Genomic DNA, 57,671 nt, shown 5'->3' on the forward strand with positions numbered 1-57,671 from the left:
GCCGCCCGGGACTTCGACCTCGGGAGGACCGGTCCGCCCCTGCACCTGTCCATGGGCTTCATCGCGGGCGGTCTGGTCGAGGCGGTCGCGGGCCTGGCGCAGGCGGTGGTCCTGGCCGCCTACGTGTGGTGGGCACCCCTCCTGGTCGGCGGCGCCTGGCTCTCCACCCACTGGCTGCTGCGCGAGAGCTCCCAGTGGGACCGCAACACGGGGGAGGTCCTGGACGCCCAGCGCCGCGCCGAGTACTCCTACCGGCTGGCGGTGGACTCTCCCGCCGCCAAGGAGATCCGGCTCTTCGGCCTGGCGAGCTGGCTGACGGACCGCTTCGCCTCGGACCGCAGGACCCTGGTCGAGCTGCGGTGGCACGCCACCCGGTTGCGGCAGAAACCGATGCGCTGGGCGGTGGCGGTACTGACGGTCTCGGGAGGACTGTTCTTCTGGTCCCTGGGGCGTGACGCCGTCTCCGGCGGGATCGACCCGGGCCAGGTGAGCACCTTCGCCTACGCGGCCGTCGGGGCGAGCGCTCTGGCCTTCGGCGGCCTGAACTGGGCCCTGTCCCTGGCCGCCGACGGGGTCGCGTCGGTGCTGCGGGTGGAGGCGGCGATGACCACCACGGCCGCGTCCCGCTCGGTGCTCTCCGGCCGGACCCCGGCGGAGGGCATGCCCGCCTCCGGGATCCGGTTCCGCGACGTGTCCTTCGCCTACCCGGGCATGTCCACGCCCGTCCTGGACGGACTGGACCTCACCGTTCCGGCCGGGAGCTCGCTGGCCGTGGTCGGCGTCAACGGCGCGGGGAAGTCGACGCTGGTCAAGCTCCTGTGCCGCCTCTACGACCCGGTCTCGGGAACGATCGAGGTCGACGGTACGGACCTCAGGGACCTGGACCTGGAATCGTGGCGCCGCCGGGTCAGCGCGATCTTCCAGGACTTCATCCGCTACGAGCTCTCCCTCAAGGACAACGTGGCCTCCCCGGGAGCCACGCCGGAAGAGGTCCGCCGGGCCCTGACCACCGCCGGAGCCGCCGACCTGCGCGACCTCGACCAGATCCTCTCGCCGGGGTACGAGGACGGCACCGACCTGTCCGGAGGCCAGTGGCAGCGCGTCGCCCTCGCCCGGGTCCTGTGCTCCGTGAGCCGGGGAGCCGGGGTGGTCGTCCTGGACGAACCCACGGCCCAGTTGGACGTGCGCGGTGAGGCCGAGGTCTTCGACCGCGTGCTGGAGGCGACCCGGGGGTGCACGACCGTCCTCATCTCCCACCGCTTCTCCACGGTCCGCCGCGCAGACCGGATCTGCGTCGTCGACCAGGGCAGGGTCGTGGAACTCGGGAGCCACGACGAACTCATGGCCCTCGGGGGCACCTACGCGCGGCTGTTCGAACTCCAGGCCATGCGGTTCAACGAGGAGTCGACCGACGACCAGGACGGAGCCGACAGTGCCCGCTGACGACCACCCCCTACCCTCGTCCTGGCGGGGCCTGGGCCGCACACTCCGGTTGGGCTGGACGGCATCGCCCGGGCTCATCGCCGTCGCGTTCGCCACGACGGTCGGCGCCGCCCTGCCCGACGTCCTGATCGCCGCGTCCCTGGCGCTGCTCGCGGACGCCGTGCTCTCCGGGAACCAGGGCGGTGTGATCACCGCCGCCGTGCTCCTGGGCGCGCTGGCGGTCATGAGCTGGCTGCTGCGCGTACTGAGCGAGAGGGCCAACCGCCGCTTCGCCGACCGCACCGCCGTGTTCATGGAAGCGCACGTCGTACGGCTCCAGAGCCAGATCCCCTCCCTGGAACACCACGAACGCCCCTCCTACGTCAACCGCGTCCAGCTCGTCCGCGACCACGCCGACACCCTGAGCGAGGTCTACCAGTACCTGTTCCAGGCGGTCGGCGCCGTCCTGCGCCTGATCCTGACCGTCTCCCTGCTGATGACCGTCCACCCCCTGCTGGGCCTGCTGGGGTTGTTCGCCGTGCCCATCGCCCTGGTCTCCCACTGGCGCGGAGGCGCCGAACACGCGCTGGAGGAGGAACTCGGACACCACGAACGCCTGGCCCGGCACTTCTTCCTGCTGGGCACCAACGCCTCCCCCGGACGGGAACTGCGTGTCGCCCGCGGCAGGGACCGGGTCCGCCAGGGACGCCACCGGGCATGGGCCGCACGCCACCGCGCCATGTCCCGGGCCCGCTGGACGACCACCGCGTGGCAATCGGTCGCGCTCACCGTCTTCAGCGGCGCGTTCGTCGGCGCCGTCGCCGCAGTGGCGCTGGACGGCGGCTCGGCCGCACAGGTCGTCCTCCTGCTCACCGCCGGAAGCCGCCTGGCCCAGTACCTCGGCGAGACGCTCAGCCAGGTCCACTTCCTGCGCACCATCTGGCTGGAGGGAGGGCGCCGCCTGCTGTGGCTGGAGGAACTGTCCTCCATGGCGGCCCGACGGAGCCCGGCCCCCGCGCCGGAGCGGATGAGTTCCGGCATCACCCTGGACCGGGTCTCGTTCGCCTACCCCGGGACGGACCGGCGGGTGCTGGACGAGGTCACGCTCCACCTTCCGGCGGGGGCCGTGGTGGCCGTGGTCGGCGAGAACGGGGCGGGCAAGTCCACGCTGGTCAAGCTCCTGGCGAAGATGTACGAACCCGACTCCGGGAGGATCCTGGTCGACGACGTCCCCCTGGCCGACGTGTCAGCCGACGCCTGGCGGAGGCGGCTCTCGGGCGCCTTCCAGGACTTCGCACGCCTGGAGTACCCGCTGCGCCTGTCCATCGGCCTGGGCGACCTGCCCCGGGCCGGGGACGAACAGGCCGTGGACCGGGCAGTGGAACGGGCCGACGCCCGCGCCCTGGTCGAGCGGCTCGACCGGGGGCTGGACACCCAGCTGGGCAACACCTGGGCCGGGGGAGCCGAACTGTCCGAGGGGCAGTGGCAGAGGGTCGCGCTCGCCCGCGGCTACATGCGCGACCACCCCCTGCTCCTGCTCCTGGACGAACCCGCCTCCGCCCTGGACGCCGAGACCGAGCACCTGCTGTTCGAGCAGTACGCCGAGCGCGCCCGAGCCCTCAGGGACCGCGACCGCGTCACACTCCTGGTCTCGCACCGCTTCTCCACCGTGCGCATGGCCGACCGCATCGTCGTCATGGACGGGGCGCGGGTCATCGAACAGGGCACCCACACCGAACTCATGGAGCTCGGCGGACGCTACGCCGAGCTGTACGGGATCCAGGACCGCGCCTACCGCGTCGAGAGGTGAGCACCGCGGCACACGGCGGCGGGCGGACGGCCCGGCTCGTCACAGCAGCCCCTTCAGGTAGGAGCCCGTGCGGCTGTCCGGGGCCGCCGCGACCTGCGCGGGCGTGCCCCGCGCGACGATCCGGCCGCCCCGCGACCCGCCGCCCGGACCCAGGTCGATGACGTGGTCGGCGGTGGCCACGACCCGCATGTCGTGCTCGGCCGCCACCACGGTGGCGCCCGCGCCGACGAGGTCGCGCAGACGGCTGACGAGGACGTCGGTGTCGTGGGGATGGAGGCCGGTGGTGGGCTCGTCGAGCAGGTAGACCGTTCCGTCGACCCGGCGGCGCTGGAGTTCGGTGGCGAGTTTGATCCGCTGCGCCTCGCCGCCGGACAGCTCCGTCGCGGGCTGGCCCAGGCGCAGGTAGCCCAGGCCGACCCCGGCGAGGACCTCCAGGGAGCGCCGCACCGACGGCTCCTCGGTGAAGAACCCCGCTGCCTCCTCGACCGACATCGCGAGCACGTCCGCGACCGTGCGCCCCCGGTACCGCACCCGGAGGGTGTCGTCGTTGTAGCGCGAGCCGCCGCAGGTCGGACAGGGGGTGTAGGTGGTGGGCAGGAACAGCAGCTCCACCGACACGAACCCCTCGCCCTCGCAGGCGGGGCAGCGTCCCCCCACGACGTTGAAGGAGAACCGTCCGGGACCGTAACCGAGCGAGCGGGCCTCCTCGGTGGCCGCGAACAGCTTGCGCACCGTGTCGAAGAGCCCGGTGTAGGTCGCCAGGTTGGAGCGCGGTGTCCGCCCGATGGGCTGCTGGCTGACCCACACCACCCGGCCGTGTTCGGCGGCCCGGTCCCCGATCTCCGCCAGAAGGGAGGACTTGCCCGAGCCGGACACCCCGGTGAGGGCGGTGAACACGCCGAGGGGGAGGTCGGCGTCCAGTCCCCTGAGGTTGTTGCGTGTGGCCCCGCGCAGTTCCAGGCGCCCGCTGGGGGTGCGGGTCCGGTGCTCCGGGAGGGCGTCGTGGAACAGGTAGCGGCGGGTCACCGACTCCGGGACCTCGCGCAGGCCGGGGACCGGGCCGCTGTACAGGACGCGTCCGCCGTGCTCGCCCGCCCCGGGTCCGACGTCGACGATCCAGTCCGCGCCGCGCACGGTGCCCAGGTCGTGCTCGACGAAGCACACGGTGTTGCCCCCGTCGCGCAGGCGCCGGAGAATCCTCGAAAGCGCCTCGACGTCGGCCGGGTGCAGGCCCGCGGAGGGCTCGTCCAGGACGTAGACCACCCCGAAGAGCCCCGTGCCCAGCTGGGTGGCCAGCCGGATCCTCTGGAACTCCCCGGTGGACAGGGTCGGTGCCGGTCGGGCCACGCTCAGGTAGCCCAGGCCCAGCTCCGCCAGCACCCCGACCCGTGCCGTGATCTCCCCGACCAGCGCTCCGGCCGCACCCGTGTCCTCCTCCCAGGGGCGCAGCAGGGCGACCAGCTCGGTCAGGGGCAGCGCCGCCAGTTCGGCGATGGTGTGCCCGGAGAAGGTGACCCGCAGCGCCTCCTGCCGCAGCCGCCGACCGCCGCACTCCGGGCAGGCCCGGTCGACCATGAACTCGGCGGCCCTGCGCCGCCGGGCCTCACTGGCGGAGGAGGCGTACGCCTTGAGCACCAGCCTCCGGGCGCTGCTGTACTTGCCCTGGTAGGGCCGGTGGACGCGGCCCGCCTCACGGACCGGGTGGACGGTCACCACGGGCTGCTCCTCGGTGAACAGGATCCAGTCGCGCTCGGCCTGGGGCAGCTCCCGCCAGGGCCGGTGGATGTCGTACCCGAGGGTGTCGAGGATGTCGCGCAGGTTCTTGCCCTGCCAGGCCCCGGGCCAGGAGGCGACGGCCCCCTCGGCGATGCTCAGTCCGGGGTCGGGCACCAGCGACGCCTCGGTGACCTCGTGCTCGACCCCCTCTCCGTGGCACACGGGGCAGGCCCCGGCCACGGTGTTGGGGGAGAAGGAGTCGGAGTCCAGGCGCTCCGCTCCGGGCGGATAGGCGCCCGCCCGGGAGAAGAGCATGCGCAGTGTGTTGGAGAGCGTGGTGAGGGTGCCCACGGTGGAGCGGACCGAGGGCGCCGAGCGCGGCTGGGCGAGCGCCACGGCGGGCGGCATCCCGGTGACGTCGTCCACGTCCGGGGCCGGGAGCTGCTGGAGCAGGCGCCTGGCGTACGGCGCCACCGACTCCAGGTACCGGTGCTGGGACTCGGCGTAGAGGGTTCCGAAGGCCAGGGAGGACTTCCCCGACCCGGAGACGCCGGTGAAGGCGACCAGGGCGTCGCGGGGCAGCTCCGTGTCCACGTTCCTCAGGTTGTGGATGCGGGCGCCGCGCACCCGGATGCGGTCGTCGTGGTTGTCCATGGGACAAGGATTACCCGGTTGCGGAACCGGAGCGGACCCACAGGCCGCACGGGTACGACGAACCCCGGGCTCCACGCGGGCCGATGCCGCACGCTCCCTCCCGTCCTCCGTAATGAGCAGATATCCCTGCGTATGAGTGTCGTGTTGTACGTTGTTCGAGGTGTTCGTGGCCGGTTGCGGTCCGGTGCTGGGCAGGAGCCGTCGGCATCGGAGCCTCACCGGCACCAGCCGTGGCGGGACTCGCCCCGCACACGAGCCGGACACGTGTGCCGGCCTCGCCCGCGAAGGACGACCCTTCGTGGACGTGGCGGGTACACACCGGGTGTGCCCGGCCCCCGACCAGGGCACGTGTGTGGGCGGGTCCATGAGACAGGGAGTCGCTGTGGGCGATAGTTCTGGTACGAGCAGCGATCCGGCCGTTGCGTCAGGTCGGCACCGGCTCCTTGAGGAGGCGTTGGACTGCGTGGGCGCGGGCGTGTACGCCGTCGACGGGAAGGAGCGTCTCGTCGCGGTCAACGCCACTGCTCTGCGGCTGCTGTCCCTTTCCGCCACTGACGTGCTCGGACACGACGTCCACGCGTTGTTGCACCGTGACGCGCAGGGGCGGACGGTCGCAGGGAAAAGGCCCGATGTTTCCGGTGAGGCGCTGTCGAGCGCTTTCCCCCACGCGGGCAGGGCCTGGCTCCAGCGAGGTGACGGCACGCTTCTTCCCGTGTCGTGGTTCGCGGTCCCCTGCAAGCCCGACAGCTCTCCGATCACGGAGCTGGTCGTCTTCCAGGCCGTTGAGCAGGACGAGGGGGCCCCTGCGCGGTCCGACCTCCCCCGCCGGACGCTGTCGGAAACAGAGCGGCTGGCTCTGCTGGCCGACACCACCGCACATCTGATCAACAACGTTGACGTGGAGAAGTCCCTGCTTCGGGTGGTGGAGTTGATGCTTCCACGGCTCGCGGACTGGGTGGTCATCGATCTCATCACCGAAGGCGACGAGGTGTTCCGCTCCCTGGTGGCCCATGCGGACAAGGGGAGGATCACGGTACGCGAGGATCTTCAGGGGCCGATGCCTCCGGTGCCCGCGACCTCCAGCATGCCCCTGTCCAAGGCCCTGCGAGGCGCCGCTTCCACCCTCGTCAACCGTGAGATCTACGACGGGCCGCCCGACACGGGCATCGCGGTGGAGCAGCGCAGGCTGTTCGAGGTGACAGGTATCAACACCGCGGCCATCGCACCCGTCCGCGGGCCCCGCGAAGTGCTGGGCGCCGTGACCCTGGGGCGCACGGGCTCACACCATCCCTTCGCCCGGAGCGATCTCGCTCTTCTCGAGGACATCGCCCGGCGCGCCGGCATCGCCCTGGAGAACGCGCGCCACTACCAGCGCCAGCGCCAGGTCGCCGAGACCATGCAGCGCTACCTGTTGCCCCAGCTCCCCCAACTGTCGGGGGTGGAGATGACGGCCCGGTACCTGCCCGCCCCGGACGTCTCACACGTCGGCGGTGACTGGTACGACGCTTTCCCCCTGCCCTGCGGCGACACCGCTCTGGTCATCGGTGACGTCGTCGGTCACGACCTGGAGGCAGCGGCCGGCATGGCCCAGCTCCGCAACATGCTCCGCGCCTACACCTGGGCCCAGGAGCACCCCCCTCATCGCACGATCGAGTGCATGGACCAGGCACTGGAACACATCAGCGACGTCTACATGGCGACCCTCGTCCTGGCCCACCTGACGGTCAACGAGGCGGGAGGGTGGGAACTGCTGTGGGCGAGCGCCGGACACCCCCCGCCCCTGCTCATCCACCATGACGGCATAGCCCACTATCTCGAGGAGGGAAGCGGGGTCCTTCTCGGTACGGGGGTGTCGCGACCACGTGCCGACGCGCGCGTCGCCCTGCCGCCCGGGTCGACGCTCGTGTTCTACACGGACGGGCTGGTCGAAGCCCGGGGGCAGTCACTGGACACGGGCCTGAGCCGTATGCGCCAGCACGCGGCGTCCCTCGCACACCGCTCCCTGGACTCCTTCGCCGACCAACTGCTGGAGCGCGCACGGCCGGACACCAATGACGACGACGCCGCCCTGCTCGTCGTCCGCGTTCCGGCGGACGCGAGCGGCGGGTGAAGCCGACGGCCGCCCTGGCAGGGGGCCGAACCCGCGGACCACGGTTCTCCGTGACCGTTCGGCGGTGACGGCGCCACCCGACCAGCGGTCCCGCGACAAGCGGGCACGCGGCGCCGGATCTCAGCCCCGCACGTACACCCCCGCCCGGATCGCCTGGACCGCACCTCCGAGCTGGGTCCGCCGGTGGACGACGAGCTGCTGTACGACGTGGTCGACGCCCTGGCCGAGACAGCCGACGAGGAGCAGCTGCGCGAGAACCCGGACGCGGTCGGGTGGGAAGTGTCAGCGGCGCGCGGCCCACACGGCGCGTTCGGTGCGCACGGCCAGGTCGTCGCGGCGCAGGATGCTGTGCGGGCCGTCGGTGTCCAGGAGCCGGTCGAGCGCGGCCAGGTCCTCGGGGGAGAGCTCTCCGGCGACGCCGGTGCGGATGCGCCGCAGGCCACCGAGCGCGTAGCGGCCGATCGCTTCGCGCTGGGAGCCCCCGGTGTCCACGGCGATCGTGCGCTCACCCTCGACCGTGAAACCGGCGGCGGTCAGCATCGGACCCCAGTCGGCGCCGCGGTGGGGCATGTGCTCGGCGTGGAGGCGGTCGGCCGCGGCGTGGACGCGCTCCTCCAGGCCGGGCCGGTCCTCGGGGGCGTCCCCGGGCAGGAAACGGGGGAACCCGGCCAGTTCGACGACGGCGAACAGGCCGCCGGGCGCGAGTGCGTCGTGGACGCTGCGCAGCGCGCGGTCGGGGCGGGCCATGTGGTGCATCGAGGCCGACGCCCACACCAGGTCCGGTGAGCCCAGGTCGGGCCAGTCGGGGGCGTCGAGGTCGGCCCGCACGGTGCGCACGCGCTCCTCGACGCCCCGGGCGCGTGCCTTGTCGCGCAGCCGTTGGAGGTGTCCGTCGGAGGTGTCGACGGCCGTGACGCGGGCGTCGGGGAAGCGGTCGAGGAGGGCGAAGGTGCCCGCGCCCGTGCCGCAGCCCAGGTCCACGATCTGGCGCGGGTCCGTCCTCAGGGGCAGCCACGCGGTGATGGAGGCCGTGTGCTCGGCGAGGACCTCGGCGTCCAGGTCGAGGATCTCCGCCTGGACGTCGGCGTCGTACTCCTGGTGGCGGTCGTGCTGGTGGTGGTCGTGCTGAGCGCCGTGGCCGGGGTGGTGCGAGTGCGTCTGGTTCATGTCTCCACAGTAGGGCGGTCATGCGTCCGAAGCATGAAGGTTCCCGGTTTGGGCAAGACAATGGTCGGATGCGCTGCCCGACGCGCAAGACGTCGTCGCGCGGTCGCTCCCTCAGGTGTCCTGGCCGTCGTGGCCGCCGTCCTCCCGCTGGTGGCCGCGGCGGGCGTCGCGGTCGAAGATGCCCAGGATCTCGCAGGGGCCGCCCTCGGCGCCGATCGCGTGCGGCATCATCGTGGGGAACTCGGCGGCCTGGTTGGTCCCGATGCGAAAGCGCCGGTGGCCGAGCATGAGCGTCGCGGTGCCGGACAGGACGACGAGCCATTCGTGCCCGGGGTGGGCGCGCATGCGCGCGGGGTTGTCGGGCGGCGGCTCGGTCATGCGCTGGCGCACCACGCTCATGCCGGGGTCGCCCTTGACGGGCCAGCGCATCCGGTCGCGGGCGCCGTCGATCGTCGGACTGATGACGACGTCGTCGGCGGCGGTCTCCACGAGCTGGTCCAGTGTGGTGTCCAGGGCGCGGGCGAGGGTGACCAGCTGGTCCAGGGCGAGGCGGCGCCGACCGTTCTCGATGCGGCTCAGCGAGGACTGGCTGAGGTGGGCGCGTCCGGCCAGCTCCTCCAGGGACCAGCCCTGCGCCACCCGCAGGGCGCGGATGCGTTTGCGTACGAGGCTGTCCAGCTCTCCGTCTTCCTGCGTCATGGGCAGCATGGTATGCCTCCGATGCAAAGCCGAAGGCGGTGGCCGGTCCAGGAGCCGCTCCCGGAGGGGCGGTCAGGTCCTTCTCCCAGGCCCCTTCACCGTCATCGGCGACCACACCTGTGCCCCCGGCCCACCTGGTGAGGACGGGATCCGTCCTCGTCGTCCCTTTCCGGCTTGCCCTGTCCGAGATCACTCATTCGGAGCCGTTGTGCCATCGCCTGACGGTGGGGGGCGAGACAAACGCCGGGAACCACGACGGGCGGCGGGCCAGGGCAACGCGAACGAACGGAGGAAGGCGGCATGACCGGTTCTGTTGACGCGCGAAGGTCAACGGGCCCACCGCGCCGTGCCCTCTTCGTCGTGATGGCGGCGCTGTCGGTGCTTCCGGTCACCGTCTACCTGCCGGTGCTGCCGGACATCGCGGACGCGCTCGATGCGAGTTTCGCTCTGGTCAATCTCTCGATCGCGGGGTACGCGGTCGCCACCGCCACGGTCGAAGTCGTTTCTGGCGCCCTGTCGGACCGTTACGGACGTCGCCCGGTCGTGCTGGTGTCCGTCTCGGTCTTCGTTGTCGCGTCCGTCGGCTGCGCACTGGCGTCCGACATCGCGTTCTTCCTCGTGTGCCGCATGTTCCAGGCGTCGATCGCCGCGTGCTTCTCGGTCGCGATGGTCGCGATCAAGGAGACCTCGAGTGACCGCGACGCGGTGAGGAGGATCGGCTTCGCGAGCATGGGCTGGGCGCTCGCCCCCATGGTCGGACCCGCGTTGGGCGGGGTCCTGGGCGAGCTGTTCGGGTGGCGTTCCATCTTCGCCACCCTCGCGGTCCTCGGCGGAGCAGTTCTCCTCGTGTCCGTGTACCAGATGAAGGAGACCTCGCTCCGTTCAGGCGCCGGGAGAGGAGATTTTCTCTCCTCGCTCCGAAGACTGCTCGGCTCGCCCCGGTTCTGGGCCTACACCCTGTGCATGGCTTTCTCGACGGGGACGCTCTACGTGTTCCTGGGAGGCGCTCCCCTGGTCATGGGAAGCCGTTTCGGCGCATCGAGTGCCGCTCTGGGGATCCACATGGCCATGGTCCCGGGCGGATTCATCCTGGGCAGTTACCTGACCGGGGCGGTCGCCTCCCGTGTGTTCAGAAGTCACGTTCTCGTCGGTGCCCGCGCCCTGACGTGCGGGGGACTGCTGACCGGTCTGGTCCTCGCGGCGTCGCACGACATCAGCCCCCTCGTCTTCTTCGTGTTCTGCGTGTTCATCGGCGTAGGAAACGGGTTGACCACGCCTGTGGTCACCATGGGGGTGATGTCGGAGCACGACGACCTCGCCGGAACCGCCACGGGCCTGTCCGCCGCGATGTCGATCGGAGGCGGCGCGCTGGTCTCCTCCTCGGCGGGTCTCCTTCTCGGCGCTACCAGCGCGGTCCACGACCTGCTGGCCCTGCTGCTGGCGTCGGCCTCTCTCGCACTGGTGGCGGCGCTCCTCGCCGCCCTGGCGGATCGGCGACCCCGTGCGTAGCCCGTCGACCGCGTGAGGTGATGGCGCCGACGGCCCCTACCGGCCAGGCGGTGGTCGAGCGCCGCCTGGCCGGGCCGCGTTCACCGATCGGCGGCCAGCACCGCCGCGAGGCCTTCCCGCAGGTCCTTGACGAAGTACTCGGGAACCTCCAGCGACGGGAAATGTCCCCCGCTTTCGGGCGACCTCCATCGGACGATGTGGCGGTACCGCTCCTGTGCCCACGGGCGCGGATACTTCTCGATGTCGCGGGGGTACATAGTGATCGCTGACGGGACGTCGACCCGGAGTTCGGGGTCGAGCGAGTTGTGGCTCTCGTAGTAGATGCGAGCCGCCGACGCGCCGGTCCGCGTCAGCCAGTACAGGGTGACGTTGTCGAGAATCCTGTCTCTGGAAATCGTCTCGAACGGGCTGTCCTCGGTGTCCGACCACTCGGCGAACTTGTCAAGGATCCAGGCGAGGAGCCCGACCGGTGAGTCGACGAGTGAGTAGCCGATGGTCTGCGGTCGGGTCGCCTGCTGCTTCGCGTACGCCGCGCGGTGGCGCCAGAAATCGCGGGTCTCCTCGGTCCACTCGCGCTCGACCGCCGTCAGCCCGTCCGTTGTCAACCCGGGCGGCGCCTCCGCGAACGTTGTGTGGATGCCGATAACGTGCGCCGGGAACCTGCCGCCGAGAACCGTGGTGATGTTGCCTCCCCAGTCCCCGCCTTGGGCTAGGAACCTGTTGTAGCCGAGCCTTCCCATCAGCTCCACCCATGCGGCCGCGATCCTTTCGGTTCCCCACCCGGTGGCGGTCGGCTTGTCGCTGTAACCGAAGCCCGGCAGCGACGGGGCCACGACGTGGAACGCCGGCGCGTCCGCGTCCTTGGGATCCGCCAACTCGTCCACCACATCGATGAACTCGGCAATGCTGCCCGGCCAGCCGTGCGTCAGGACCAGAGGAGTGGCGTCCGCGCGCGCGGACCGGCGGTGCAGGAAATGGATTCCCAGACCGTCAACGGTCGTACGGAACTGGCCGACACGGTTGAGGCGCTCTTCGAACGACCGCCAGTCGTATCCGGTGCGCCAGTAGTTCACGACATCGACGAGGTCGGAGAGGGGAACGCCCTGCTCCCATCGGCGGGGCCCGGGCGCGGCGCGGTGGACCGTCTCGGCTTCCGGCAGCCGCGCCGCGGCCAGTCGCGCGCGCAGATCGTCGAGGTCGGTGTCGGTCGCGTGGGCTTCGAATGCTTGCACGTCGCTGATGGGGCGGGGCATGAGACCTCCTGGCCGTCGCGGGACCGGCTACGACTATCGCGAACCGTCTAAGAAGGTTCTATCAAGTCCCCATGTCCGCGCGCAACCAGCTAAGGTGGTTCCATGCGCGCTGAGTTCCCTGACTTCCGCCTCGGCAACGTGCTGGCGACCAGCTTCACGGCGACTCTGACGGAGCGCTGTGGCGACGCCGTGGAGCGGATTCCCACCCCGCAGCGACTCATCGACTGGCTGGCGGTGAACGGCCTCGCCGTGGACTCCTGTACCACCGCCCAGCTCGAACTCGCCCGGGAACTGAGGGAGTCGATCCACGCCGCCGCGACAGCGGCCGCGCTCCAGGAGGCTCTTCCTTCGTCTGCCGTCCACGTCATCAACGACCGCAGTGCTCAGGGCCGGGCCTCGGCTGTCCTGACACCCGAGGGCGAGCGGCGGTGGCGGCTCAGCCCGGCTTCCCGCGTGGAGGACGCCCTCAGCGTGATCGCCGCCGACGCGATCAGCATCATCGCGGGCCAGCGAGACGGAAAGCTGGCCTTGTGCGCATCGCCAACCTGCCAGGCCGCCTTCTTCGACACCAGCCAGAGCCGCACCCGCAAGTGGTGTGACATGAACACGTGCGGTAACCGCCAGAAGAAAGCGCGCTTCAACGCCAAGCAGCGCAAGAACCCCGGATGAGCGGAGTGACCGTTGCCCCGGTGCGTCCGAGCGAGCCCCACGCCTGCGGCACGTCGGGCGCACCCCGACGGCGCCTCTGGGAGCCATCGGTCGCCTTGGGTACGCGGTCAACGGCCGTCTGACCAGAGAACCACCGACCAGCCGTGCCGGGCCGTCCTCGTGAGGCCGGGGACCGCTGGCCCGGGCCTCCTGGGCGGGGCCTAGGGTCTGTTTTTTGAACCGGCCTCAGCTTGTGGGGGGGTTGGTTCGGGCGCCCACGGGGTTCTGGAGGTGGTGGAGGCGGGTTTCCGTGGGAGAACCGCGCCGTAGGCGTCCGTTGAGGGTGGTGGCGGGCGACGGGTGGGCACGAGCGAACCCGCCGGAGACACCACCCTGCCTGCTCCAACCCGATTCCCGTGCTTCGGGCGCCCGAACACGGGCCGAAGCGAAGCGGAGGTCCCAAAAACACTGTCTAGCCCTGGTGGCCGGTCGTCGGGAGGACGTTCTCGACCAGGTCGCGCAGTTGGGAGCGGGCGGTGACGCCCAACTTGGGGAAGCTGCGGTAGAGGTGTGAGCCGACCGTGCGCGGAGAGAGGAAGAGCTTCTCGCTGATCTCCCGGTTGGTCAGCCCGCGGGCGGCGAGCCTGATGATCTGCTGCTGTTGCGGGGAGAGCCGGGAGAGCGCGTCGGGGGTCGTGTCCGTGACGTCGAGGCCGGCGGCGCGCGACTCGGCCCGGGCGCGCTCGATCCACGGGCGCGCGCCCAGGCGCCGGAAGGTCCGCAGAGCCTCGGTGAGCGGTCCCCGCGCCTCGGTGACGCGTCGACGGCGCCGCAACCATTCGGCCAGGTCCAGCAGGGTCTGGGCGCGCTCGAAGGGCCAGTGCTCCAGCCGCGGATCGGCCAGGGCCGCCCGGAAGTGCGCCTCGGCGCCCTCGGGGCCCGCCAGGAGGGCACGGGCGCGGCTGATCAGCGCGCGCAGACGGGGCGAGGCGCCGTCCGCGAGCGCGCGTGCGGAACGCTCGACGATCGCGGACGCCTCCGCGCGTCGGCCGCTGCGCGCGGCGGCGGCGGCCAGATCCGCGAGGGCCGGGTAGGAGGCGTGGTAGTGCACCGGAGCGCCGTCCGCGGTGAAGACCATGCGGAGCTGGTCGTACGCGTCCTCGTACGCGCCTTCCGCGACCGCCGCGGCACCGAGCGCACGACGGGCGTAGACGGACACGGAGCGGCTCTCCAACGGATCGATCAGGGCGAACACGTCCCCGACCCGGGCCCGGGCCGCCGTCGTGTCCCCCTGGTAGGCCAGCACGGTGGCCTCCACCGCGGCCGCACACGCCACGGCGTGGTCGAGACCGGCCGCCGACCCGATGGCGGCGGTGCGGGCGCAGACCTCGCGGGCCTGTCCCCACCGTCCCTGTTCCACATAGCTCCAGGCGGCCGCGCCGCCCAGGCCCTCCGGCAGCGGCCCCTGTGACTTCCAGTGGTCGAACGCCTCGTCGAAGGCGCGGACGGCCTGCGGGGTCTCGTCCAGGAGCCACGCCATGACCGCGAGAGCGGTGAGCCGGTCGGGATGACGTTGCGCCTCGGAGACCAGCCGCGGAAGCAGGGAGAGGAGTCCGGCCCTGTCGTCGAAGGGGTCCGACACGGCCCTCACCCAGACGCGCAGCCATGCGTGTGACGCGTCCTCGGGGAGTCGTTCCAGGACGGCCCGGACCCGGTGCCGTTGGGTGTCCTCTCCGGAGTAGAAGCGGACCACGGCGGCATCGGCCAGCAGGTCCAGTGCGGTGGCGGGCCGCGAGACCGCAGCCTGCTCGGCGGAACGGACCAGCCGGGAGAAGACCACGGTGTGGCGGACGGTCAGCACCGCCAGCCGTCCGACCTGCACGGTGACGGATGCCAGCAGCGACGCGTCGTCGGTGTGTGCGCGCGCCTCGGCGGCCAGTTCCTCGACCCAGGAGATGTCGCCGGTGAACACGGCCGCGGTGGCCGCCTCGACCAGCAGCCTGGCCCTGTCCTCGCGCCGCGGTGCGAGTTCGGCGGCGCGTCGCAGGGCACTGGCCGCCGCCGCGTGGCCGCCGCGACGGCGGGCCCGGTCGGCGGTCCGCTCCAACTCCGCCGACACGGCCGCGTCGGGGCCCGGGCACGCGGCGGCGAGGTGCCAGGCACGCCGATCCGGTTCGTCCCGCAGTATCCCGGCGAGTGCGAGGTGGGCCTCGCGCCGCGAGGCGGGGGACGCGGCGTGGTACACGGCGGACCGGGCCAGAGGGTGGCGGAACCGGACGTCCCGGCCGGTCCGCCGGACCAGCCCGGCCCGCTCGGCGGGCAGCCACGCGTCGTCCTCGGCGTGCGGCAGCCCGACGGAGGCGACGATCGCGGAGTCGACGCTGTCCATGGCGGCCAGGAGCAGCAGGGCCTGCCCGCTGGAGGCGGGGAGGTCGTTCAGACGGGCCGCGAAGACCCCCTCCAGGTGGTCGGTGAGCGGGAGCGGACCCGGTGAGGGCGGCGCGTCGTGCGCGGCGGACGCCCTCGTCAGTTCGGTCAGCGCCAGCGGGTTGCCGCCCGCCTGGTCGAGGATCCGCGTCCTGACCCGGCCGACGGGGCTCTCCGGTCGCAGGTCCAGCAGCTGGTTGGCGGCGTCGTCGTCGAGTGCTCCCAGGGTGAGCGTCGGCAGGTGTCGGTCGAGCCCCGGCAGGTGGTCGCCGGCGCGGACTCCGAACAGCATCGTCACCGGTTCGCCTTCCAGCCGTCTGGCGGCGAAGGACAGCACGTCCAGGGAGGCACGGTCGAACCACTGCGCGTCGTCGAGCACCACGAGCACGGGACGCTGGCCGCCCAGGGCCGAGAACAGGCTCAAGGCGGCGACCCCGATGAGCATGAGGTCGGGCTCCGCCGTGGCCGACCCAGCGCCGAAGGCGTCATGCACCGCCGTGCGCTGCCTCTCCGGAAGTGCGTCCACCTGGGCCGAGAGCGGCCTCAGCAACTGGTGCAGCGCGGAGAACGCCAGGCTCGACTCCGACTCGCTCCCCTCGGCGCGCAGGACGCGTGCGCCGCCCGCTTCGGCTCGGCGCACCGCGGAGCCGAGCAGCGCGCTCTTGCCCATGCCCGGGTCACCGACCAGCACCAGGACCCGGTCGGTCGACGCCGGGTCCACCGCGCGGAGGAGGCGCGCCAACTCCATGTCCCGGCCGACGATCGATTCCGCTGGGTCCGGCCTCGTGATCGCACCGGGGCCGCCTGTGCGCTCGCCCACGGGGTCTCCAGGAGTCGTGGCTCCCCGGTCGGAGCCGCCTTGCCTTGGCCCACCCAGGCTACAGGCGGCGGAGCCGGTGCCGGGGCGTGTGCTCAGGTGCAGTCACGTGACGGATACCGCGTACACCAAGGCCGCTCATAGGGTCCCAGGAAAGCACCCGAACCACTGAGGAACCCTCATGGAACAAATGAAACTCGGCAATGTCACGATCACCCGGGTATGGGAGTACTACGGTTCCGTGGAAATGACGCCCGACACCTTCTTCCCGGAAGTGTCCAAGGAGGTCTGGGACGACGGCGCCCCCTTGCTGAGCCCGTACTTCGTGGATTTCGAGGCCAATATGGTGAACTCGGCGATCCAGACCTGGGTGCTGCGCAGCGAGGGCAAGACCATTCTCGTCGACACCGGTGTGGGCAATCACAAGGAGCGCCCGTACGCGCCCGTCTGGAGCCGTCTCGAAACCGACTTCCTGGCCAATCTCGCCCGCGCCGGAGTCGCACCCGAGGACGTGGACATCGTGGTCAACACACATCTCCACATCGATCACGTGGGCTGGAACACCTACCTGGACGGCCGGAGATGGGTCCCCACCTTCCCCAACGCCACGTATCTGATGCCCAAGGACGACTTCGACTTCTGGAACCCCGAGAACGGCCACGAGCCGATGCTCGGCCGTGGCAACCAGAACGTCTTCGAGGACAGCGTGGCCCCCGTGCACGAGGCCGGTCAGACGCTGCTGTGGGAGACCAGCCACCAGATCGACGCCGACCTGCGCCTGGACGCGGCCCCCGGGCACACCCCCGGCTCCTCCGTGCTGACCCTGGCCTCCGGAACGGACCGGGCCGTGTTCGTCGGCGACCTGCTGCACAACCCGGTGCAGATCCTCGAACCGGACGCCAACAGCTGCTTCTGCGAGGACCCCGCGGGCGCCCGCGCCACCCGCCGCGAGGTCCTGGGCAGGGCGGTCGACGACAACGCACTCGTGATCCCCGCGCACCTGGGCGGCCACGGCGCCGCCGAGGTGGTGCGCGACGGGAACAAGTTCGCCATCAAGGGCTGGGCCCCCTTCACCCCGTACACCGAGCAGGGCTGAGGCCAGCGGAAGGGCATGCCTGTGAACCACCACCACGACCCCGTCGTGACCACCGCGCAGGGAGCGGTTCGCGGCCGACGCCAGAACGGCGCCACCGCCTTCCTGAACATCCCGTACGCCGCCCCACCCCTCGGCGCCGACCGGTTCGCGCCGCCGCGGCCGCACGAGCCCTGGGACGGCGTACGGGACGCCACCGTGCCGGGGCCCAACGCGCCACAGGCCGAACGCGGGCTCGGCAGCGTGGACATGTCCCCCTACTTCGGCGACGGTTGGAGCCGCGGAGACGACTACCTCACCGTCAGTGTCTGGACGCCGGAGACCGAAGCCGAAGGCCTGCCCGTCATGGTGTTCGTCCACGGCGGGGGGTTCGTCGCCGGTTCGACACGCTCCGCCATGTACGACGGCAGCGGTTTCGCCCGTGACGGCGTCGTCCTCGTCACCCTGAACTACCGGCTCGGCATCGCCGGGTTCCTCGACATCCCCGGAGCGCCCGCCAACCGCGGCCTGCTCGATGTCGTCGCCGCGCTGCGCTGGGTCCGCGAGAACGCCGCCGCCTTCGGCGGTGACCCGCGCGAGGTCACCCTCTTCGGCCAGTCGGCCGGAGCGACCATCGTCGGCGCCGTCCTCGCCGCCCCCGAGGCCACGGGCCTCTTCCGGCGGGCGATCGTCCAGAGCGGCAGCGGACTGGGGGCGTTCACGACCGAGCAGGCCGCCCGCGTCACCGAGGCCGCGGCCGAACTGCTGCGGGTCCAGCCCCATGTCGACGCCTTCGCGCAGATCCCCGACGACCGCCTGGTCGAGACCGCCTCCCGACTCCCGGGAATCGACCTGCGGACCCAGACCCGCCACGACCCGCTGATCGGGCTCAGCCCCTTCAGCCTGGTCCTCGATACGCAGCCCGCCGAATCCGTCGCCGCCGGGCTCAGCGCGGACGTCGACCTGCTCATCGGGACCAACACCGAGGAGGGCAACCTCTACCTGGCCTCCGTCGGCGACTACTCCACCTCGACCGCATCCGACGTCGACGCGGCCGCGGCGCGCTCGCACCCGGATCCGGCGCGGCTCGTCCAGACGTACCGGAGGGCACGCCCTCGGGCGTCCTTCGGCGAGCTGCGGTCCGCCATCATGGGCGACGCGCTGTTCGGAGCGGGCAGCTGGGCCCTGGCCAGCGCCCATGCCCCCCACCCCGCGTCCGCCACCTTCGGCTACGAGTTCGCGTGGCGCTCCGACGCCCTGGACGGAGAGCTCGGCGCCGCCCACGCGGTTGAGCTCCCCTTCGTCTTCGACCTCGCGCACCTGCCGCGGTTGCACGGACCAGGAGGTCTGCTGGGCCGCGGCGAGCCCCCCGCGGACCTGGCCGCCCGCGTTCACGGGACCTGGATCCGGTTCGCCAGGACCGGCGACCCCGGCTGGACCCCCTACGACGACGGGCGCCGGGCCACGATGCGCATCGACACCGAGTGGACCCAGGTCGACGACCCCAGGGGCCGGGAACGGCGGGCCTGGAGGACTCCGTGATGTTCCGGCCGGAAGGGGGAGGACCGGCCCCTGTGCCGAGCCTGTTCGTCAGGGTGCTCGTTCGAGCCTGCGGAGATGCGTACGGACAGGGTGGTCGGCGCTGACAGGGCTGGTGCCGTCGTCGGCCAGGGTGAACAGTGGCGGGGCGACGCCGTAGGCCTTCGCCTTCGTCCCGCTACGGGCGCGGTGCGGGCTCGGAGACCGTGAGGCGGAGCTGGAGGCGGGTGAGCTTGTCGTGGGCGAGGGTGCCCGGTTGCGCGCTGAGCATGACCACGCGCAGGTCGGCGCCCGGCACGGCGAGGGTCTGGCAGTCGAGGTCGAGCACGCCGAGTTCGTCGTGGTCCACGCGCTTGCGCAGCGTCGCACGCGGCCGGACGTCGTGCTGCCGCCACCGCGCCGCGAACCCGGGGTTTCGCTCGGCGAACTCATCGACCAACCGCCGCAGCGCGGAGTCGTGCGGGCGGCGGGCCAGCGCCTCGCGCGTCTGGGCCGCCGCCTGCGCCTCGAACCCGCCCGCCGCCTCCGGAGGCGCCGAGCACACCGCCGCGCCCAGGCGCATGGACAGCCGCAGGACGTTGCGCTCGGCCGGGGGCAGCGCGGCGAAGTCCGTGATCAGCGCTGCCGCCAGGTCGTTCCAGGCCAGGATGTCATGGCGGGCGTCGCAGACGTAGGCGGCGACCGGGCCGAGCCGCTCCAGCAGGGCGAGCACCCCCGCAGGGACCTGTTCGGCCGGGCCGGGCCGCGTTGGCGGCGCGTGCCCGGCGAGCCGGGACAGGTGCGCCCGCTCCGCCTCCGACAGCTCCAGTGACCGCCCGATCGCCTCGATCACCTGCGGTGACGGGCGCGGCGCCCGGGCCTGCTCCAGCCGCTCGTAGTAGTTCACCGAGACCCCGGCGAGGTCGGCGACCTCCTCGCGCCGCAGCCCCGGGGTGCGCCGCGCCCGTCCGCCCGCGACCTCGGGAAGGCCGACGTCGGCCGGGCGCAGGGCCTCGCGGCGGGCGCGCAGGAATCCGCCGAGTTCTCGCTTGTCCACGCCCCCAGCCTGCCATGCGCGCGGGCGGCGAGCCACGGACCGCCGGTCCGGGGACAACGCGGCCGTTCCCCCGCGCGGCACGCCCCGCCAGTGTGGCGGAGGACGGAGCAGGCAACGCAGACCGAACAACGGAGGCGGAGATGGACCGATCACCCGAAGGCGCCGCAGGCACGACGATCCTCGTCACCGGCGGCACCGGCAACACCGGCCGCCCCCTCACCGAGACGCTGCGGGCCCGTGGCGCGCACGTGCGCGTGGCCAGCCGCAGGCCGGGACCCGACGGCGTGCCCTTCGACTGGGCGGACCCGACAACGCACGCCCGGGCGCTCGCCGGGGCGCAGGCCCTGTACCTGGTGCCGCCGCTGATGACCCTGGACCCCATGCCGATGGCCGGGCCGTTCCTGGGGGCCGCGCGGGCCGCCGGGGTGCGGCGCGTGGTGCTGCTCGGCTCGCTGGCGCAACTGCCCGGGGCCCCGGGCGTCGCGGAGCTGGGGGAGGCCGTGCGGTCGTTCCCGGAGTGGGCGGTGCTGCGGCCGTCGGGGTTCATGCAGAACTTCACCGGGGCGCACCCGGTGGCGGCGGGCATCCGCGAGCGCGGCGAGATCCGCTCGGCGACCGGTGAGGGGCGGCTGGGCTGGATCGACGCCGCCGACATCGCGGCCGTCGCGGCGGAGGTGCTGTCGGCGCCGGGGCCGGTGGCTGACGAGCACGTGCTCACCGGTCCGGAGTCGCTCGGGTACACGGAGGCGGCGGCGATCATCGCCGAGGCCACCGGCCGACCGGTGCGCCACACGCTGACTCCGGCGGCCGAGCTGGTCCGGCGCAACCTGGACGCGGGTATGCCCGAGCCCTTCGCCGCGGCGCTGGTCGGGGTGGACGCCGACATCGCCAGGGGCAGCGAGGACCGCGTCACGGACACGGTCCACCGTCTGACCGGCCGCCCGCCCCGTACCTTCGCCGACTTCGTCCGCGCCCGCCGGGGGGAGTGGTCCGCGGGGTGAGGGGCCGGGCGGGTCCGTCGCGGGCCTGATCGGTGGTCGGCGGTGCGGGGCCGCCGTCCGTTCCCGGGCCCGGCCCGGCTCGGTCCGGACCCGGCACGCGGACCGGTGCCGCACCCTCAGGAGATCTACGACGGGCCGCCCGATGCGGGTATAGCGGCGGGGCAGCGCGGGCTGTTCGAGGCGGAGGGCGTCAGTCCCGCACGTACACGCCTGCCCGGGCCGCCTCCACTGCGGCCCGGGCGCAGCGGTCGGCGGTCTCCTCGTCCAAGGGGCCGCCGCTGGCCAAGAGGCGGTAGGCCCACTTCCAGCCCGACGGCGACCACGCCGCCGTCGCCGTCGACCAGCCCCCCTACGGCCGGATGCTGTCCGGTATCCGCGGTCTGCGCCTGGAGGTCACCCAGGTCGTGGCCAAGTTCAAGTACGACGACCACAAGCCCGTCGAGCACCGCACCGCCGTCGCCGACCGCCTCACCGAACGCGGCCGGGGCCTCGACGCCCCCGTCTCACAGCAGCAGCGCCGCCGCCTGGACCGCATTGGCCCCTGGAAGCCCTGACCCGCCACCGGAGGCCGCCGCGACGCCTACCGCGCCCATGCGCAAGCCGGGGTGATGGGCGCGTCCCGGAGGAGGGCGTGGGTGGGCCATGACGAGGACGGAAGCTCGGTCAGCCGGGACGGGGGAGGCGGCCGGGAGGCTTCCCGCCGTGCCGGTGCGCCCGCCCGGACGGCGGGCGTTCCCTCACACCTGCTCGATACCGCTCTCGATCGCCGCGTGGCCGGCCTCGGTCAGACCGTCGAAGGACACGACCGCGTCCCTGCCGATGGTCTCCGTCTCCCCGTCCTCATCGGAGTAGGACACACCAGCGAGGTAGCCCTTGCCGTCCAGATGGCTCAGCGTCGTCTGCACCGCGCTCGTGGACCAGCCCGTCTCCCGGGCGAGGTCGCCCACGTGCACCGGAAGACCGCTCTTGTGGACCTCGACGCGCCGCGCGGCCAGAAGGAGTCGTTGTGCGTCATCTCGGAAGGTCACAACGCTCATACTCCCATACCCCGCCTTCTTCCCGGCCGGGAGGCCGGGCCTCTCCCGGGAGCCGGGCCGCTCCTGCCCACGGACCAGGCCCGCGCGGACAGGGGAGCGCCCCGCGCCCGTCCTCGCGGGGCGGGGCGGGAGGGTCATCGGCCCGACCGGGCGGAAAGCCGTGGCGAGAGCATGCGTCCGACCGCGCGCAGCAGGGCCCGGAACTCGGCCCCGTTCGGGCGGACGCCCAGGCCCGCGTACATGAGCGCGTTCCCGTACTCGGCCATGAGAACGCCCCGGCCGTTCTCGATGTCGAACCGTGTCACATAGGTGTTGCGGTAGGGCTGGCCCGTGCGTGCGACGACCATGTCGCCGACGCCGTGGAAGAAGAGCCCGCTGCCATCCGGTGAGACGCGCCATGCGTGGTCGCGCCACAGCAGCGGGGTGGACTTGTCGAACAGCGCGCTCGTGTAGGCGAGAACCTCGCTCCTGCCCTCCACGTCCGCGACGCAGAGGCCACGCCTGCGACCCGGAGCAGAGGGGGAGGTCAGCGTTGCGAGATCCGCGGTCAAACAGATGCACCATCCGACCCGCGAGGCTCCGGCCCCTGCCCGGTTCCATACCGCCTGTGGCCGCAGGCCTGGTCCTGGTGCTGTTGTTCGAGCTCGGGCTGGGCGCTGCCCTGCACCAGCCGACGGAGCACACGGTCGCCGATGCTGTCCCGGACACACCCGCCCCGGTGCCGAGCGATGTCAGCGAGGTCGGTTGGGAGTGGGAGGCGCCGCAGGGCGTGTCCGTGCGGGGCGTGGAACCCGGGCCGTTCGGTCCGCTCCTGGTGCTTGAGGACGGTGTCGTCGCCCTGGACGGCTCCTCCGGCGAGGTGTTGTGGAGCTACCGGCATCCTTACAACAGTCGGGTGCGGGGGGGGGCCTGGCGCGTCAGGATTCCCTCCGTTGCCTGCTCACCCTCGGATGGTGTGTGACAGGGCTGTCCCGGGGGTTGTAGGTGTCTGGAACCGAGGATCTGGCGCCCAGAGGAGCCGGGCCGCTGGCCTGGGGTTTCCTCGTGCTCGGGGCCGGTACCCGGTCGGGTCAAAGGCCCTTGGGCGGGTCACCCTTCAGGTAGCTCGCCCTGCCAACGTTGCGGAATCTGCTTACCGGCGTGAGCGTTTGCCGATTCTCTCTGCTTCTGCGGGGTCAAGTTCATGGCGCCTGATCGGTTTCGCCCGCCTAACCGACCTGAGCGGGATCACCGATTCTGAGGTGCGCGGTGCCTGAGAGCGTGGGGTGATGAGCCTGGGGAGGTCGTCGCTCACGGTCGCGGGTACCACCAGACCGATGGACGGATGTGGAGGAGCCCTGCAGAGGATTCCTCAGAGTCCCTACCTGCGCTTTCCCTTAGTGAACGTATCGAGGAAGGGGACCTGGGTGAGCGTTTCGCGGTGCCTGAGAACGGAGATGATGTGGTCCGCCTTGGCACCGACCATGTCCAGGAGTTGCTCGACTTCGAAGAGGTGAGAATCCGGGTCGTCGGGTACCGTTGCACCACCCCTGTGCTCGGAGGCCGCGATCCTTTTCGCGATGCCGGAGGCATCGCTGAGTATCGCGGCGGACTCCGCGACACGCTCCTCGGCCATGAGGATGGCGCTGATGTTGAGGCAAGTCGTGAGCTCACGCCGCTGGTTTCCGAGTGACTGGTAGATTCCCCGTGCCGTGGAGAAGGCATCGACGGCTTCGGTCAGGCGTCCCATACGGTGTAGAACGGTGCCGAGTCTGAGGAGGGAGTCGGCTTCCCCATCCGGATCGCCGTGCGTGTGGCAGATGCCGCGGGCGTTGCCGTGTGCCTGCCCGGCCGCTGCGAGATCGGAGATCTCGGCGAGGGCACCGCCGAGGTGGTTCCAGGCCGCCGCCTCCCCTCGCGGATCCTTCAGTGAGCGATAGACGTCCAGCGCACGTCGGTAGGCGGTCGACGCGATGGCTCCGCCGTCGCGTTGCTGGAGCGCGATGCCCAAATTCAGTTCTGCTGCCGCCTCTCCACGTCGGTCGCCCAGATGCCGGTAGGCGTCTCGCGCCTGGGTGAGCGAGGTTGCCGCTTCTTCGAAACGACCGGACTGAACGAGCGTGAGTCCAAGGTTGTTCAAGGCGTCGGCTTCACCGTGATGGTCCGCCATCCCCTGACACAGGTCCCTCGCATGGGAGGACACGGTGATCGCCTCGTCAGGGCGGTTTGCTTGGCGGAGTGCGTTGCCGAGATTGTTGCAGGCCGCTGCTTCCCCGCGGTGGTCACCCAGTCGCCGATAGGTTTCCCGTGCTCGCGAGTGCGCCGCTATCGCCTCGTCGAAGCGCCGTAGCCGTTGCAGGGTGTTGCCGAGGTTGTTGGACGCGGTTGCCTCGCCACGGTGGTCGTTCAGTTGCCGGTAGGCCTTCTGGGCCCGTGAATGCGCGGCTGTCGCTTCGTCTAGGCGTTGCAGCTCCTGGAAAGTGTTGCCGAGGTTGTTCCACGCAACAGCCTCACCGAGGCGGTTGCCCTGCTCACGGTAGGCGTGACGAGCCTGTGTGAGCGGTTCGATCGCTTCTTCGAAACGATGAGACTGGCGCAGGGCGATTCCGAGATTGTTGAGGGCGTGGGCCTCGTTGGCTTCGCCCATACCCTCGCGCGTGGTCTCGCACGCGATCGAACTGACGGTGACAGCGTCATCGACGAGTCGGCGTACCTGTAGATACTCGGCCAGGTGAAGCGACAGGTGGGTCGCGGTGTCGGGGTGGGAATGGCGGGTCTGGGCCACCACCGAGACGAGGTTGGCCCGCTCGGCGTCGAGCCAGGAGAGCGCGGCCTCTCGTCCACTGAACTCGTGGGATTCGACATTCCCCGGCAGAACGCTCAGATGACGGTCGGCCTCTTCGGTCAGGCGTTGGTAGAAACCGAATAGCCGCCGCTCGGCGGCGGCGTCCGCCTCAGCCATGTTCGGGCTGGCGTGCGCGCGCTCCTGACGCCGCTCGGTTGCGTAGTCGCGTACGAGGTCGTGGAAGGACCACCGGCCTTTCTGGTCGGAGGCTCCCCTGCCGATGAGGTGTGCGGACGCGAGCCTGCGCAGGCTCTCCCTCGCCTCGTGTTCCTCATAGCCCGTGAGGACGGCCGCAGCCGTGGTGGACATATCCGGGCCGGGGCTGAGCGAGAGCCGCTGGAAGACCTCCCGTTCGCGGAGGGCCAGCCGATGGAAGGAGACGTCGAACACGGGTCGTATGGCTCGCTGTCCGTCGTCCAGTGCGCCGAGCCGGCTCCGCACGGCGGTCAGCGCGGTCCGGAGCGCCTCGGCCAGTTCGGTGACCTCCTTGTCCGGATCCCTGCGGAGGAGCGCGGCGGCGATTTGTAGCGCCAGCGGGAGCGCGCCGCACAGTTCGACCACATCGCGTGCAGCGGCGATCGCGTTGGTGATTCGGTCATCAGCCGAGTCGTGGATGCGCAGTGCGGAGTCGAGCAGCCTGGTTCCGTCGTCCAGGGACAGCACACGAAGATCGATGTTCCGTGCTGGAAGCGTGTGAAGGGTTTCTCTGGAGGTCACCAGCATCCGGTGTGGTGAGCTTCCAGGCAGTAGCGGGGTGATCTCCTGGGATGAGGAGACGTTGTCCGCCACGACCAGGACCGGTGCTCCGGTCTCACCCATGATCGCGTTCAGGCGCGACCGGTAGAGGGCCGCGCGTTCGGTCATGGTTGGTGGAATATCGGTGTCACGGACACCAAGGGCCCGGAGCATCGCGTCCAGTGCCTGGGCCGCCTGGACGGGGCGTTCGTTGTATCCGCACAGATCGATGAATATCGCCGAGCTGAACAGGCCACGGGTATAGGCGTCGTGAGCTGCGATTAGGGCGAGCGCCGTCTTTCCTATTCCCCCCATTCCGGAGACACTGCACGTGGTGAGATCACCAAGGGGTGAAGTCCTTCCAGGATCCAGGAAGGTCCGCAGTGTGGCTAGTTCCGCCTCACGACCGGTGAAACCCGGGGGTGCGGGCGGCAGGGACGAGCGGGCCGTCGCCGCATCAGAGGTGTGGCCATGACGGTGGATCTGCTGGTGGATAGTGCCGAAGTTCTCGCGGAGTTGGAACACCTGTCCGTCGTTGTTGTCCCGGAGCGTGTTGTGCGTCCCGCTGCTCTCCTGCCACTTTGCCTGTTTCCGTGAAGCCGTTGGAGGGGTGTGCAGCATCGGCTGAGTGGCCGGTCCGGTTGTCTCCAGGACGTCAGGGACTTCTAATTCTGGATCGCGGCCGCGTGACGGTAGGGAAACCAGGTCATCAGGAAGAAGATCCTGACAGCCGTGAAGCACCGATTTCTGCGGTTCCAGTTCGGCATTAGTCAGATTCCGGTACCATTCCCTCAGTTCTGCTCCAAATGAGACCTGCTTCTCACCTGGCATGCTCTCCATGAAGAGGACGATCCGAATCTTCCAGTCCAGCTTGATGTCGAACCGCAGCTGTTCTGGAAGCTCGCTGGCTGCGATCTGTTTGGTGAGATCATCGAGCTCCTGCTGGACCTGACGTTCACTGGCGAGACCGTGCCGTGCGAGAACGCGGGCGAGGTCAACGCTCAGGCCTTTCCACATCGGCGAACCAGCTGATTCTGCCAGAGCTTCCGCCGCGGCTGCCACGGCCTCTTCCAGGTCTCGTTCGAGCACTCGTCCCTCCACTGCGATTCCACAGTTGCTGGATGTAACATTCAACCACTATGAAGTCCCGTCCCTTAGGGAGACTGCGGATCAGGTCAGCGCTGCCCTGCCCCAGACAGGGGAGTGGGACTGATCGGCCTGCTTGCCGATGACGGTGCCGTCGACAGTGCAGCCGTGGAAGTGGACGTGGCCCCCGCCATAGGAGGCCTTCTCCCTCCGTATGTCCCGATCCTGGATGACGGTGCTCCCGAAGACGTCCCCGTTGACGGAGCATCCATCGGCTCCTGGCGGCGTCCGATGGCACTGCGTGAGGCCCGCGGAGACCGCTTGTCCGCTTCAGGGAGCGGGTCTGGAGCGCCCGGTCCGGGTCTACCCCAGGCGCGGGACCCAGCCCTCGGGGCGGCCGTTTCCGGCGGCTTTGGCCGCGGCCTCGGAGTCCTTGACCAGGCCGGTCGCCCGGGCCACTGCCAGAGCGGGGGCTACCTCGAACTCGCCCCTCCGACGCCTCGCGTACCGCGAGTCCTGGCGGGCCGCGAAGGTCAGGGCCGCGTCCAGGACCTCGCGCCACCCCTCCTCCGTTCCGGTGCCGCTCTCGGCCAGTTCCAGGACGCGGTGCACGAGAAGGCTCCGTTCCACTCCTCTGTGGAAGGCCACAGGTCGAGGAACTTCAGGACCCTCTCGGTCGCCTTCTCCGCGGTGGACAGGTGGGGCAGCAGCAGTCCCAGACCGTCGTCGATGAGGTCGTGCTACTCGGACCGCTGGTGCGTCTTCCACGCTCGATGGAGTTCACGCCGACGCTCGTACTCCCTCTTCGCGCGGTGCTGCGGATCGGTTTCGGGGGTCAGGGACGCCGGGCCCATGACGTGCAGGAGCGCGTAGTTGATGCGGAACCCCGTCCTATAGAGCAAGGAGAACGAGTCCTTCCCACGCGGCTTGTCCATGGCCGTCCACCTCACTGTTCCCGGGGCCGCGGACGCACGCCGCGAGAGTGCAACAAAGCAGGGAATCCATCGCCGTGAAAACCGCGACCTTCCCTGCTCAGCAGCGTATCCGCCCGGTTTTCGCCGTCCCGGTCGGCCCGCCCCACACGAGCACGGTCTCCGAACGGCTTCGCGGTCCCCGGCGCCGCGGTATCCGGTTCGGAGAGGGCCAGGACCTGTCGGCCCGCCCGTTCGTCCGAGCCGGTGCCGGGGACGTCGTCAGGACCTGTCGGCCTGTGGTTCTCCTCGCCAACGAGTCGGTGACGCCGGGCCGGGCTCACCACGAGGTGGCGGGCCCGACCCGCGCAGGACTCACCCCGAAAGACCGGAGATCTTCCCGTAGCCGAGCGCACTCCAGAAGTCGCCGCGCACGTAGCGCTGCTCGGGCTCAGGATCGAAGTCCCAACGGCGCACCCGGCCGTTCCGCAGTGCTTCGGCGACGAGGCGGCGGTTCGCCTGGCTCGCGAGCACATCGGACTCCATGCCGGGGATGTCGTACTGCGCTTCGAGCACTGCCCGCATCTCCCGAGCGGTCTCCTCGTACCCGCGCTCCGCGGCGCGGTTGCGCAGCTCGTCCGGGTCGACCGAGAGATCGAAGAGCTGTTCCGGGTCGCCGGGGCACAGCACGTATTTCAGGTGCCCCCGCACCAGCGTCAGCTGGGGCCGCAGCGTGCCCTCCGCGAGGTACTCGATCACGATGTCGCGGTCCTCGGGGTTCGTCTCGCCCGCGCGCTCCCGACGCGCGGTCTCGAACAACGACCGCCCGTCCTGGTCACCCGCCCCAGGAGCCCCGGAGAGCTCCAGCAGGGTGGGCATCAGATCGAGCAGGCAGACCGTGTTGGCGAAGCGGCCCCTCGGCACCAGGTGTTCGGGACCGTGCACGATCATCGGTACCCGCGAGGACTGCTCGTACGGTGACATCTTGTACCAGAGGCCCTTCTCACCCAGCATGTCACCGTGGTCGCTCGTGACGATGATGACGGTGTCGTCGGCGAGACCGAGCTCCTCGACGCGCCCGCGAATACGGCCGACGTGGTCATCGATGTAGCTCACCGCGGCGTAGTACGCACGGCGGGCCCTGCGTACCTCGTCGATGCCGGGCTCCCGTTGGTCGAACCCGCTCATCGACCGGAGACGGTGGCTGTGCGGGTCCTGCTCGGGATCGGGAACCTCGGGATGGGCCGGATCAGGGATCTCGCCGTCGGCGAACCGGTCCCAGTGCTCGCGCGGCGGCTCGTACGGATCATGCGGGTGAATGAACGAGGTGACCATCAGGAAGGGCAGGTTCTCCCCCGCGGCCTGGTTGGCGCGGACCCTGTCGTTGAGATGGCGAAGGGTTCGGAACCCGACCTCGTCGTCGAAGTCCTGCTGCACCGTGGCCTTCGAGAAACCGGCGGTGAACACGGCATCGGCGTCGTGGTACCACTGGAGCCGGTCCTCCAACGATCGGTTCCAGTCGGGCACCATGTCGAGATCGGCCGGGTAGACGTCCGTGGTCAGCCTCTCCTCGAAACCGTGCCGCTGATCCGGTCCGATGAAGTGCATCCTGCCGATCAGAGCCGTGTGGTATCCGCTCGCCCGCAGCCGGTGGGCGAAGGTCGGCTCGGAGGCCGCGAAATCGTCTCCGTTGTCGTAGCAACCGATCGCCGAGGGCATGCGGCCGGTCATCATCGACGCACGCGAAGGCGCGCACAACGGAGTGTTACAGTACGCGCGGTCGAACACCATCCCCTCGTCAGCGAGAGCATCGATGTTCGGGGTCTTCGCCGCCTGGTCCCCGTACGCGCCGAGAGCCTGGGCCGCCATCTGGTCGGCCTGGACGACGATGATGTTCGGTCGGTTCTGAGACATGACTGTTCCTTTCCGTGAGCCGGAACGAGGGGTTCGAATGAGCTGCTGCGGTCCCAGACGCGAGACGGCCAGCCGACGGCCGAGGGGCCCGGAAGCCGCCGACGGGAAGGTGCTGGAGCGCCTTGCCTCCGCCGCGGAAGGCGAACTGCGGATGATCGGCCTCGCGGGAGGCGCGTTCCTCATGGGCAGCACGGACCGGTTCGCCTACCCGGAAGACGGAGAGGGCCCCGTTCGGCAGGAACGGGTGGAACCGTTCGCCGTCGCGCCGACGACTGTGACGGTGGCCGAGTTCGCCGCCTTCGTGCTCGACACCGGGTACCGCACCGATGCCGAGAGGCTGGGCGACTCCCTCGTGTTCCGGGGGCTGCTGCCTGAGAGGCTGCGCGACAGTTCCCCCGTGGCCGCACGGACGCCGTGGTGGCGTCAGGTCGAGGGCGCCTGCTGGCACCGGCCCGAAGGCCCCGGATCCTCGGTGGAGTCCCGCAGCGGACACCCGGTCACCCATGTGTCGCAGCGGGACGCCGCGGCCTACGCCGCGTGGGTCGGTGCCCGGCTTCCGTCGGAGGCCGAGTGGGAGTTCGCGTCGCGCGGCGGGCTCCAGCAGCAGCCCTTTCCCTGGGGCGCCGTACGAGAACCCGACGGGGTGCCCCGCATGAACACGTTCCCCGGTGATTTCCCGAACGGGCCGACCGGTCCGGTCGGCACCGTGCCCGCTGCGTCGTTCGAACCCAACGCCTACGGTCTGTACAACACCACGGGCAATGTCTGGGAGTGGACCAGCGGCGTCTTCGGCCGGACCGATGGACGACCCGTGCTGCGGGGCGGTTCCTACATGTGCCACGCGTCGTACTGCCGCCGGTACCGCACCTCGGCGCGCACCGCGGTGACCGCGGACACGACCCTCGGCCACACAGGTTTCCGCCTGGCCCTCGACACCGGCTGAGCGGCGGGGGCGGGGGGCGGTGGAGTCAGCGTCCCTCATGGTCGGTCCCGGTCTCCGACGCCTCGCCACGAGATTCCCCCTGTGTCACCGTGGGCCCTTCGGAGGTGGTCTCCGCGGTCTCACCCGTGGTCGCGTCGTAGCCGTCAGCCCACTCCCCGGTCTCGAAGTCGTAGCCGACCGGCTCGCCTTCCTCGTTGGTGCGCTGGTACCACTCGGTGTAGCTCTCGTCGGTGGAGTCGATACCCGCCCCGGCACCGTCCCCGGGCCGTGATTTCACGACCTGCAGGGAGAAGTCGTCGCCGTACCGGTCCACTCCCTCGGTCACGGCGTTGTCGATCGCCGTGTCGACATAGCGCATGCGCAGGGCGAGGGGATCGGTGCGCAGTTCCTTGAACCACGCGATGATGGCGGCGACCAGCACGAGTGCGAAAGGCACCGCGGTGACGATCACGAGCTGTTGCAGGCCTTCCAGTGCCATCGCATCGCCGAGAAGCAGCATCACGATCGCGATTCCCGACATGACCAGGCCCCAGAAGATGACCACCCAGAGTCGGGGGTTCTGGTCCCCCTGCGTGGTGAGCATGCCCATCACGACCGACGCGGAGTCGGCGGCGGTGATGAAGAAGATCGCGAGCACCAGGATCACGACGAAGGGCAGCCATTCGACATAGGGCAGGTTGTCGATGAGGGCGAAGAGCACCTCGGGCGCGGGCATGCCCTCGGTGAATCCGGACGCGCCTTCCCGGTACATCCAGATGGAGGTGCCGCCCATCACTCCGTAGGCGACGAAGAGCAGTGAGGACGGGATGATGATCGTGCCGAGGACGAACTGGCGAATGGTGCGACCGCGGGAGATGCGCGCGAGGAAGATGCCCACGAAGGGCGACCAGGAGATCCACCACGCCCAGTAGTAGACGGTCCACAGCGACTGGAACTCCTGTGTGTCCTCACCCCACGAGAGCGATCTGCCCATCATGTCGAACATGGTGCCGAGGTACTCCATGACCGCGGAGGGGAGCAGGTTCACGAGGAACAGTGTGGGGCCGAGGAAGAGGACGATCGCGACCATGCCGATCGTGAGCACGATGTTCGTGTTCGACAGGTAGCGGATGCCACGCGCGACGCCCGAGATGGCCGAGACGACGAAGGCGATGGTCAGGACCGCGATGATGACGACCAGGGTGTTGTTCGTGAGCTCCCCGGCGCCCGACACGATGCTGACACCGGAGCCGATCTGCATCGCCGCGATACCGAGAGCGGCGGCGGTGCCGAAGAGCGTCGCGATGATCGCGAAGATGTCGACGAGCTTTCCGGCGAAACCCTCGGTGAGCCGTCGGCCGAACAGGGCGCGGAAGATCGAGGACATGAGCAGGGAGCGACCACGGCGGTATGCGGCGTAGGCGACGGCCCCGCCGACCAGCGCGTAGATGGCCCACGCGTGGAAGCCCCAGTGGTAGTACATCTGGGCAAGAGCCGTGTGCAGGGCCTCGACCGACTCCGGCTCGCTGGTCAGCGGGGGCGGTGAGATGAAGTAGCCGAGCGGCTCCGAGGGCCCCCAGAACAGGACCGCCACACCCAGTCCGGCGGCGAACAGCATGGCCGTCCAGGAGAACGTGCTGAACTCGGGCCGCTCGCCGTCCTTGCCCAGCGGGATCCTCCCGTAGGGCGAGAGCGCTATGCCCATGGTGGCGACGAGCACGACGATGGCCACGACGTTGAACATCCAGCCGAGGTTGTCGGTCGACCAGTAGAAGGCTGTCTCAGCGACCGCGGCGACGTTTCCCGGGGACCAGATGCCCCAGATGACGAAAGCGACCGTCAGCGATCCGGCGATCGCGAAAACGAGCCAGTCGACCTGGTAGCGGCGGCGCTGGTCGTCGATCGAGATGCCTGGGACAAGGACCGGGTGTGTGTCGTGGGGATACGTGGGGTGCTGGTAGTCCAGGCTTCCGAGCGCGGTGTGACTCGTCCGGTTCTGCGGCCCCGGGACCTGGTCCCTGTCCTCGGCTTCCTCGCGTTCTTTTCCGCGGTGGACCGGTCGGTCTTTGTCTTTGTGCGGGTTTTCGGACATGGAGAACACAGCCTCGTAAATATTCAAACAGGGGTGCGCATCGGGCCTGAGGGGAAAGAGCGCACACCAGGAAGGTTGGTGAAATAGATCGAAAAAAGCGGTCATGTCGCCTGGCCCCAGCGGGAGTGGCGGCCATTACCGCGGGGGTGTGCTACGGCAGGTTGTGCGCGTATCTCCGCACTCGTGTTGATGCAGGGAAGCTTCGGTCACTGCTTCTGGCGATACCGATTCGATGTCCCGGAGGGTGCCCGGTCACGGTTCCCTGTCCCGCCAGCCGATCGCCGTGCCCGCCCATGAGTCGTTCTCGCGGCCGACTGTGCCGGTCGGGGTGGGGGAGGCGGCCAGGTCACGAGGTACGGCTCGAACCGTAGGGGGTCCCGTGAGCCCGATCCTGGGCTGGCGTTGCACCAACAATGCGAATTCCGACATAAATAGTTATACTAACTGCGCTGTAGGCATTTGTCAACCGGAAGGGTGGGGATTTGATGTGGCGATTGGCCTGTGCGTCCGTTTTGGGGATTCGTGGAACTGCTGTGCTCGCCGCTCTGGGGTTTCTTTCCCCCGGTTTCTCCTGTTGGAGAATTCCTTGCCAGGGCCGGGGGTGTGCGCGCTCCTTTTGGGGCGCCGTGGCAAGAACAATCGTCGGTTGTCTTCTCTGTCTGGTGGGGGGAGTGGTCGAAGGACGAACCCGGCCTCGCCACGGGAACCCGGGCCTCCTACACCGGGCGCATCCGCGCGTACCTCTTTCCACACCTGGGCCGACTCCGGCTGGACAAGCTCCAGGCCCGGCCGCGTCGAGGCCGTGTCCGCGGCCGCCGAGGAGGCCAGCCGAGGAGACCAACAGCCATCCCGAAGAGCGCGGCCGGGCAACGCACCATCACCCTGGGCACGGACACCATCAAGGTGGTGCGGGCCTGGAAACGGTTCCGGGACGAGGCCCGTCCCAAGGCCGGTACGGGTCGGGTGGACAGCGGCCTGGCCCTCACCCGGGGCGACGGTGCGGCGGGAAGCGTGCGGGCGCCTCAGCGCGCCGAGAGGGGCGTCAGTCTCTGGGCGGAACGGCGTGGTCGCATCCCAGTTCCCGAAGGGCGGTACGCAGCTGCTCGGCCGAGCGGTCGAGGACGCTGTGGTCCTTCTCCGTCTCTACGCCGCTGACGTCGAAGTCGGACATGTCCCAGACGGGGGCCACGTGGACGTGCAGGTGCGCAACCTCGAAGCCCGCGACGAGCAGCCCGGCTCGGGGTGCGTTCCACGCGGTGCGAACGCCCTGGCCGATGGCCTGGGCCACTTCCATGCACCTGGTCAGGAGAGCGGGGTCGGCATCGGTCCAGTGGTCGACCTCTGCTCGGGGGACGACCAGGGTGTGACCTGGCCGGATCGGGGCGATGGACAGGAAGGCCACGACCTCGGGGTCCTTCCACACGAAGTGCCCGGGGAGGTCGCCGGCGATGATCTTGGAGAAAAGGGTCGGCAAGGGCGGGAGGCCTTTCCAGTGCATGTGGGGTCAGGTGGTTCCTGACGGTTCGGAGGTCGGGATCCGGTGGGGTGTCCGGAATCGGCGGAGGGCCCACCACGGACAGACACCGAAGTCCGTCGTGGCTCGTATCTCCCCGGTGTGGCCGTGCGGGACAGGAACCCCTGCGACCGATCGGGTCGAACAGGTCCGGCCCCGCAGGGCCGAGGGAACGGCCTGGGGACGGAGGAAGCGCCTGGGTCCGTGGCGGGGGTCCGCGACGGTGCGTCGCCACCACGGCTCGGTCACTCCTCGCCCCCGGTCAAGAGCATAGTGACCGATGCGGTCTGGAGGGCGTGCGGTACGCGGGGGCGGACGGCGCGCGTCGGGGCGCCGGTGGGCGCGTCCGGCCACACGGACCCGGGGCCGCGGGGGTCACGGGCCGACCCTTGCCTGACACGGAAACCGGGGAGACTGCCGGCGGCCGGTGCGCCAAGATCTGAGAATGGAGATGTCCGATGTTACTCGTGCGATGGCGGCCGCGACTTCGGTCGCCGCATCGCTCGGCCTGCCGACCAGCGGAGCGATCGTGCTCCACAACTCGAACAAGCTGGCACTGCGCCTGACGCCATGCGACGTCTTCGCCCGGGTCGCCCCGGTGGGACAAGAGGTGGCACAGTTCGAAGTCGAGCTCGCTCAGCGGCTCGCCGAGGTCGGAGGCCCGGTGTGTCCTCTGGAGCCTCGGGCGGACCCGCGTGTGTACACACGCGATGGCTTCGCGGTGACGCTGTGGACCTACTACGAGCCCGTGACACCTCACGCCTCACCAGCCGACTGCGCCAAGGCGCTGGAACTGCTGCACGCGGGCATGCGCAAGGTCGACGTGCCGAGCCCACGGTTCACGGACCGGGTCACGGAGGCGGAGGAGATCGTCGCCGACCCGGACCGCTCGCCGGAGCTGGCCGACGCGGAGCGCGTGTTCCTCAGCGGCAGACTGGCAGGCCTGCGCCGGGCGATCGAGGAGCGTGGTGCCGTGGAGCAGCTGCTCCACGGCGAGCCGCATCCGGGCAATGTGCTCAGCACGAAGAACGGTCCGTTGTTCATCGACCTTGAGACGTGCTGTCGTGGACCCGTCGAGTTCGACCTCGCCCATGTTCCCGAGGCGGTCTGCGAGCACTACCCGAACATCGACCAAGGGCTGCTGGACGAGTGCCGACAGCTCGTCCTCGCGATGGTCGCGGCGTGGCGTTGGGACCGTGGCGACGAGTTCCCGAACGGGAGGCTGTTCGGACAGGAACTCCTGCGCACGCTGCACGACGGCCCTCCTTGGCCGACACTCGACACGGTCAACAAGCGGCTGGGCGGCCTGCGGAAGTCGCCGAAGGCCACGTGAGAGCGGCAAGGAACCGAACGGCGGGGCTCCAAGGTCCTTCGGTCGGTGTCAGGGGCCTCGTTCTGTCATGAGCAGCGGGTTCGTCGAACGGTGTGGCCGCCTTCCCGACGGCGTCCGCGGTGCGAGCAGCGTGGCCGGGTAGTGGTCCATGATGGAGCCATGTCTGATGAGTCGGCAGGTGCTCCGCGAACGACCACTCATGTCAATGTGATGGCCGACGGGGTCACGAGAGGCTTCGTGTGGGAGGACGACGCCCGTATCGGGGTTCGCAACCTCGGGAGCGAGATCGTCATTGAGGCGAATGCCGCAGGGCTGCGTACTCTGGCCGGTCATCTGCTGACACTTGCCGAAGACGGAACACGGGACGGAACCCACCTGCACCTTGAGGAGTACAACGGTCTCGAAGAGGGCTCCGCGCATCTTGTTCTGGAGCGCTGTGACGAGGAGTAGACGTGTGCTGTACGCGCGTCAGAAAAGGTGCTTCTCCTGTGCCGGGACCATCCCCCGCCACCCGGCTGAGCGGTGGGTCTCGTGAACAGGGCTGTGGGGGCGGTCGGGATCGGTGAAGGCGCTTGAGGGACGCCTCTCGTCCTGCCGTAGGCTGAGGGTTCCGCCCCCGGGCGGCCACGGCCTGCAACACCGTTGGAGGAGAGGCGTCATGGCCACCGCACCCCCCGCCCGCACCACCGGTCTGCGTGACGAGATCGCCACCGCGCTCTCCATCGGACGCGAACTCGGCCCGGAGTTCGACACCGAGGTCGCCGACTCGCTGGCCGCGCGCATGGAATCGGAGACCGCACCGAAGCGCGAGGGGGAGCCTGAGCGCTCCGGCTCCGCCACGCGCAGCACACGGGCGCTCAGGGTCGCCGGATGGGGCGCGCTCGGTATCGCCACCGCCGCCTGGGCGGCCGAGTCCGCCCCCGAGGCACTGTCGCCGTGGGCGATCCTCGCCGTGGTCGCGGTCGTGCTGCACGTGGTGCGAACCTGGCGGTCCTGACCCTCCACCCGGTGTGGGTACCTCCCTTCGAAGAGATCTTGCCCGGGGCGTACGGAGCGGCCATGGATGTTCCGTGCGCCGAGGGTTGAGGCGGGCGCGCCTGACTCCCGATGCTGGGTGTCGCGTAGGACTGAACCTTCCGGTCAGTCCGCGGTCCCCACGCGGTTGGAGGAAGCGTGTCCCTGTTGACGAGGTCGCCGAAGGCCACCGCCACATGGACGTGGGTGGTTGAGCACGACGAGGGCTTGGACGCTCTGGAGGCGGGCTGTGCGACGGCGATGACGGTGGCAGAGGCCCTGCAGGAGCACGATCTGCTCTACCCCGACAGCGTCGATGTGGACTGGTTCCAGTACGCGTCCGGCCACACCGGCTTCCGATCCCGGGTTCTGCACTGCCGCGACCTCACAACCGCTGTCCTGGCGGACCGGGTTCGCGACTCGCGGCCGGCAGGCCGACCAGAAGCCCACCCGGGGACGCTGTTTCTCATCGGCCCCGGAAACTGGATCACGTCCGGCGGACGAAAGAGAGGCGAACCCGGGCTCGTCGGTGTTGCCGTTGACATCGCCGCCGAGGACACGATGGTCGAGGTGAGCGTCCACCACGACATCTGGGCGGAGAACGACTTCTTCGGTCGTCCCCATGCGGAGGTCCATGACGGCAACGCCCCCCGCCTGAACCAGGCCCTGAGAGGACTTGCGGCGGTGCTGGGGGGTGAGGCCGAGGCGGGCGAGCCCACCTACTTCGGTACGGCCGTCAACTACGGTGTGGTGGCGCCTCGTGGCGGGGCGTCCGATGGAGGACTCGACGTGACTGATCGTCTCTAGAACGAGGGTCGGCCCATGTCGCGTGCGATGAAGGCCGGGGAGTGCCTGAGCCCTCTCCCACGTATCCGGTCATCCCCAGGACTGCTGGGGGAGTGGTTCGAACAGCTCTCCTCCGCACCGGCTGCTCCTGGCCTCTGACCCGGATCAGCTACGCCGAGCACATCCACCGCTGTCCCCTTCCCCCTGGGTGTTGTCGTAGCGGTCCCCGATCGATCCCATCGAGGGCACCATCCCGGACTCCGGCCCCGTGGTCGGAGGGGACGGGCGGCTCTGTGTCGCACAGCACGGGGGAGTCGCCTTCGTCATTGTGTACATTTGTACTTGTACATCTGTACTGAATGAGGGGGAACACAGCATGTCGCTTCTGACCGTGGCCTTCACACCGTGCCGGGAGCGCGGGTGAGCGCGCGCAAGGACCCCGAGGGCCGCCGCCGCGCGATGGTCGAGGCCGCCGTGCAGGAGATGACCGAGCACGGCCTGGCCACCCTGACCCACCGGCGGGTCGCTGAACGCGCGCAGGTGCCGCTGGGGGCCACCACCTACTACTTCGCCACTTTGGACGACCTGCGTGTGGCCGCCCTGGAGTCCATCGCCGCGCAGAACGAGGAGGACCTCGCAGACATCGCGGAGGCCATCACCGCCTGCGGGGGAGCGCCGGAGGGCATCGCCGAGCAGTTGTGTCTCTACCTGGCCGACCGCGACCGGGTGCTGGCGGAGAACGTCCTGTACTTCGCGGGGGTGCACGAGCCCGACCTGAGACCGCTGTCCCGGCGGTGGGTCCACGGCATGACCGAGGTCCTGTCGGCCCACACCTCGCCGGCAGCGGCCCGGGCGACGGCGGTGTACATGGACGGCGCCGTCCTGTACGCCCTGCTCAACGACGCCCCCCTGGACCGGGCGGAGTTGCGTGCGGCGATCGCCGCACTGATGAACACCGCTTCGAAGGACACGATGTGAACACGTCGAACCCGCACACCGCCTCCACCGCGGGCCACCTGTCCGCGCGGCGCCGCTGGAGCGCGCTGGCCGTGCTCTCGGCCAGCCTGCTGGTGGTGGTCATGGACATGACCATCCTCAACGTGGCCCTGCCCGAGATGACCGCGGCGCTGGCGCCGACCTCCGCCCAGCAGTTGTGGATCGTGGACGTCTACGCCCTGGTCCTGGCGGGGCTGCTGGTCACCATGAGCACGCTGGGCGACCGGTGGGGGCGCAGGAGGACGCTCCTGACGGGCTTCGCGATCTTCGGCGGAGCCTCCCTGCTGATCCTGGTCGCCGAGTCCGCGGAGGCGGTGATCGCCGTGCGCGCCCTGCTGGGTGTGGGCGGGGCGATGATCATGCCTGCGACCCTGTCCATGATCCGCAGCATGTTCACCGACCCCGGGGAGCGGGCCCGTGCCCTGGGCGTGTGGTCGGCGGTCGCGGCCCTGGGCGCGGTGGTGGGCCCCATCGTGGGCGGGCTGCTGCTGGAGCACTTCTCCTGGCACTCGGCGTTCCTGGTCAACGTGCCCTGCATGGCCTTGGCCGTGGTGGCGGGTCTGCTCCTGCTGCCCGAGGCCCGCAACCCCCGTCCCGGCCGGTGGGACGCTCTGGCCACCGTGCTGTCGATCACGGGCATGGCCGCCCTGGTCTGGTCCGTCAAGCGCCTGGCCAAGGAGGGGCTGGCCGATGTGCCCGCCCTGGCCGCGCTGGCGGTGGCGGGGGCCGCCCTCACCTGGTTCGTCCTGCGGTGCCTGCGCCGCGACGAGCCGCTGCTGAGGGTGCGCCTGTTCTCCTCGCCCATCTTCACCGCCGGTGTGCTCGCCGCGCTGTTCACCACGCTGGCCCTGGGCTCCACCCTGCTGCTGGCGGCGCAGTGGCTCCAGCTCGTCCAGGGCCTGACCCCGCTCCAGGCGGGCCTGCGGCTGCTGCCGATGGCCGTCGCCGCGACCGTGGTCTCCCCACTCGCGCCCGCCCTGGCCCAGCGGATCGGCGCCCGCACCGTACTGGTGGGCGGCCTGGTGCTGTTCGCCCTGGGCTTCGCGGTGCTGGCCCTCGCACCCGAGCCGCTCGCCTACACGCCGGTGGCCATCGCCCAGGTGCTGTTCGGCGCGGGCATGGGTTCGCTGGCCATCGCCTCGGCGATCATCATGTCGGGGTCTCCCGCCGAGCACGCGGGCAGCGCGGCGGCCATCGAGGAGACCTCCTACGAACTGGGCAGCGTCCTGGGTGTGGCGGTCCTGGGCAGCGTCGCCGCCGCCCTCTACCGCGCCGAGCTCTCGGTGCCGGTGCTCACCGATGCGGGGCTGGACCCGCAGGGGGTCGCCGTGGCGCAGGAGTCCCTGGCCGGTGCTCTACAGGTGCTCGCCGCCCTCGGACCACAGGGGGCGCAGGCCGCGGCCCTGGCGCAGGATGCCTTCGTGCACGGCCTGATGCTCGTCAGCGGTGTGGGCGGAGTGATCATGCTCGTCGCGGCAGCCGTGGTGTTCGTCCTGACCCCCCGCACGCTGGACGTGTCCAAGGGGCACTGACCTCCTTACGGCGGCTGGTGGATCCCGGGGGCGGTCGCGGTACGACGCTCCCGAGGGTCGCGCCCGGGTTCCACCGGCGGCCGTGGGGCGTTTTCGCACTCCGGCGCCGAGGCGGGGGTTCGCCGCCGCCCACCGGAAGGCGGCCGAGCCGGCTCGGGAGGTGGGACGTCCTCGGGAGGGTGGGGGAGGGGCGTCGCGGCCCAGGCACCTTGTGGACGGACGTGGTGAGAACCTTCGCCCGGGCGCTTCGACAGCTGATTGGTGACCGCCGTGCTTGCGACTTGCCCCTTGCCCGTGCTGATCCGGTGTCCCGTCGGTCCCATGACGTGGAGCCCATCTCATTTGGCCAGTCTGCGGTAGCAGACCAGCGTGCAGGAGACGCCGGCGAAGGCCAGGAAGCGGTCGGCCTCGCGCTCCTAGTGCGGTGACCGGAAAGGTTCGCCGGGGCGTGCGTATCGGGGATGATCTTGCTCCCAGAGGCACTGTCGACGGTTCACAGTGGCACCAGTAGCAAGATCACCGGGGAGGGGAGTCCCTGGTGCCACACCGGCACCATGTGCGGCCAGCCCACTAGCGGCGGTGTAGGCGGCGGCACCCGGCCAGCCAGGCCATGGTGCGGTCGCACTGCTGCACTGCTGCACTGCTGCGCTGGTTCCGCCGCCCGCGCATCCGCGGGGAGATCCGCGACGACGTCCACGACGCGTTCGTCACCCCCCGGGTGCGCCGTCATCTGCTGGCGACGACTGCGCACCGCACTTTGTCGGGAGCAAGGGCAGGCGATGCGCCCCGGGGGATGGCCCGCCCGATGCGTCAGAACGCACTCACGGCAGTCGGGCCCGCGCGGCCTCACAGCCGGGATCTCAGCACGTCGACCTCACAGCCCGGCGCGAAGGGGTCGAAGCCGTGCTCGACCAGCCAGCGAACCCCAAGCAGGCTTCGCAACGACCACCACGCGCGGATCACGTCGAGGTCGACGTCTGTGCCATAACCGGCGATGACGTCGTCGAGGTGTTCCTCGTGTCCGAGCGTCAAGGTGGCAAGGTCGAACAGGGCATTGCCCCGGCCGGCCTCGGACCAGTCGATGATGCCGGTGACCTCGTCGCCGTCGACAAAGACGTGCTCGGTCTGTAGGTCGCCGTGCGTGAACACCGGAGTCCACGGCCGGAGCGCGGCCTCGGCGACCTGGCGGTTGTGGGTGACCAGGTCAGCGGGCAGGACACCGCTCGCCACGAGCAACCCGAACTCGCCGTCGAGTTCCGCCGCCAGCTCGTCGTGATCCCGGCGGCGCCGGCCGGGCCAGGGCGGCAACGGCGCCTCGTGCAACTGCCGGATGACGGCACCCGCCGCGGCCCACGCCGCCGACGAGGCGGTCGACGGCTCACCGAGACGGCCGAGCCCCATCCCCGGGACGGCGGCGATCGCAAGCACGGGCGGCTTGCGCCACAGGACCTCCGGAGTCGGGACCGGCGCGAGGGACATCGCCTCGACCTCGACGTCGACGCGCGCCTGATCGGCGTCCACCTTCAAGAACACGTCGCCAGCGCGCAGGGTCGCGCGCTCGGAATGGGCGACGACGACCTCGATCTCATCCATGGGCGACCAGTATCCCGGGGATGATCGCCGACGTCGCCGGGTTGGTCGCGTGCGATTACGCGGCTGACCACGTCCCGCTACGTGATCCTGTTCCTACAGGAGTCCCTCCCCGCGGAGCGCCGCAGCCGCCTGGCGATCGCCCCGGTTCTGCGCGCCTACGGCTCTCTCCTGACCACCGGCGCCTTCGAGCCGCCGCGGCCTGGTCAGCTCCCGGAAAACAGCACCCCAGAGCGCCTGATCCTGTTCCCAGCGCCCACTCCGCGATCCGGATCCGCTCGCGCCGCGGATCCAGGCGGTGCACACCGGTCGAGCTGCACGGCGACAAGGGCTAGGACTAAGACCACCTGCGCCGATGGCTCGACAGGCGCGGATCGTGCACCGCCTGGTCCGCGAGGACGTGGAGTTCTCCACGCGGTTGGGGCGACACCGGTGGCACATCGAGCGCACCATGGCCTGGCCGACCGGATGCCACCGCCCACACCATCGCTACGAACCCCGAGCCGACCACTTCCTGGCCTTCGCCGGCATCACCTGCACGCTGATCCGCTACCGCAGACCGGCCAGACGAGAGGAGCTCCTAAGGCCGATCGAGCGCGGTGGACGGACAGGGGGGCGTGGCGGGCCGAGGACCGATCCGAGCCGGTGTCGTTACCGATCGGCGTGCAGTCGGGCGGCCACTTCGGCCGCTGCCCGCCGACCCGACAGGATCGCGCCGTTCATGGTGCCGGACGTCTCGTCGGCCGTCTCGGTACCCGCCCAGTGCACGCGCCCGACCGGCTCACGGAGAAACCGCCCGAAGGACGTCCACGCCTTCGGCGCGACCGCCGGGTTCGGTCCGCCGGGCGCGAACGTGTCGTTGGCCCAGGAGAAGTCGGTGTAGTCGGTGCTGTAGCGCGCTGCCTCCCCGTGCAGGTGGACGAGGCGCTCCATGACACGGCGTCGGCGCTCGCTCTCGTCGTGGGCGTCGAACCCGCGTGCGTCGCAGAAGACCATGAGGATGCCGGGGCCGTCGGCGCTGGGACTGACGTCGAAGGTCAGGAAGACGGTCTCGTCGTCGGACATTGCTTCCCCGGACAGGCCCAGGTCCCGCCAGAAGGGGCGCTCGTAGGCGACGAAGGCCTTGCTGAGCGATCCCAGCTGCCAACTGCGGGAGAGGCCGTAGTGGGACTCCGGGAGCGCTGGGGTGAACTCGATGGTCGAGCGGTGTACCGGCGAGGCCGTCACGACGACGTACCGGGCCTGGATCGTGTGCTCGCCGGCCTCGACCGTGACGCGGTCACCGGCCGTGGTGACGCGCTCCACCGGGGAGCCGACGATCACCTCCGACTCCAGGGTGTCGGCGAACTTGCTGACCAGGGAGTACATCGATTCCAACATTCGGTCCTGCTGGTCGCCGCCCTCGACGGAGAGCATGTGCTCGATGCCGCCCAGGGTCTTGATGTAGCGCATCACGTTGAACAGGGACACGTCGCCGACGGGTGCTCCCCAGTGCACCAGGCTGAGCATGTTCATGAACTTGCGGGTGTCCTGCAGGGCGTGCTTGGAGGTCAGCCATTCGCCGAAGGACATCGAGTCGAACTGGTCGGCTCGGGGGTGTACCCAGGGTGAGGAGACGGGAAGGCCGTCGACCATCTTCTGCAGCACGCCCATGACCCGTGCGAGGTCGAGCATCGACCAGGGCGCCAGGGCGGTGAGGCTCTCGACTCGGCGCCTGCCGCCGAAGGAGATGACCCCCTTGCCCTGGTGGAACTGGGGGGTGAACTCGTAGCCGAGGCGACTCGCGAGATCGCGTACCGCCGTGTGGCCCGGCGCCACCCAGGTCGCTCCGGCGTCGACGGGGACACCGGCGATCTCGGCTCCGCGGATCCGGCCGCCGACACGGTCGCGGCCTTCGACGACGACGGTGTCATACCCCTCCCGGGCGAGCTCGTCCGCTGCCGTGAGCCCCGCGAGTCCGGCACCGACGACGACAACGTCGGTGGATCGAGTGCTGGCACTGTTCATGGTCGTGCTCCGTTCGTGTTCGTTCTGACCTGTCATGCGTCAAATACTATACTGACGCGTCAGTACAGTTTCAATCGTGTGGTTCTCCCCGGTAGGGACGATGCGGGGAACCCGTGACGAGGACCGCTCCGGTGCCCCTCACCGGGGCGCCCCGGTGAGGGGCACCGCGCCGGGCGTGGGTCCTCCCGCGCCCGCGAGGGGCACCGTGCCGCCGGGCCGCCCCGAAGGTCCGACCGGCGGCCGCGGGCCGCGAGCGTGCACCTCTTGACCACGGTCCGGGAGCCCGTGGCCTTCTCCGCGACCGCCGGTCCGGCGTGGACCGCACCGACCCGTTCGGGCGAAACAGGGACCTGTCCGGGACACCGTGTCAGAGCCCGACGCGCACGGGACCGCCGCTCGACGAGGAGCCACGGCGGGTCCTCGCGACACCCGGGCGGCGCCGGGCAGGGGCCGTCGACGCGTACGGTGCGGTGCTAGGAGCCGGAGAAGGTGAGTTTCTCCAGCTCGGTGCGCAGGGCGTCGAGCTCGGCGCGATCGGGCTTGAGCCCCCAACCGGTCATCATGCCGACGCCGTCGACGGCATTGAGGATGACGGCGCGGGCTCCCACGGAGAGTCCGTCCTCGGCCATCTCGGCCTTCCAACGGGCTCCGTCCTCGGCGATGACCTCGGGGATCCCGGGGGTGACGGAGAGGGCGGCCAGCAGGAACAGCCGCTCGCCGACGGCATCGATCCTGTCGTCCTCCAGCGAGGCGCGGATGAAGGCGCGCGCCAGGCGCCCGGGCGCCTGACCGTCCTCGATCTGTTCCTGAACCGTCCGGTGGAACCGGGCGAGCACGTCATGGGCCAGTGCCAGCCACAGGGCGTTCTTCGAGCTGTAGTGGTAGATCACCGCCCCGCGACTCAGACCGGCCACGGCGCCCACGTCGTCGAGGGTCGCTCTGGCCCCCTGCGTCGCGACGACGCCTCGCGCGGCATCCAGGATCAAGCGCTTGGTGTCCCCGGGCCCTCGTCCCGCTGTGCGTCCCATCGATCTCTCTCTCACGTACGGTGGCGGCATCGTCAGGTGGCTGGGGTGACGGCGTGACGGCGTGACCGGGGATGCGACCTCATGATCGCTGTCGGCCCGCCGGGGGCGGGGGCTCATGCCCGACGCACGGCACTCCTGCGGCTACTGGATCTTGCCAGCCTCGCTCCGATCGTGCCCACAAGGTCGCCGGCCCCTCCGACCAGGGTGGCCGCCCGGCCGCCTCCCGGTGCCCCGGTGCTGTACTCGACCGCCCGAGCCGTGATGCTCTGCGCGGTCTGGGCGAAGGGCCGCATCTCGGCTTCGAACCGGGCGAAGGCGACCGTGATGTCATCCGTGCTCCGCAGGGCCTCGGCCAGTGCCTTCGCTCCCGGTAGGGACGCGTGCGCGCCCATCCCGGACACCGGGTCGATGCAGTGCGCGGAGTCGCCCAGGAGCACGACCCGGCGTGTGTACCAGCGCGGCAACCGCACCTGGGAGAACCTGGTCAGCTTGACGTCCTCGGACTTACGCGCCGCCACCGCGATCGCGCGCATGTCCGGGCCCAGGCGTTCGACCGCGTCACAGACCCGATCGACCAGCATCCGCGTGTCGGGCACGGTCGAGCCCGGCAAGGGAACGACCGCCGTGACCGACGTCTGGCCGCTGTCCGGGTACGGGTAGATCAGTGACAGCATCCCCTCGCGGGAGCCGATCACCGCGCGCCCCTCCGGCAGGGGCACGTCAGCGTTGATCCACACATGGCTCCGGCCGTTGAGGTACACACTCTGCGCTTCGGAGGCCAAGGTCAGCCGGCGCACCGTCGAGTGCAGGCCGTCCGCCCCGACCACCATGTCGAACGGCTCGGTCGAACCGTCGCCGAACCGGGCCAGGACGTCCTTGTCACGGTGCTCCAGAGCTTCGAGCCCGACACCCATGCGTGTCTCGACACTGGGCGGAATATGCGCGAACAGCCTCTGCAGCAGCGCCGCACGGCGAGCGATCCGCCAGTCCTTCGCACCGTCGACCTTGAACTCGCGGACCCGGCGCTCGCCCCAGCGCACTGACATCTCCGGTGCCGGGAAGGTCACCTCATTGAGGATCTCCTCACCGCCCATCAGCCGCAGGACCTTTACCGCCTCTGCGTCCAGCTGCAGCAGATAACTGCTCGGGTAGGGCTCGACCTCCTTGTCGACGAGCACGACCTCCCACCCCTCGCGCTCCAACCACCACGCCGCCGCGCACCCGGCCATTCCGGAGCCCACCACGAGCGCCCGCCGCCGAACCGAACCCGGCGCGTTGTCCGTCCTGTCGGATCCCATGCCCACCCCAAACTAGTCTGACTCGTCAGTACAGTTTAAGGAGTAGGACGACGCTCCTGTCAAGACGGCGCCTCGTGGGGTCCTCGCGGGCCAGGGGCCACCTTCCGTGGCACACCAGAGGGGCACCTGTGTCTTCGGCTTGATGGAACGCTCGACCTTGTACCGGTGCCTGCCCAGAGGCTGGAAGGGCTCGATGCCGGTGCGGGCTGGACGCGCCCCGATCCCAGGGCTGTGACCAGTGCTGATCGTGCTCATCTCCGACTTCGAAACAGCCCTGCCTCAGTCCGCGGCGGTATCCGTGCCGGAGCCGTTACACGCTGAGGCGGCGCTCCTGACGCAGTCCAGACTCCGCTGCGCCGCTCTCCTGCTGTCGGGCAGTTGCCGGTGCTCCATGACGATCCATCCCGAGAAGCCGGTCTCCGCCAACGAGTCGAGCAGCCGCGTCGAATCCTCAGAGGCCTGGTCCAAGGGGCCCCGGTCCGGTCCCGCGCATTGGATTTCCCCGAGTAGCCGTCCTGCCACGCGCACGGACTCCACCGGGTCGTCACCGACCGCCCTCATGTGGTGGGTGTCCAGTACCAGCCCGAGGGCTTCGTTGCCGATCCGCTCCACGAAGGCCTGGGCCTCGGCCCGGTGGGTGAGGAGGTTGGTCGTTCCGGGCTCCTGCGGCTCCAGGAGGAGGCGACTGCCCGCGGCCCCGGCCGCGTCGGCGATCGCCTCGATGCCTTGTACGGCCCACGTGTACTGCTGTTCGGAGCGGTTCTCGTCCACGCGCCCTCGCGAGCGCCCCAAGGTCACGGGCGCGCCCAGGCGCCCGGCCAGACGCGCGGCGGCGACGAGCCGGGCCCGGGCGCGGTCCCGCGCCGCCGGTTCGGCGGAGGTGAGCGTCGCGCCGTCGTGGCTCACGGGACCGGTGCCGACGGCCGCGACGGCGAGCCCGTGCCGACGCACTGCCGCGCCCAGCAGGTCCGCGTCGACGCGCTCGGGGTGCTGGACCTGGATTTCCACGCCGTCGTAGCCCAGGGCGGCGAGTTCGGCCAGCGCCCGCTCGAACGGGGCGGCGTACCCCAGCGGCACCGGCACCCGGCACTCGGGTGAGGCGACGGTGTAGGCAACGCGACAGGAAGGGCTCATGACGCCGCACCCGAGGCCGGTTCGCCGGTCAGCTGTTCGCGCATGCGCCGGGCCGCCGCCCGCGGTCCGCTGAAGACGGGCAGCCCGAGGGCACGGCCGAGCGGTTCGGCGATGGGGGAGAGGGAGTACTGGGCCAGGACCACCGCGTCGAAACCGCCGTTCTCCAGATGGGGAAGGAAGGCGGAGACGATCTTCTCGGGCACGTCTCCGACACGGGCGGCATCCTCGCACAGCACGACCTGTGCCTCGACGTCGGACCCCGCCCGCGCGGCCAGTTCGTGGATCTGCTCCATCGCCGGACCGACGGCCGGGGCCACTGACGCCAGTACCGCGATCCTGCGGAAACCGTCCGCCACCACGTGGCGGAACACCGCCTCGTCGGGTCGGTCGACGGGACGGTCCCACAGTTTTCTGGCCACCTCCACCACGGGGCCGTAGGCGGAGCAGGTCAGCAGTACCGCGTCGGCCTCGCCAGTGAAGGCGTGATCGATCAGGCGCAGCATCCGCCGCTGTAGCTCTCCCCGGACGCCGCCCGTGGCCCTGGCGTCCTCCAACAGCCGGTCGTCCAACAGGTGCCAGATCCTCGCCTCGGGGAACGCCTCCTCGAACGCCTGCTGGGCCAAGCGGGACGCGGTGCTGTTGGCGTGGATCATCGCCACGAGCGGGGCATGGGCAGAAGACACGGGACCTCCATGTTCACGGGCGTACACCGGGGACCCACCGGTTCGAGGGGCGTGCGGTGGGGCCGAAGCAGCGGATGTCCGTTCACGATAGCTATTTTTGGTCAACTGGTCTACCGGTTACCAATATGGAAAACCGGGCGTCCTCACCAGGGGCGACGCCTGTCCGCCGACCTGGAGCGGTGGGTCGAGGAGGAGAGGAGCCGAGTTTTTTTGCAGGTCCGCGTCTTGACGGGTGTGATGTGGCTCTCTACTTTGGTCAACAGGTTGACCGGTTACCAGATGTCAACACGCTCGTCATCAGGACGCGCTTCACCCCACGTCGGGCACGGTGTGACCCGCCGCGACACTCACGCGGTCCGCCGGGGACCCGACGGCACGCCCTGGAAAAGGAAGGCGCCGATGCACACGAACCGCGCTACGAGAAGGATGACGTCCAGGTGGCCGGCGGCCCCCGGGCTCGCCGCCGTCTCCGTCCTCGCCCTGTCCGCCTGTTCGTCGCTGTCCGGGCCCACGGTCCAGGAGGGGCCGTGGGAGCCCGACGACAACGTCCAGATGATCATCCACGCCGACGCGGGCGGCTCCTCGGACCTGATGGGCCGCCAGATCGCCGACATCCTGTCCTCACAGAGCATCGTCGAGCAGCCGGTGTCGCCGGAGAACCGGCCCGGCGGCAGCGGTGCGGTGGCCTACACCTACCTGCTCGGCCAGGAGGGCAACGGCCACGTGATCGCCACCCTGTCCTCCTCCTACCTGACCACGGCGGTACAGGGCAAGGCCGACTACACCTACGAGAACTTCACCAACCTGGCGGTCCTGGCCACCGACGGCCTCATGATCACCGTCGGCGCCGACTCCCCCTACGAGTCCCTCGACGACCTGATCGCCGCGGCGGAGGAGGATCCCGGCCAGATCGACTTCGGCGGCACGCAGTTGGGCGGAGCCGACTCCATCGTGCGCCACCTGCTGGAGGAGGAGACCGGAGCCGAACTGAACTACGTCAGCTTCGACGGCGGCGGCGAGGCCAACTCAGCCCTGCTCGGCGGCAACGTGGACGTGATCGCCGCCAACCCGGCCGAGGTCCAGGGGCTCCTGGAGAGCGGGCGTATGCGCGGCCTGGCCGTGACCACTCCTGAACGCCTGGAGGGACTCGACGTCCCCACCGCCCTGGAGGAGGGCGTGGAACTGGAGTTCACCCAGGCCAGGGGGATCGTCGCCCCGCCCGGATTGACCGGGGGCCAACGTGACTTCTGGAGTGAGGCCATCTCCGAGGCCGCCCAGAGCCAGGAGTGGAAGGACTACCTCGACGCCAACCTCCTCCTCGAAGAGCTGCACGTCGGCGAGGAGGCGGAGTCCTACGTCGAGGCCGAATGGAACAAGTACGTCGACATCATGGACGCGCTCGGCCTCCGAGAGGAGGGCTGACATGTCCGCCGCCCGAGGGAGGACCACGGTCGACGTCATCGTCGGCCTGGTGTTCCTCTGCTGGCTCCTGGCCTCGCTGCAACTGCCCTACAGCGACGACGGGCGTCCCGGTTCGGGGGCCTTCCCGCTGTGGCTGTCCCTGGCCGGAACGCTGCTGAGCGTCGCGGTGGTCGTCAACGCGGTCCGTTCCCGACGGGGCGCGTCCATCGACCAGGAAGCGGGCCCGACCGAACCCGAACCGGTCTCCGTGCCCAGCGCGCGGACGACCGGACTCGGACCGGCCCCGGCGCCCGCTCCCGAACCGGACACCGGGAGCGCCGACCCCGAGGTGGGCGATACCGCGACCGCGGGCGCCCCGGCGTCCCTCGACGAGGACGCCGACGCCGGACGCCTCTGGCGCCCCCTCGGAGGCCTGGCCGGCCTCGTCGCCTTCTTCCTCCTGGTACCGGTGATCGGGTTCCTGTCCAGCCTCACGCTGCTGCTGCTCTTCCTGTGCTTCGTGCTGATCAGGATGAGGCCCCTCACCGGACTGGCCGTCAGCCTGGGTACCGCCGCGTTCGTCTACGCGATCTTCTACCTGGCCTTCGACGTCCCGTTCCCTCCCAGCCTGATCGGCGTCTAGCCCATGGACCTCCTCACCAACCTCGGCAGCGGCTTCCTGACCGCGCTCTCACCCGTCAACCTGATGTTCGCCCTGCTCGGCGTCATGCTGGGCATGGTCGTGGGCGCCCTGCCCGGTATCAACCCCTCCGGCGCGGTCGCCCTGCTGCTGCCCGTCGGCGCGACCCTCGAACCCACCACGGCCATCATCATGCTCGCCGCCACCTACTACGGCGGCATGTACGGCGGAACCCTCACCTCGGTGATGGTCAACATCCCCGGCGACAGCTCCAGCGTCGCCACCACCTTCGACGGTTACAAGATGGCGCTGAAAGGCCAGGCGGGCAAGGCCCTGGGCATCGCCGCCATCGGCTCCTTCGTCGCGGGGACCATGGCCGCCGTGATGCTGATGGTCGCGGCCCCGCCACTGGCCGACTGGGCGGTCCGGTTCGGTCCCCCCGAGTTCTTCGCGCTGACCCTGCTGGGCCTGACCACCCTCACCGCGCTCGGTGGCGGCTCCAAGCTCAAGGCCGCGGTCATGGGCGTCCTGGGCCTGCTGATCGGCACCATCGGCCTGGACCCCATCCTCGGCGACTCCCGCTTCACCTTCGGCAACATCAACCTGCTCAACGGCATCGACTTCCTGCCCATCGTCATCGGCCTGTTCGGCCTCGCCGAGATCGCCAACATCCTGGCCAACCGCACCCGCGTCGAACCCGTCAAGTACAAGCTCAAGGGGCTGCTGCCCGACCGCGAGGACTGGAGGCACGCCCGCGGCCCCATCGTGCGCGGCGGCACCGTCGGCTTCTTCGGCGGCATGCTCCCCGGCTCGGGCGGCACCCTGTCCTCACTGCTGGCCTACGCCCTGGAAGGCCGGGTGGCCAAGCGCCGCAAGCAACTGGGCACCGGCATCGTCGAGGGCGTCGCGGCACCGGAGTCAGCCAACAACGCCGCCGCCACCGGCGCCATGATCCCGATGCTCACCCTGGGCATCCCCGGCTCGGCCACCACCGCGGTGCTGCTGGGCGGGCTCATGATGTACGGCATCCAGCCCGGGCCGCTCATGATCAACGAGAACCCCGACGTCTTCTGGGGCCTGGTCGCCAGCATGTACATCGGCAACATCCTGTTGCTGATCATCAACCTGCCGATGGTCCCGCTGTTCGTCAAGGCGCTCCAGCTGCGCCCCACCACCCTGGTGCCCATCGTCATCGGCGTCGCGCTGGCCGGGGCCTACAGCCTGCGCAACAACCTCTTCGACGTCCTCGTCGTCATCATCGCCGGAGCCATCGGCTACTTCCTGCGCCAGTTCGGCTACCCCGCCGCGCCCCTGGTCCTGGCGATGGTGCTGGGACCGATGGTGGAGCAGTCCCTGCGCCAGTCCCTACAGATGTCCCAGGGCAGCCTGTTCATCCTCCTGGAACGACCCGTGTCGCTGGTCGTCCTCACCCTGGCCGCCCTCATCATCGCTGCCCCGTTCCTCGGCGGACTGGTCACCAGAGCCAGGAACCGCCGAGGCGCCGACCCCCGGGTCGACGCCACCCCGTGACCGCCCCCCAGCCCCCACCCGTCCACACAGCTAGGAGCACCACGCACATGTCCACCAACCGCAGCTACGTCCTGGGACTGCTGGAAGGCGACGGCATCGGCCCGGAGATCGTTCCGGCCACAGTCGGCGTCGTCGACGCGGCCCTCGCCTCGGTCGGCGCCGCTCCCACCGACTGGCGTCCCCTGCCCATGGGGCGCTCGGCCATCGACGAGCACGGATCCCCGATTCCGGACACCACCCTGGAGGGCCTGGCCTCCACCGACGGCTGGCTCATGGGCCCGCACGACAGCGCCGCCTACCCCGAGCCGTGGCGGTCCCGGCTCAACCCGAGCGGCACCGTGCGCAAGCACTTCCAGCTCTTCGCCAACATCCGCCCCTCCAAGAGCTTCCCCGGATCGGGTGCCATCGCGGAGGGAGCCGACCTGGTCATCGTCCGCGAGAACACCCAGGGCTTCTACGCCGACCGCAACACCTTCCGCGGAACCGGCGAGTACATGCCCACCCCGGACGTGGCCATCGCCTCGGGCGTGTTCACCCGCGAGGCGATCGAGCGCAACGCCCGCGTCGCCTTCGAACTGGCCGAGGCCCGCGGCAAGCACGTCACGATCGTCCACAAGGCCAACGTGCTCCAACTGACCACCGGCATGTTCCGCGACGTGTGCCGCGAGGTGGCCGCCGACCACCCCGGAGTCCGCGTCGACGACTTCCACATCGACGCGATGACCGTGCACCTGGTGCGCCGGGCCAAGGACTTCGACGTGATCGTCACCGAGAACATGTTCGGCGACATCCTCTCCGACCTGGCCGGGGAACTGTGCGGGTCGTTGGGTGTGGCTCCCTCGCTCAACGCCTCCGCCGACCGCGCCATGGCCCAGGCCTCCCACGGCTCCGCCCCCGACATCGCCGGACAGGGAAGGGCCAACCCCACGGCGATGATCCTCTCGGCGGCCATGCTGTTGGAGTGGCTGGCCGGACGCCACGGTGATGGGGCCCTCGCGCAGGCGGCCAAGGCCGTCGACGCGGCCATCGCGGCCACCATCGCCGACGGCGTCGTCACACCCGACATGGGCGGGACGGCCTCCACCGGGGAGTTCGGCGAGGCCATCGCCGCCCGGCTCAAGGCCTGACCCCGGAAGCGGTGGCGGGTACGGGGGTCCGCGCACGTCACGCGACTGGCAGACCGGTCACCGGTCGACGTCCCTATACTGAGGCCCTGGACCAACAGGGATTCTGACAACGGCGATGGAGCGCAGCCCCGTGGTGAATGGCCTTTCCAAGATCGACGTCACCCCGCGCGAGCCCCTGGCCGCCGAGGTCGCGCGACAGCTTCTGGACTACCTGATGTCGGGTCAGGTCCAGGTCGGTGAGCGCATTCCCTCCGAGCGCCAGCTCACCGAGCTCATGGGGGTCAACCGTCCCGCCGTGCGCGAGGCGATCAAGTCCCTGGGCATGATGGGTGTGGTCGAGGTACGTCCGGGGAGCGGCACCTACTTCCGCGGATCCGACATCGACTCGTTGTACCGCGTCTTCGAGTGGGGCCTGGTCCTGGGCGAGAAGCGGATCATGGAGCTCATGGAGGCCCGCGCCCACCTGGAGGAGCTGGTGGCCGGGTTGGCCGCGCAGAACCGCTCGGAGGCCGACGTGGTCCTGCTGCGTGAGCGCCTGCACACCATGCGCGACAGCGGCGAGCGAGGCTTCGCCGACGCCGACGTGGCCTTCCACCTCGCCATCGCCGACGCGGGCGGCAACACGGTGCTGCGCGACATGCTGCGCGGGCTGCGCACGGTCATGCACAGCTGGACCGGACGCAACGTCGCCAAACTGGCGCACATGAAGACCGCCTACGCCGACCACGTGCCCATCTTCGAGGCCATCGAGAACCAGGACGCCGCGGCCGCCCGCACCGCCATGGCCGCGCACATGAGCAACGCCGCGCGCCGTCTGCTGGGCACCGTGGACCCCGAGACCGCCCACAAGCTCACCGCTGAGAACAAGGGCGGGCTCACCGGAGCGGGGGAGCCGCTCGCGGCGGACCCGCCCGCCTCAGCCTGACCCGACGGGGCCCGTCCTCACCTGGCGAGGTGCGCCGCCTGCTCGGCCGTGAGGGGACGGGTGCGGTGGCCATGCAGCAGCAGGTACAGCTTCGCCGTCTCCTCGATCTCCTCCGCCGCGTCCGCGGCGGCGTCCAGGGAGGCACCCGCCACGATCGGGCCGTGGTTGGCCAGCAGCAGCGCATGGTGTCCCTGCGCGGTGGCCTCTGCCAGCGGCCCCAGGGCCGGGTCGCCGGGGGCGTGATAGGCCAGCAGCGGCATGCGTCCGACCCGCATCGCGTAGTAGGCGGTCAGGGGCGGGAGCGCCGCCTTCTCGTCGAGCCCGTCCAGGCACGACACCGCTGCGGCGTGCGTGCTGTGCAGGTGAACCACCGCGCGGGCCGAGGGGCGCGCCCTGTACATCGCCGCGTGCAGGAAAGCCTCCTTGGTGGCGCGCGGACCGGAGATGTGCTCCCCCCACAGGGACACCTCCGCCAGGGCGTCGGGTTCCAGGTCTCCCAGGCGCGACCCGGTCGGCGTGCTCAGGACCGAATCGCCGATGCGCACGCTCAGGTTGCCCGTGCTCCCGGCGGTCAGGCCGCGTGTGAACAGCGAGCGCCCCATGCGGACCAGGGCGATGCGCAGCTCTCTTTCCTCTGTCTCCATACTCATGCCTCCTCCAGGGAACGGGTGAACAGGTCGGGGCCACCGAAGTTGCCCGACTTCAACAGCAGTGCGAGATCGGGGTACTCGTGGGGGAAGACCCAGCACACCCCCGGGTCCACCTCGTCGCCGACGTCGACGCCGCGCACCGACAGCGCGCTCACGGTGGCTCCCGAGGTCTCCCCGCCAGCCACCACCAGGCGCCGCACACCGCGCTCGACCAGATGGCGGGCGATCCGCCCCATGGCGGATTCCACCAGGGAAGCGCCCCTCCCGACACCGACCTCGTCCTGTACCGCCCGTAGTTCCTCGGGCGGGGCCGACGAGTAGACCAGTACCGGTTCGGAGTCCGCGTGCGCGTCGATCCACTCCAGGACCTCCGCCACGGCGCTGTCCCGGGCGAGACCGCGCGGGTCGAGGCGGTACGCGGGCATGTGTGCGCGGGCGTGCTCGATCTGGCGCAGTGTCATCGCCGAGCAGCTGCCCGCCAGCACGGCCGCGCCGCCGACGGCCTCCGGCTTTCTGGAGACCGCGGTCCCGTGCTCCCCGGCCAGTAGCCTCCCGACGCCCCGGGTGAGCCCCGCGGCTCCGGTCAACAGCGGAAGGTGTGCACTGCCTTGGGCGATGACCTCCAGATCGGTGTCGTCGACGGCGTCGACCACCGCATGGCGCACTCCGGAGCTCGTGAGGTCGTCGAACGCCTGGCGAACGGCTCCGGCCCCCCGACGCACGGTCGCATGGTCGACGAGCCCGATCTCGTGGCGGGTCTGGGGGCGCAGCAGCCGTGCCAGGTCGGAGTCGCGCATCGGGGTGAGGGGGTGGTCGCGCATCGGTGACTCGTCCAGCGGCACGCCGTTGACGAACAGGCGGCCCTGGGACACGGTTCGCCCGTTGCCAGGGGAAGCGGGGCAGACCACCGTGACGGCGGCTCCGGTCACCTCCAGCAGTGCGTCGGCCACCGGCCCGATGTTGCCCAGCGGTGTGGAGTCGAAGGTCGAGCAGTACTTGAGGTAGACCTGGCCGACGCCGGCCTCACGCAACCACGCGTGGGCGCCGAGGGACTGCTCGACGGCTTCGGAGACGGCGGCCGTCCGCGATTTCAGAGCGATGACCACCGCGCCGTCGGCCGGAGCCGGCGTTCCCGGCTCGGGTACGCCGAAGTACAGGGCTACTGGCAGTCCTGAACGGCGTAACGCGCTGGCCACGTCCGTCGCGCCGGTGTAGTCGTCGGCGATGCATCCCAGGAGCGCTGGCATGGGAGACGTCACGATCCCTTCTGCTGGGGGGCGGAGCAGATTTCAGCGCTGCGGCGCACGCGGGTTCCGGGGAGCCGCAGCGTAAAGAGGTTGACCACGCATCCGGTAAACCGGTAGACCAATCATGGAGGCCGTGTGCGGCCCCGTCAACCCCCGGCCGCTCGCCCCGGGTGCGCGTGCGGGCCCGTGCCGACGCCACCATTCGCACGATGACAGGCGAAGCGGCGAAGGCGGGGGTGAAGGGGGGTCCATGCCCGGCGGGCGCGCCTCCGGGGAGAGTCGCGCTCGCCGCGGGGAGGGCCGCGTTCCCGGCGGGCCCCTGTGGGTCCCGCCCCTCGCGAGGCGACCGGCGGGCCTTTCGAGGGGCTGTCGGGGAAGCGCCTGCCTGTGGTGAGGGGGCGTCCGGTCGGTCACCCTCTGTGTCACGCGTGATGCGGGGCTGTTCCAGAGATCACACCAAAGGCTTGCTTTTGGCATTTCGTAGTGACATAGTACCAAAAATACTTGAGGGTCCCGGCGCCATCCCCCGCCTGACCTGTCCGTTTGACCGGGAGGCTCCACCCACGATGAAGCTCAGTATGCGGAGCGCGGTCCTCGCCGCCGCGCTCGCCGTCACAGTCCCCGTCGCGTTCGCCGACGCGGCGACCACCCAGGACGAGGGAGGGCCCAGAAGCAGTCTGACCATCCTCGTTCCCGGCGCGGCGGGCGGCGGATACGACCTCCTGGCCCGCGAGACGCAGCAGGCCCTGCGGGCCAACGGCATCTCCGGCAACGTCCAGGTCCTCAACATCCCCGGAGCGTCGGGGACGGTGGGCTTGCAGACACTGGTCGAGATGGACGACCGCGACGACGTGCTCCTCGTCGTCGGTTCGGCCATGGTCGGCGGTGTCGAGGTCACCGACAGCTCGGTCACCCTGGAAGACGTCACCCCCGTCAGCACGGTGACGACGGACTACCCGGTGATCGTGACCCCCGCGTCGTCCCCGTACGACCCCGCGGAAGCGGCGGAGTTCCTCCAGGCGTGGAAGGACGACCCCCAGGGGCACCCCATCGCCGGAGGCGCGCTGGGCAACACCGACCACCTCGCGATCCTGGCGCTGGCCGACGCGGTCGGCATCCCCACGGACGAGGTCAACTACATCGCCTACTCAGGTGGCGGAGAGGTGCTGGGCGCCCTGTTGTCCGGCACCGCCGCTGCCGGTGTCTCCGGCTACGCCGAGCTCAGCGACCAGATCCGGGCCGGGAACATGAACGGCATCGGTACCACGGCGCCCGAGCGCGTCGACGGCATCGACCTGCCGACCTTCCGTGAACAGGGCATCGACACGGTGACGTCCAACTGGCGCGGTTTCGTTGCGCCCCCCGGCATCAGCGCGGACCAGGCAGCCGAACTGGAACAGATCATCGCCGAGTTGCTCCAGACCGGCGAGTGGCGGAGCGCGGTCGAGCGCAACCAGTGGCAGCAGACCGTGCTGACCGGTCAGGACTATACGGAATTCATCGACGACGAGGTCGCCACCACCCGCGAACTTCTCTCTGGAGGGGCACAGTGACCGCCTTGTCGAACGAAACGCCTGTGGAGCAGGCCCCGCGGACCGGCAGACGCGACTACGGCGAACTGGTCGTCGCAGCAGTCCTGTTCTCGCTCTCGGCCTTCTGCGCCTACAACACCGTGACCATGGACGTCATCGGTGACTCCAGCCCGGGGCCCCAGGTCTTCCCCGCGATCGTCGCGATGCTGCTGTGCCTCAGCGGCGTCGGCCTCACCGTGCGCGTCGTGACGCGGGAACGGCGCCGGTCCGCCTCCTCCGCGCCCGCGCCCGCCCCCGCGGAGCCTCCCGAGCCGGAACAGGCCGCGGACACCCGGGTGGACTGGCGCACCCTCCTCCTGGTCGTCCTCTCCTTCGTCGTCTTCCTCGCCGTGCTGCGCCCGGTGGGCTGGATCCTGAGCGCGGCCGCCCTGTTCTGGGCGGTCAGCTTCGCCCTGGGCACCAGGAACCACGCCCTGAACGCCGCCGTGGCCCTGGTCTTCTCCTGCGCGGTCCAGATCGCCTTCTCCACCGGCCTCGGTCTGAACCTGCCCGCGGGCGTCATCGGAGGTCTCTTCTCATGGATCAGCTGAACGACCTCCTCGGCGGCTTCGCCGCCGCCCTGACGCCGATGAACCTGCTCTGGCTCCTCCTCGGCGCCGTCCTGGGCACCGCCGTGGGCGTTCTCCCCGGTCTGGGGTCGGCCATGGCCGTAGCCCTGCTGCTGCCGGTCACCTTCGCCCTGGAGCCCACCGGAGCCCTGATCATGTTCGCCGGTGTCTACTACGGCGGCCTGTTCGGTGACTCCATCGCGGGGATCCTGCTCAACACCCCGGGCAACGCCACCGCGATCGCCGGGTCCATCGAGGGCCACCGCATGGCCCTGGACGGCCGGGGGGCCAAGGCCCTGGCCACGTCGGCGCTGGGCGCGTTCACCGGCGGACTGATCGCCACCACCCTCGTCGTCATCCTGGCCCCGTACATCATCCGCATGGCGGCGATGTTCGGCCCCGCCGAGTACTTCGCACTGGCCCTGTTCGCCTTCGTCGCCATCTCCTGGGTCGTGGCCGAGTCCTTCGTCAAGGGCGTGGCCTCCCTCTCGATCGGCCTGCTCATCGCCCTGGTGGGCATCGACGGAGTCTCGGGGACCTCGCGCCTGACCCTGGGCGTTCCCCACCTCTTCGACGGGATCTCCATCGTCGTGGTCACCGTCGGCCTCCTCGCTCTGGGCGAGGTGTTCTTCCTGGCCTCCAGGATCCACCGCCGCCAGGGCCGCGAGCGGGCCATCGGTTCGGGGCGCCCGTGGC

47 protein-coding genes and 1 pseudogene (2 of these 48 only partly in view) are annotated in these 57,671 nt (G+C 70.3%); 26 read left to right on the forward strand and 22 right to left on the reverse strand.

Annotated elements, in window-relative coordinates:
• Positions 1-1,443, forward strand: the 3' portion of a protein-coding gene (locus FYW99_RS23630) for an ABC transporter ATP-binding protein (RefSeq protein ID WP_150254227.1). 363 nt of this gene lie to the left of the window's left edge; 1,443 of the gene's 1,806 nt are visible here — the last part of the coding sequence; the start codon falls outside the window, past its left edge; the stop codon is at positions 1,441-1,443.
• Complete coding sequence (locus FYW99_RS23635; RefSeq protein WP_150254228.1) at positions 1,433-3,232, forward strand: ABC transporter ATP-binding protein; 1,800 nt, start codon at positions 1,433-1,435, stop codon at positions 3,230-3,232. The genes FYW99_RS23630 and FYW99_RS23635 overlap by 11 nt, the downstream gene beginning before the upstream one ends.
• 39 nt (positions 3,233-3,271) lie before the next feature.
• Here FYW99_RS23635 and FYW99_RS23640 read toward each other — a convergent pair whose 3' ends face one another.
• On the reverse strand, positions 3,272-5,602 hold the full coding sequence (locus FYW99_RS23640; RefSeq protein ID WP_150254229.1) for an ATP-binding cassette domain-containing protein: 2,331 nt from the start codon (positions 5,600-5,602) through the stop codon (positions 3,272-3,274).
• Between the two features lie 382 nt (positions 5,603-5,984).
• Here FYW99_RS23640 and FYW99_RS23645 point away from each other — a divergent pair, with 382 nt between their 5' ends.
• Complete coding sequence (locus FYW99_RS23645; protein WP_150254230.1) at positions 5,985-7,712, forward strand: SpoIIE family protein phosphatase; 1,728 nt, start codon at positions 5,985-5,987, stop codon at positions 7,710-7,712.
• Between the two features lie 282 nt (positions 7,713-7,994).
• Here FYW99_RS23645 and FYW99_RS23650 read toward each other — a convergent pair whose 3' ends face one another.
• Together FYW99_RS23650 and FYW99_RS23655 are read right to left on the reverse strand one after the other, a co-directional pair.
• Entirely contained in the window at positions 7,995-8,879 is an 885-nt protein-coding gene (locus tag FYW99_RS23650; protein ID WP_150254231.1) for a class I SAM-dependent methyltransferase, read from the reverse strand.
• Between the two features lie 111 nt (positions 8,880-8,990).
• Positions 8,991-9,578, reverse strand: a complete 588-nt coding sequence (locus FYW99_RS23655; RefSeq protein ID WP_223839432.1) for a helix-turn-helix domain-containing protein — start codon at positions 9,576-9,578, stop codon at positions 8,991-8,993.
• 300 nt (positions 9,579-9,878) lie between these two features.
• Here FYW99_RS23655 and FYW99_RS23660 point away from each other — a divergent pair, with 300 nt between their 5' ends.
• Positions 9,879-11,087 (forward strand): MFS transporter, encoded by a 1,209-nt coding sequence (locus FYW99_RS23660; protein WP_150254233.1) that lies wholly within the window; start codon positions 9,879-9,881, stop codon positions 11,085-11,087.
• Between the two features lie 80 nt (positions 11,088-11,167).
• On the opposite strand, the gene FYW99_RS23665 is transcribed toward FYW99_RS23660, so the two are convergent.
• Positions 11,168-12,340: an epoxide hydrolase family protein gene (locus FYW99_RS23665; protein WP_150254234.1), complete on the reverse strand. Its 1,173-nt coding sequence runs from the start codon at positions 12,338-12,340 to the stop codon at positions 11,168-11,170.
• A gap of 102 nt (positions 12,341-12,442) precedes the next feature.
• On the opposite strand from FYW99_RS23665, the gene FYW99_RS23670 reads away from it, so the two are divergent.
• Positions 12,443-13,009, forward strand: coding sequence for a CGNR zinc finger domain-containing protein (locus FYW99_RS23670; RefSeq protein WP_150254235.1), 567 nt, complete (start codon positions 12,443-12,445; stop codon positions 13,007-13,009).
• Between the two features lie 451 nt (positions 13,010-13,460).
• Here the strand turns inward: FYW99_RS23670 and FYW99_RS23675 are convergent, their stop codons facing one another.
• A complete protein-coding gene (locus FYW99_RS23675; protein ID WP_150254236.1) occupies positions 13,461-16,235 on the reverse strand; it encodes a helix-turn-helix transcriptional regulator in 2,775 nt (924 codons plus the stop codon).
• A 187-nt stretch (positions 16,236-16,422) separates the two neighbouring features.
• On the opposite strand from FYW99_RS23675, the gene FYW99_RS23680 reads away from it, so the two are divergent.
• On the forward strand, positions 16,423-17,328 hold the full coding sequence (locus FYW99_RS23680; RefSeq protein WP_223839457.1) for an MBL fold metallo-hydrolase: 906 nt from the start codon (positions 16,423-16,425) through the stop codon (positions 17,326-17,328).
• Positions 17,329-17,343: 15 nt separating this feature from the next.
• Positions 17,344-18,846 (forward strand): carboxylesterase/lipase family protein, encoded by a 1,503-nt coding sequence (locus FYW99_RS23685; protein ID WP_223839434.1) that lies wholly within the window; start codon positions 17,344-17,346, stop codon positions 18,844-18,846.
• Between the two features lie 175 nt (positions 18,847-19,021).
• Here the strand turns inward: FYW99_RS23685 and FYW99_RS23690 are convergent, their stop codons facing one another.
• Positions 19,022-19,879 carry a helix-turn-helix transcriptional regulator gene (locus FYW99_RS23690; protein ID WP_150254238.1) on the reverse strand — a complete coding sequence of 286 codons (858 nt, stop codon included), beginning with the start codon at positions 19,877-19,879 and terminating at the stop codon, positions 19,022-19,024.
• Between the two features lie 140 nt (positions 19,880-20,019).
• Between FYW99_RS23690 and FYW99_RS23695 the strand changes: the two genes are divergently transcribed.
• The gene (locus tag FYW99_RS23695) at positions 20,020-20,880 is read left to right on the forward strand and encodes a Rossmann-fold NAD(P)-binding domain-containing protein (protein WP_150254239.1); all 861 of its coding nucleotides are present in this window, start codon (positions 20,020-20,022) and stop codon (positions 20,878-20,880) included.
• A 359-nt stretch (positions 20,881-21,239) separates the two neighbouring features.
• A complete protein-coding gene (locus FYW99_RS23705; protein WP_190394773.1) occupies positions 21,240-21,434 on the forward strand; it encodes a hypothetical protein in 195 nt (64 codons plus the stop codon).
• A gap of 183 nt (positions 21,435-21,617) precedes the next feature.
• Here FYW99_RS23705 and FYW99_RS23710 read toward each other — a convergent pair whose 3' ends face one another.
• Positions 21,618-21,908, reverse strand: a complete 291-nt coding sequence (locus FYW99_RS23710) for a hypothetical protein (protein WP_150254241.1) — start codon at positions 21,906-21,908, stop codon at positions 21,618-21,620.
• 143 nt (positions 21,909-22,051) lie between these two features.
• Entirely contained in the window at positions 22,052-22,468 is a 417-nt protein-coding gene (locus tag FYW99_RS23715) for a nuclear transport factor 2 family protein (protein WP_223839436.1), read from the reverse strand.
• A gap of 56 nt (positions 22,469-22,524) precedes the next feature.
• Here FYW99_RS23715 and FYW99_RS23720 point away from each other — a divergent pair, with 56 nt between their 5' ends.
• A complete protein-coding gene (locus tag FYW99_RS23720) occupies positions 22,525-22,878 on the forward strand; it encodes a hypothetical protein (protein ID WP_223839437.1) in 354 nt (117 codons plus the stop codon).
• Between the two features lie 399 nt (positions 22,879-23,277).
• Here FYW99_RS23720 and FYW99_RS23725 read toward each other — a convergent pair whose 3' ends face one another.
• From FYW99_RS23725 to betC, 4 genes are all read right to left on the reverse strand, one after another.
• Entirely contained in the window at positions 23,278-26,565 is a 3,288-nt protein-coding gene (locus FYW99_RS23725; RefSeq protein WP_150254242.1) for a tetratricopeptide repeat protein, read from the reverse strand.
• Positions 26,566-26,925: 360 nt separating this feature from the next.
• A complete protein-coding gene (locus tag FYW99_RS23730; protein WP_150254243.1) occupies positions 26,926-27,174 on the reverse strand; it encodes a hypothetical protein in 249 nt (82 codons plus the stop codon).
• A gap of 128 nt (positions 27,175-27,302) precedes the next feature.
• Positions 27,303-27,497: a hypothetical protein gene (locus tag FYW99_RS23735; RefSeq protein WP_150254244.1), complete on the reverse strand. Its 195-nt coding sequence runs from the start codon at positions 27,495-27,497 to the stop codon at positions 27,303-27,305.
• Between the two features lie 351 nt (positions 27,498-27,848).
• Positions 27,849-29,387, reverse strand: coding sequence for a choline-sulfatase (gene betC / locus FYW99_RS23745; protein WP_150254246.1), 1,539 nt, complete (start codon positions 29,385-29,387; stop codon positions 27,849-27,851).
• A gap of 37 nt (positions 29,388-29,424) precedes the next feature.
• Here betC and FYW99_RS23750 point away from each other — a divergent pair, with 37 nt between their 5' ends.
• Positions 29,425-30,330: an SUMF1/EgtB/PvdO family nonheme iron enzyme gene (locus FYW99_RS23750; protein ID WP_150254247.1), complete on the forward strand. Its 906-nt coding sequence runs from the start codon at positions 29,425-29,427 to the stop codon at positions 30,328-30,330.
• A 25-nt stretch (positions 30,331-30,355) separates the two neighbouring features.
• Here FYW99_RS23750 and FYW99_RS23755 read toward each other — a convergent pair whose 3' ends face one another.
• Positions 30,356-32,401 carry a BCCT family transporter gene (locus tag FYW99_RS23755; protein ID WP_150254248.1) on the reverse strand — a complete coding sequence of 682 codons (2,046 nt, stop codon included), beginning with the start codon at positions 32,399-32,401 and terminating at the stop codon, positions 30,356-30,358.
• Positions 32,402-33,443: 1,042 nt separating this feature from the next.
• Positions 33,444-33,875 (reverse strand): HIT family protein, encoded by a 432-nt coding sequence (locus FYW99_RS23760; RefSeq protein WP_150254249.1) that lies wholly within the window; start codon positions 33,873-33,875, stop codon positions 33,444-33,446.
• 484 nt (positions 33,876-34,359) lie between these two features.
• Between FYW99_RS23760 and FYW99_RS23765 the strand changes: the two genes are divergently transcribed.
• The 6 genes from FYW99_RS23765 (at position 34,360) to FYW99_RS23790 (ending at position 39,575) form a co-directional block, all read left to right on the forward strand.
• Positions 34,360-35,247 (forward strand): aminoglycoside phosphotransferase family protein, encoded by an 888-nt coding sequence (locus FYW99_RS23765; protein ID WP_190394774.1) that lies wholly within the window; start codon positions 34,360-34,362, stop codon positions 35,245-35,247.
• Between the two features lie 159 nt (positions 35,248-35,406).
• Entirely contained in the window at positions 35,407-35,697 is a 291-nt protein-coding gene (locus tag FYW99_RS23770; protein ID WP_223839441.1) for an Imm32 family immunity protein, read from the forward strand.
• A gap of 208 nt (positions 35,698-35,905) precedes the next feature.
• Positions 35,906-36,244 carry a hypothetical protein gene (locus FYW99_RS23775; protein ID WP_150254250.1) on the forward strand — a complete coding sequence of 113 codons (339 nt, stop codon included), beginning with the start codon at positions 35,906-35,908 and terminating at the stop codon, positions 36,242-36,244.
• 224 nt (positions 36,245-36,468) lie between these two features.
• Positions 36,469-37,068 (forward strand): hypothetical protein, encoded by a 600-nt coding sequence (locus FYW99_RS23780; RefSeq protein WP_150254251.1) that lies wholly within the window; start codon positions 36,469-36,471, stop codon positions 37,066-37,068.
• A gap of 399 nt (positions 37,069-37,467) precedes the next feature.
• Positions 37,468-38,025, forward strand: a complete 558-nt coding sequence (locus tag FYW99_RS23785; protein ID WP_223839443.1) for a TetR/AcrR family transcriptional regulator — start codon at positions 37,468-37,470, stop codon at positions 38,023-38,025.
• Positions 38,022-39,575: an MFS transporter gene (locus tag FYW99_RS23790; RefSeq protein ID WP_223839445.1), complete on the forward strand. Its 1,554-nt coding sequence runs from the start codon at positions 38,022-38,024 to the stop codon at positions 39,573-39,575. The genes FYW99_RS23785 and FYW99_RS23790 overlap by 4 nt, the downstream gene beginning before the upstream one ends.
• Before the next feature lie 846 nt (positions 39,576-40,421).
• On the opposite strand, the gene FYW99_RS23795 is transcribed toward FYW99_RS23790, so the two are convergent.
• On the reverse strand, positions 40,422-41,168 hold the full coding sequence (locus FYW99_RS23795; protein ID WP_150254252.1) for an aminoglycoside phosphotransferase family protein: 747 nt from the start codon (positions 41,166-41,168) through the stop codon (positions 40,422-40,424).
• 266 nt (positions 41,169-41,434) lie between these two features.
• Between FYW99_RS23795 and FYW99_RS32510 the strand changes: the two are divergent.
• Positions 41,435-41,724 (forward strand): annotated as a pseudogene (locus FYW99_RS32510) (IS5/IS1182 family transposase); the annotation flags it as partial.
• Positions 41,725-41,816: 92 nt separating this feature from the next.
• Here the strand turns inward: FYW99_RS32510 and FYW99_RS23800 are convergent.
• The 5 genes from FYW99_RS23800 to FYW99_RS23825 all read right to left on the reverse strand — a co-directional run bounded on the left by FYW99_RS23800 (position 41,817) and on the right by FYW99_RS23825 (position 47,315).
• Positions 41,817-43,208 (reverse strand): flavin monoamine oxidase family protein, encoded by a 1,392-nt coding sequence (locus FYW99_RS23800; protein WP_223839446.1) that lies wholly within the window; start codon positions 43,206-43,208, stop codon positions 41,817-41,819.
• A 437-nt stretch (positions 43,209-43,645) separates the two neighbouring features.
• Positions 43,646-44,158, reverse strand: coding sequence for a TetR/AcrR family transcriptional regulator (locus tag FYW99_RS23810; protein WP_223839448.1), 513 nt, complete (start codon positions 44,156-44,158; stop codon positions 43,646-43,648).
• 155 nt (positions 44,159-44,313) lie between these two features.
• Entirely contained in the window at positions 44,314-45,498 is a 1,185-nt protein-coding gene (locus FYW99_RS23815; protein WP_150254254.1) for an FAD-dependent oxidoreductase, read from the reverse strand.
• A 279-nt stretch (positions 45,499-45,777) separates the two neighbouring features.
• The gene (locus FYW99_RS23820; RefSeq protein WP_150254255.1) at positions 45,778-46,632 is read right to left on the reverse strand and encodes a sugar phosphate isomerase/epimerase family protein; all 855 of its coding nucleotides are present in this window, start codon (positions 46,630-46,632) and stop codon (positions 45,778-45,780) included.
• Entirely contained in the window at positions 46,629-47,315 is a 687-nt protein-coding gene (locus FYW99_RS23825) for an aspartate/glutamate racemase family protein (RefSeq protein WP_190394775.1), read from the reverse strand. The genes FYW99_RS23820 and FYW99_RS23825 overlap by 4 nt, the downstream gene beginning before the upstream one ends.
• A gap of 426 nt (positions 47,316-47,741) precedes the next feature.
• On the opposite strand from FYW99_RS23825, the gene FYW99_RS23830 reads away from it, so the two are divergent.
• The 5 genes from FYW99_RS23830 to FYW99_RS23850 all read left to right on the forward strand — a co-directional run bounded on the left by FYW99_RS23830 (position 47,742) and on the right by FYW99_RS23850 (position 52,938).
• The gene (locus FYW99_RS23830; RefSeq protein ID WP_150254256.1) at positions 47,742-48,737 is read left to right on the forward strand and encodes a Bug family tripartite tricarboxylate transporter substrate binding protein; all 996 of its coding nucleotides are present in this window, start codon (positions 47,742-47,744) and stop codon (positions 48,735-48,737) included.
• A 1-nt stretch (position 48,738) separates the two neighbouring features.
• On the forward strand, positions 48,739-49,359 hold the full coding sequence (locus tag FYW99_RS23835; RefSeq protein ID WP_150254257.1) for a tripartite tricarboxylate transporter TctB family protein: 621 nt from the start codon (positions 48,739-48,741) through the stop codon (positions 49,357-49,359).
• A gap of 3 nt (positions 49,360-49,362) precedes the next feature.
• Positions 49,363-50,886: a tripartite tricarboxylate transporter permease gene (locus tag FYW99_RS23840; protein ID WP_150254258.1), complete on the forward strand. Its 1,524-nt coding sequence runs from the start codon at positions 49,363-49,365 to the stop codon at positions 50,884-50,886.
• A gap of 47 nt (positions 50,887-50,933) precedes the next feature.
• Positions 50,934-52,013, forward strand: coding sequence for an isocitrate/isopropylmalate dehydrogenase family protein (locus FYW99_RS23845; protein WP_150254259.1), 1,080 nt, complete (start codon positions 50,934-50,936; stop codon positions 52,011-52,013).
• 130 nt (positions 52,014-52,143) lie between these two features.
• Positions 52,144-52,938, forward strand: a complete 795-nt coding sequence (locus tag FYW99_RS23850; RefSeq protein ID WP_223839450.1) for a FadR/GntR family transcriptional regulator — start codon at positions 52,144-52,146, stop codon at positions 52,936-52,938.
• Positions 52,939-52,955: 17 nt separating this feature from the next.
• Here FYW99_RS23850 and otnC read toward each other — a convergent pair whose 3' ends face one another.
• Positions 52,956-53,588, reverse strand: coding sequence for a 3-oxo-tetronate 4-phosphate decarboxylase (gene otnC / locus FYW99_RS23855; protein ID WP_150254261.1), 633 nt, complete (start codon positions 53,586-53,588; stop codon positions 52,956-52,958).
• Entirely contained in the window at positions 53,585-54,835 is a 1,251-nt protein-coding gene (gene otnK / locus FYW99_RS23860) for a 3-oxo-tetronate kinase (RefSeq protein WP_150254262.1), read from the reverse strand. Before otnK ends, otnC begins: the two co-directional genes overlap by 4 nt.
• 566 nt (positions 54,836-55,401) lie before the next feature.
• On the opposite strand from otnK, the gene FYW99_RS23865 reads away from it, so the two are divergent.
• The 3 genes in view from FYW99_RS23865 to FYW99_RS23875 are tightly spaced (at most 5 nt apart) and all read left to right on the forward strand, a layout consistent with a single transcriptional unit that may run on beyond the window.
• The gene (locus FYW99_RS23865) at positions 55,402-56,388 is read left to right on the forward strand and encodes a Bug family tripartite tricarboxylate transporter substrate binding protein (protein WP_190394776.1); all 987 of its coding nucleotides are present in this window, start codon (positions 55,402-55,404) and stop codon (positions 56,386-56,388) included.
• A gap of 5 nt (positions 56,389-56,393) precedes the next feature.
• Positions 56,394-56,957 carry a tripartite tricarboxylate transporter TctB family protein gene (locus FYW99_RS23870; RefSeq protein WP_190394777.1) on the forward strand — a complete coding sequence of 188 codons (564 nt, stop codon included), beginning with the start codon at positions 56,394-56,396 and terminating at the stop codon, positions 56,955-56,957.
• Positions 56,945-57,671, forward strand: the 5' portion of a protein-coding gene (locus FYW99_RS23875; RefSeq protein ID WP_150254265.1) for a tripartite tricarboxylate transporter permease. Its footprint extends 827 nt past the window's final position; 727 of the gene's 1,554 nt are visible here — the first part of the coding sequence; its start codon is at positions 56,945-56,947; the stop codon falls past the right edge of the window. The genes FYW99_RS23870 and FYW99_RS23875 overlap by 13 nt, the downstream gene beginning before the upstream one ends.

This window comes from Nocardiopsis deserti (assembly GCF_008638355.1).
In the GTDB taxonomy this organism is placed as follows: domain Bacteria; phylum Actinomycetota; class Actinomycetes; order Streptosporangiales; family Streptosporangiaceae; genus Nocardiopsis; species Nocardiopsis alborubida.

Bases quoted from the DNA above. Each gene is read 5' to 3' on its own strand.
- otnC (WP_150254261.1), bottom strand. From the start codon at position 53,588: ATGAGTATGGAGACAGAGGAAAGAGAGCTGCGCATCGCCCTGGTCCGC.
- FYW99_RS23750 (WP_150254247.1), top strand. From the start codon at position 29,425: ATGAGCTGCTGCGGTCCCAGACGCGAGACGGCCAGCCGACGGCCGAGG.
- FYW99_RS23685 (WP_223839434.1), top strand. From the start codon at position 17,344: ATGCCTGTGAACCACCACCACGACCCCGTCGTGACCACCGCGCAGGGA.
- FYW99_RS23830 (WP_150254256.1), top strand. From the start codon at position 47,742: ATGACGTCCAGGTGGCCGGCGGCCCCCGGGCTCGCCGCCGTCTCCGTC.
- FYW99_RS23775 (WP_150254250.1), top strand. From the start codon at position 35,906: ATGGCCACCGCACCCCCCGCCCGCACCACCGGTCTGCGTGACGAGATC.
- FYW99_RS23655 (WP_223839432.1), bottom strand. From the start codon at position 9,578: ATGACGCAGGAAGACGGAGAGCTGGACAGCCTCGTACGCAAACGCATC.
- FYW99_RS23840 (WP_150254258.1), top strand. From the start codon at position 49,363: ATGGACCTCCTCACCAACCTCGGCAGCGGCTTCCTGACCGCGCTCTCA.
- betC (WP_150254246.1), bottom strand. From the start codon at position 29,387: ATGTCTCAGAACCGACCGAACATCATCGTCGTCCAGGCCGACCAGATG.
- FYW99_RS23770 (WP_223839441.1), top strand. From the start codon at position 35,407: ATGTCTGATGAGTCGGCAGGTGCTCCGCGAACGACCACTCATGTCAAT.
- FYW99_RS23765 (WP_190394774.1), top strand. From the start codon at position 34,360: ATGGAGATGTCCGATGTTACTCGTGCGATGGCGGCCGCGACTTCGGTC.
- FYW99_RS23650 (WP_150254231.1), bottom strand. From the start codon at position 8,879: ATGAACCAGACGCACTCGCACCACCCCGGCCACGGCGCTCAGCACGAC.
- FYW99_RS23865 (WP_190394776.1), top strand. From the start codon at position 55,402: ATGAAGCTCAGTATGCGGAGCGCGGTCCTCGCCGCCGCGCTCGCCGTC.
- FYW99_RS23665 (WP_150254234.1), bottom strand. From the start codon at position 12,340: ATGCCCCGCCCCATCAGCGACGTGCAAGCATTCGAAGCCCACGCGACC.
- FYW99_RS23670 (WP_150254235.1), top strand. From the start codon at position 12,443: ATGCGCGCTGAGTTCCCTGACTTCCGCCTCGGCAACGTGCTGGCGACC.
- FYW99_RS23755 (WP_150254248.1), bottom strand. From the start codon at position 32,401: ATGTCCGAAAACCCGCACAAAGACAAAGACCGACCGGTCCACCGCGGA.
- FYW99_RS23835 (WP_150254257.1), top strand. From the start codon at position 48,739: ATGTCCGCCGCCCGAGGGAGGACCACGGTCGACGTCATCGTCGGCCTG.
- FYW99_RS23815 (WP_150254254.1), bottom strand. From the start codon at position 45,498: ATGGGATCCGACAGGACGGACAACGCGCCGGGTTCGGTTCGGCGGCGG.
- FYW99_RS23695 (WP_150254239.1), top strand. From the start codon at position 20,020: ATGGACCGATCACCCGAAGGCGCCGCAGGCACGACGATCCTCGTCACC.
- FYW99_RS23705 (WP_190394773.1), top strand. From the start codon at position 21,240: ATGCTGTCCGGTATCCGCGGTCTGCGCCTGGAGGTCACCCAGGTCGTG.
- FYW99_RS23735 (WP_150254244.1), bottom strand. From the start codon at position 27,497: ATGGACAAGCCGCGTGGGAAGGACTCGTTCTCCTTGCTCTATAGGACG.
- FYW99_RS23820 (WP_150254255.1), bottom strand. From the start codon at position 46,632: ATGAGCCCTTCCTGTCGCGTTGCCTACACCGTCGCCTCACCCGAGTGC.
- FYW99_RS23660 (WP_150254233.1), top strand. From the start codon at position 9,879: ATGACCGGTTCTGTTGACGCGCGAAGGTCAACGGGCCCACCGCGCCGT.
- FYW99_RS23845 (WP_150254259.1), top strand. From the start codon at position 50,934: ATGTCCACCAACCGCAGCTACGTCCTGGGACTGCTGGAAGGCGACGGC.
- FYW99_RS23800 (WP_223839446.1), bottom strand. From the start codon at position 43,208: ATGACAGGTCAGAACGAACACGAACGGAGCACGACCATGAACAGTGCC.
- FYW99_RS23795 (WP_150254252.1), bottom strand. From the start codon at position 41,168: ATGGATGAGATCGAGGTCGTCGTCGCCCATTCCGAGCGCGCGACCCTG.
- otnK (WP_150254262.1), bottom strand. From the start codon at position 54,835: ATGCCAGCGCTCCTGGGATGCATCGCCGACGACTACACCGGCGCGACG.
- FYW99_RS23640 (WP_150254229.1), bottom strand. From the start codon at position 5,602: ATGGACAACCACGACGACCGCATCCGGGTGCGCGGCGCCCGCATCCAC.
- FYW99_RS23680 (WP_223839457.1), top strand. From the start codon at position 16,423: ATGAAACTCGGCAATGTCACGATCACCCGGGTATGGGAGTACTACGGT.